Genomic DNA, 57,671 nt, shown 5'->3' on the forward strand with positions numbered 1-57,671 from the left:
GCCCTTACATTTTCCATAGAACCAAAAGGAATTACCAATTTTCATATCTGTATAATTGGATGTCGTACCTATAATTGTTATTTGTTGTAAAAACATTGAACATTTAAGGATTGTGTTCCAAATTATTGTTGGAAAAGATGTGTAATAATACTTGAAAAATCAGCTTAAATAGATAACAATGGTAAAAGAGAGTTGCATGCCCATGTTTTTCCGGAAATGAATTAGAAACTTTCCCAAAATATGATTGACAACTTTTAGGTATGCAACTATACTTTTATGTGTAGTTGTTTATTTACTGCAATTCTATGTATTTGTAGTAGAGACATATTTTATGAACTTAGAGGAGGAAATTTTTCAATGGCTAACCAACCAAAGAAATACAAAAAATTCGTAGCAACAGCTGCTACAGCTACATTAGTAGCAGCAGCTATCGTACCAGTGGCTTCAGCAGCAAGTTTCACAGATGTGACAGACAATAACTCTCATAAAGAGGCGATCAGCTCTCTTGTAGACGCTGGTATCATCAAAGGATATCCAGATGGCACATTCAAACCAGACCAATTTGTTTCTCGTGGTCAAGTGGTTAAATTATTAGGTCGCTGGTTAGAAACTGAAGGTTATGAAATTCCAACTGACTGGAATTCAAAACAACGCTTCAACGATCTACCAGTAACAACTGCTGATAAAGAATTAGTGCAATATGCTGCACTTGCTAAAGATGCAGGCGCATTTAATGGCTTAAACGGCAACTTAAACTACTCACAAAATATGGCACGTCAACAAATGGCAATCGTTTTAGTTCGTGCTATCAAAGAAATCAAAGACGTAGATCTAATTAAAGAGTATAAAGATGCTAAATTCACAAGCGAAATCTCTGACTTAGCTGGTCTTAATACTGAACAACGTGAATCAATCACTGCTTTAGAGTTTGCTGAGTTAACAAAAGCAGCTACACTACCAGGTAAAGCATTCAAACCAAATGACACAATTACTCGTGCTCAATTCGCTTCTTTCTTAGATCGTACAATGAAACTTGAATTCACAGCTCCTGCAAAAGCTGCTGTAAAAGCTATCAACAGCACAACTGTTGAAATTACATTTGACCATGAAGTTGAAAACGTACAAGCTCTAAACTTCGAAATCAAAGATTTAGAAGTTAAAAACGCAGCTATTAAACAAACAAACAAAAAAGTTGTTGTATTAACTACTGCACCACAAACAGCTGACAAAGAGTACACTGTATCTCTTGCTGGCGATGAAATCGGTAAATTCAAAGGTATCTCAGCTGTAGTTCCAACTAAAGTTGAATTAGTTACTCCTGCTACTCAAGGTAAACTTGGTCAACAAGTAACTGTGAAAGCACAAGTTACTGTAGCTGAAGGCCAATCTAAAGCTGGTATTCCTGTAACTTTCTACGTACCAGGTAACAACAACGATGGCGTTACACCAACATTAACTGGTGAAGCAGTAACTGATGAAAACGGTGTAGCATCTTACTCTTACACTCGTTATAAAGACGGTACTGATGAAGTAACAGCTTATTCAACTGGTGACCGTTCTAAATTCTCAATTGGTTATGTATTCTGGGGTGTTGACACAATCCTATCAGTTGAAGAAGTAACTACTGGTGCTACAATCAATAACGGTGCTAACAAAACTTACAAAGTTACTTACAAAAACCCTAAAACAGGTAAACCAGAAGCTAACCAATCATTCAACGTAGGTTTCATTGAAAACATGAACGTTACTTCTGATAAAGTAAAGAACGCAACAGTTAACGGTGTTGAAGCACTTCAATTAAGCAACAATACTGCTTTAAGAACTGCTAAAATCACTACTGACTCTAAAGGTGAAGCTTCATTCACTGTTTCAGGTTCAAACACAGCTGTTACTCCAGTAGTATTTGCTCTAAACGATACTAAAAACAATAATGAAAAAGCTGAACTTTATAAAGCATCTGCTTTACAAACAACAGCTTCTAAAGTAACATTCGGTGCACTTCAAGCAGAATACACTCTTGAAATGACTCGTGAAGGCGGCGAAGTTGCGGCACGTGGTGTTAAAAACGGTCGTGAATACAAAGTTATCGTTAAAGATAAAGATGGTAAATTAGCTAAAAACGAAATCGTTAACGTTGCATTCAATGAAGATTTAGACCGTGTAATTAGCACAAACACTGAAGCTAAGTTCATTGATGTTGATAAAGATGATAACCAATCTTACTTCCCAACAAATGCTGCTGATGGTAAAGATACAGCTAAGCAAATTTCTGTAAAAACAAATGACAAAGGTGAAGCTACATTTGTTATTGGTTCTGAAAAAGAAAACGATTATGCAACTCCAATCGCTTGGATTGACATCAATACATCTAACGCTAAACAAGGTAAATTAGATGAAGGAGAGCCAAAAGCTATCGCTCCAATCTCTTACTTCCAAAATGAATACCTTGATGGCGGAGCAGTTAAGGCATACAATGATGCTAAAAGTACTACAAAAGCAGTAACAGATTTCAAAGGAAATGAAATTGCTACATTCCGTGCTGAACTAGTAAACCAAAGTAACAAAAAAATGCCAAATACTAGCATTAAAAAAGTTACGTACACAATCTTTAATACAGGTGCTAATGATGTAAAAGTTGGTAATGAAACTATTTCACCAAACCGTAGCTTAACAGTAACTTATGATTCTCCAAATACTGACTTAAAAGTAGAAGCAGCAAATGGAAAATCTACTTCTGTAAAAGTAACTGCAACTGGTATTGCTCTTAACACTGATAACAAAGATTATGCATTTACTTCTAAAGAAGCAACTGCAAAATTCACTTCAACTACAGATGTAGATAAACAAATTACTGCTGATGTTGTAGAAGTTAACGATAAAGAATTAGTATTTGCTGGTAAAGATCCTATTAAACTTAAAGATGCTAAATTCTATGGTGGTAACGGTGCTGAAATTGTTGGCGTAGATGCATTCATCGAAGAATTAGAATCTTATGCAACTGGCGTTGTTGTAACATATCAAGAAGACGCTGAAGGCAAAAAATCATTTAAAGTAGTTCGTGCTGGTAATACTGGCAAAGTAAATGCTGGTGCATTAAAACTATCTACTGCAACAATCACTAAAGAAGCATCTGTAGCTACAACTACAACTGTTGCAACTGCTACAATTACATCATTTAATGTAGGTCAAACATTAAAAGTTAACAATAAAGTATATACTTATAATGTAGATTCTACTTCAAATGATGTAGCTTACTATAATTCTTTAGCAGATTTAGCTACAAAAGTTACTAATGATAAGGCAAATAATGGCGGTGTAACTGTAGCTGTTAATGGTTCAGGTCTTGAATTAACAGGAAATGACAAAGGTGAAAACTTCACTTATGTAAACGGTGGTCTTGCTCCTGTAACAACTACTAATGGTGTAGTAGGTTCAGCAGCAGTTGATCAACAAATTACATTCACATTCTCAACAGCTGTAAATGTAACAGTAGGAAATGCTGTAGAAATTAATACTATTGCTGGTACAGTAGCAAGCGTTTCAGGTACAAAGGTTGTGGTAACAATTCCACAAGCAAATGCAATTGCTAAAACTACACCTATCACTACTTTTACAGTTGCTGGTAATGCTTTAAAATCTAGTCTTTCTAATAATGCTGTAACAATCGGTAGCGTTACACTTAATTAATTTAACAGATTAGATATATTGTACTTTTATTCAAAAAAGGTAATGTGGTTTATCCCACATTACCTTTTTTGCGTTTGATTGCTTTGAAAGCAACATAAAGAGGACGTCTTATAGTATAATAGCAATATGTGAAAAAAATGACATTAGTTAAGGACGGTAGGGCAAAATGGAATTTACTGAGTCAATTAGAAAATATATATTGTCTGGGGTAGTTGCATTTATTGTAGTCAGTTTGATTGTGGCGAATGTGATGGCAAGCAAGCAAGACGAAAAATTTGCAGCAAATGAGGCTTTATATAATCAAGCTGCACAATTGCAAGCAGAAGGTAAATTTGAAGATGCTTGGGAAGCAATTTCAAAGGTATTAAAGGAAGAACCAAATTCTGAAATAGCAAATTATTTAGCTGCAATTATAGCCGCTAATAAGAACGATCTGAAACAAGCAACTATTTATATGCAAAAAACATTGGATATAAATCCTCATAAGGTAGAAGATCCTATGTTCATGATTCAGCTTGGAGAATTATTTGTAGCTGTTGAAAGGTATGAAGATGCTAAAATAGTTCTTTTACGTTGTAAAAAATTGGAGTGGGCACCAGAGGAAATGCCAAATTATCAAGATCATGTTGCTACTTTACTAGCACAAATCGAAAATTCGTAATAAAGGATGGTACATAAAAGATGAGTAAGTTCTATGAAAAAGTAGCTTATCGTGATGTTGAAGAAGATTTAAAATCACAAAAATCTGTAGATAAATGGATTTTTAGGTTACTTCTTGTTGTTATTGGATTTGTGCCATTAATCGTTATGGCAGATGTAACAGAGGTTCAATCTCCTCTTATTACTAATATAGAAACTTTATCAAGTGGCGTAAAAGGTGATTTATTCACACAATATAAGGCGCTAGTTTTATTAGTAATTACTTTAATAGCTAGTCTATTGCTTTTGGCGAAAATACTATTCATGAACGGTGAAATTCGCAAAACTAAATTGAACTCTGCTGTAGGTGCATTTGCTGTAGCGATTGTTCTATCAACTATTTTTTCTCCGAATATTTCAATAGCATTACATGGTCAGTACAGTCGTTCGGATGGAGCAATCAGCTGGATCTGTTATTTAGTGTTGTTCTTTATTGCGATGAATATTGAATATCCGAAAAAGGTTATTCAATATATTGTATATGCAATAACTCCATTTGTTTTAATAAATAGTATTATTATAACGTTGAATTTTTATGGTAAAGATTTACTTCAAAAAGCTTGGGCTCAAAAGTTTTTTACTTTATTTCTACCTGAGGGAGCATCTATTAGTGAAGGATCTACATTATTAGGGACATTAAACCATGGGAACTATATGAGTGGGATGTTTGCAATTGTTACAGTATTGTTTTTATCTAAGAGTCTAATAGATCAGAAGATTTTTGATAAAATCTTTAGTTTTATTATGGCAATAATTGCAGTATTTATTATGTTCATGTCACTATCAACTAGTGGTTTCTTAACCTTAGTAGCAATGATGATTTTTCTTTTATGGATTGCTTTTAAAAGTGAAAAGAAAGTATTTGCCTTCATCCAAATTGTAGCATTTTGTGCTATTTCTCTAGCAGGTGTTCATGTTTTAGCAGGAGAAAATTCTAAAGTTTGGGATGAAACATTTGGATTCTTTATCTCTAGTAATCCATATAAAGAAGAGACAATGACTTTAAACAAAAGTCTTTTTGATTTTGATAATCGAGCATATGCAGCTGACAATAGTTTCGAGCTTCCAGAGATAGCGGGCACAGGTGTTGGTGCGGGTTCAGGACGTGTTTATATTTGGACATATATCATGGATCTAGTCAAAGATAGACCTATTCTTGGTTACGGAATTGATACATTAATGTACAATTTCCCACATTACAATAAGGACGCAAGAGCGAATCTTGAAACTGAAAAAGTAATCGTGGATAAACCTCATAATATGTATATCGGAGTTTTATATGGCACAGGGATTGTAGGGTTTATAGCCTTTATAGTAATAATAGCATTTACATTGTTGAATAGCCTAAAAGTAATTATTAGTGGAAAAGATAGCTTGGTAGTGTTAGCTGTAGCGGTGTTAGCATTCTTATTTCAGGCAATATTTAATGATACATTGCCAGGGACAGCAGCTCCTTTATTTATAATTTTAGGCGTCATGCATAATAGAGAAAGCAAGGATTTGACTTTTGAAGATATTGATGAGGTATAAAAATTATGAGTAATATAAGATTATTAACAGATTTAACTTTGAAAGATTTTAAGAAGAAATATATAGGTTCTTATTTGGGTATACTATGGGCGTTTGTAACACCAATTATTACAATTGGTGTTTTCTGGTTTGTATTTGAGGTTGGGTTCAAATCTGCTCCAGTCGATAACTTTCCTTTCATTCTATGGTTATCCAGTGGAATGATACCATGGTTTTTTATAACTGATACATTGAATAACGGGACAAATTCCATAATTGAGAATGATTATTTAGTGAAAAAAGTAGTATTTAAAGTGGAACTATTGCCTCTTGTTAAAGTGATTTCTGCATTGGTAATCCACTTAGTCTTCATTTTATTTTTTATTGGGATATTTTTCTTTTATGGTTATTCTTTAGATTTTTATAGTTTGCAGATAATTTACTACTGTTTTGCATTAAGTATTTTATTAACGGGTATTATTTTTATCTCATCTGCATTGATAATATTTTTAAAAGATATAGGTCAAATAATAAGTGTAATTTTACAGTTTGGTTTCTGGTTAACACCTATTTTTTGGTCATTAGAACAAATTCCAGAAAAGTACAATTTCTATTTAAAGTTAAATCCTTTCTACTATATTATTAATGGTTATAGAGAGGCTTTTATATATAAAACCTGGTTCTGGGAACATCCTTATTTAACTACGTATTTTTGGATTATAGCTATTATCATGTTGATAACAGGTGGAATTATTTTTAGAAGATTACGTCCACATTTTGCTGATTCACTATAAGGAGCAAATAGAAATGGAAAATGAAATTGTTATTAGTATAAAAAATGTCACAAAAGACTATAAATTATATGAAAGTAAGATGGACCGTTTGAAGGAAGCTATCTTTATTAATAAGAAAAAATATTTTAAAGAGTTCTCAGCATTAAAAAATGTATCATTAGAAATAAAACGCGGAGAAACAATTGGATTGATTGGCAAAAATGGCTCAGGAAAATCTACTCTTTTAAAAATACTTACAGGAATCATTACCCCAACAAGTGGTGAACTTGAAGTTAAAGGAAAAATATCTGCTTTATTAGAGCTTGGAGCGGGTTTTAATCCCGAATACACTGGCCTTGAAAACATATACTTAAATGCGACAATCCTTGGTTTTTCAAAAAAACAAATAGATGATAAGCTTCAAGAAATATTGAGTTTTGCTGATATAGGTGATTTTATATATCATCCAGTAAAATTATATTCGAGTGGTATGTTTGTTAGATTAGCATATGCAGTACAGGCATGCATAGACCCAGAAATTCTAATAGTTGATGAAGCATTAGCTGTAGGTGATGCTGCATTTTCGTTAAAATGTATGAATCATATGAAAAAATTGGTAGCGAAAGGTGTTACTGTGATATTAGTAACGCATGATGTACAAGCTATTCGTAGCTTTTGTAGCAGAGTTATCTGGCTTCAACATGGTGAGGTAATTAAGGAAGGCAGTCCAAGCGAAGTAACTTCGGAATATGTAAAAAGTTTGTTTTTAGAAGAAAAATCTGAAAATATGGCAATAGCTAAAAAAGTAAAAAACAATGAAGAAGAAACTGAAAAAGAATTTATCAGATGGGGAAATCATAAGGTTGTGATTAGAAATTTTAATATTTTTAATCAGTCAAACGAGGAAACTGATATTTTATATTGGGGTGAACGAATCTCAATCAAACTTACAGCTGAAATGATACAAACTGATGTAGATTATAAAAATTTAGGATTTGCCTTTAGTTTTAGAAATAAACATGGTCTTGACTTAATTGTATCGACGACTTTTGATGAAGGAATTAGTTTTGAAAACCTTGCAAAGAGTAAGTTTGTTGAAGTGCAATTTGAACTTGAAAATATTTTGACACCTGGTGATTACTCACTAGTTTTATCAGCAGAAGATCGAAGCAAAAATAATCCAAGTTATTATGATTTCATTGAAAATGCAGTTGTCTTCAAAGTTCTAGGAAATAAAAGATTCTTTTCATTAGTACAGCCTCAAATCAAACAATATGTGACTTCAAATGATTAAAGATGAAGGGGAAATAATAATGAGCAAATCAGATATTAATAGTAATGTATATTGGGATGAGCGATTTAAAAATGATTGGGAAGAGTTGGATGGGCACCAGCAAACTGATTTTTTTGTGAATATATTATTGAATAGTTTGCCAGTATGGATGAATAGTTCGCTACAGGATGTAACAGTATGTGATGCAGGGTGTGCAGAGGGGCAAGGAACTCATATTTTTAAAAAGAAACATCAAACTATTGATATTGATGGAATTGATTTTTCTGAAGTTGCAATTGATAAGGCGAAGCTATTATATCCAAATATTAATTTTTTTAAGGATGATATTTATAACCTATCAAAAAGCTACGATATTATTTTCACCTCTAATGTTTTAGAACATTTTGACAATCCGTTTGAAATAGTAAAAAAATTATTAGAGAAGACAAAGCAACATTTAATTATTATGGTTCCATTTCAAGAAGTTGAACGTCTGAGTGAACATTTTTATACTTTCAATTATGACAGTTTTCCAATAGGAATAAGTGATTTTGTGATTTCTTATTTTAAAGAAATTGATTGTCGTTTAATAGAAAGTAGTTTATGGGATGGAAAGCAAGCGATTGTTATCTATACTAAACAATCCTTCTTGACCGAAAACAATAATATTAGCTCAATAGTTACTTTGAACTCTGATTTAGAGTATACAAAAAGTGTAAACGAGATGCTTCATGAGCAAAAAAAAGAAATCTTACAATTAAGTGATTGGGGTTATGAACTTTCAAAAGAAATTAATGGAAAAGATAGATTGATTGAGGAATTAAATGTGAAGGTTGAGCAAATCTCAACATTTTTTCAAAAACAACAACGCGAACTAGGAGATAAGGATCAATTAATTCTGAATCAAAATCAAAAAATTAATGAAGTTTCCTTGTGGGGACAATCTTTATACGAACAGATTATTGAGAAAAATCAAATTATTGAAGAATTGAATAATAAGATTGAAGAGGTCTCAGCGTATATAAGAGAGAATATCAAAGTCGATTAGTAAAGTGGTGATAAAGTAATGATTAATAATGATAAAATTGATATTCAAAAATACCTAGAATTGCACAAAAGATTAAACGAGCATTATTATCAAAATACTTTAGATTACAATAATAAACTTGAAATAGTGCAATCAACTAAAGCATGGAGATTAATGTGTTTAGCACGTAGAATTAATGAGCAATTTTTAAAAGGAAATTCTATTGAAAAAAAACAATTTTTACAGTGGATGAAATTAAAAATATTAAAGAAACCAGTACCAAAAAAATTAGAATTAGCGAGATTTAGCCCTATTCAATTACAAAATATAGAACAGTATAAAATTCCAGAATATAATTTGGAAATTTCATCAGATAGTGAACTTTCTAAAATAGATAGTAGTGAATTATTCACTGGTTATCCTAAGAAAATTGACTTATTTAGATTTCCTGTGATTGAGTGGGATTTTAGGTGGCAACGTCCACAGCAAATTTCTGTTCAATTCGAAAAAAACGGACATAGAGTATTTTATTTTTCAATTGAAACCTTTGGGCTGAAAAATGCCAAGCCAACTTTTGAAGAGGTAGCTAAGCATACTGTTATTAAAGAGTTACAATCTAATATTTATTGGGTGAAATTATGTTCAAAGAATCCTTTAAATGCTTATAGGGATAAAATTGAAGAAGAAGACCTGCAAATTATTAATCAATCTATAGAATATTTAAAGGGAAAATTTAATATTGGTGCAACATATTCAATTCTTGATCTACCATTTTGGGCAAACGTTTCATTAAATCTAGATAATAATATTACAATTTATGATTGTATGGATGACCATGAAGGGTTTTCAACAAATTCAAGTGAAATGTTATCCAATGAAGAAAAATTAATTTATTCTTCTGATATGGTATTGGCGTCATCTCAAAGGCTGTATGAAAAAATGATAGAAAAAAACCCGAATACTCTACTTGTTCGAAACGCAGGAGAGTATAATCATTTTTCAAAAAAAACTTCGGATTTTGCTGAAGAAATAAAGAATTTAAAGGGTCCAATTATCGGATATTATGGTGCTATCTCAGAATGGTTCGATATTAATCTAATTGGGAAATTAGCAAAACGTAATCCTGGTTGGACATTTGTCTTAGTAGGAAATACTTTTGGCTGCGATGTTTCTCATGTAGAGAAAATGCCAAATGTTATTTTAACTGGAGAAGTAACCTATGATAGCTTACCTAGATACTTATATAAGTTTGACGTATGTCTAATTCCTTTTTTAATAAATAATTTAACATTAGCTACGAATCCTGTAAAAGTATATGAATATTTGGCGGCAGGAAAACCTGTAGTTTCAACAAAACTTCCTGAATTAGAATATATGAAAGAATTAGTGTACTTAGCTGATACAGTAGAAAGTTTTGAGACTAGCATTAAACAAAGTTTAATTGAAAATAATAAACAATTATTTGAGGAAAGAAAAAAATATGCTGCTGCTAATACATGGGAAACTAGATATCACGAAATTGAACAATACATTGTTAATCAACAACCCAAGGTAAGTATTGTTATTGTTACGTTTAATAACTGGTCATATACGAAGCAGTGTTTAGAAAGTTTGATTCATAATAATGAATATTCAAACTTTGAGATAATTATTGTTGATAATAATTCTACAGATGAGACAAAATTGCAATTAGCCCGAATTGCAAACCCTAACATTAAGGTTCTTTTTTCACCTGTCAATCTAGGGTTTGCAGGAGGAAATAAAGCAGGCTGTAACCTAGCTACAGGTGAATATATTATTTTATTAAACAACGATACAATCGTCACACAAAATTGGATTGAAAAACTTATTAAGCCGTTAAAAGAAAATACTCAAATTGGTATGGCTGGTCCAGTTTCAAATTCTGTAGGAAATGATCAAATGTTAGATTTTTGTATAGCAAATCCTATTTCTGGACCATCTAGATTATGGCTACAAGATTTTAATCAATTTAATAAAGGGAAATTTAGATATACAGATTTATTAGGTTTTTATTGTGTGGCTATAAAAAAAGAAGTGTATGAAAAAGCAGGCGATTTAGATACTAATTATGGAATTGGCATGTTTGAAGATGATGATTACTGCGAGAAAGTAAAAAGTTTAGGCTATAAATTAGTAATTGTTGAAGATGTCTTTATTTATCATCATGGCAGTGTTAGTTTCAAAAAATTACAGTCAGAGCATTACAGGAATATTTGGGAAAAAAATAAAAGCTATTTTGAACAAAAATGGAATAAGAGTTGGGAGATGCCTAAGCCACCAAGCTCTTTATTTTTAAATTTAGTAGATTCAACGTCTATTGCTACTAAAGTTAAAGAAATACAAAAGGAAGTTATTGTAATTATAGGTGAATGGTCAAGCGACAATCTATTACTTAAACAATTTGTAGAAAATAAAACTAATGAAAATCAGTTAGTGATAGTTGTTACAAAACTTTACAATGGGGAAGCGTATCACGGACTTCGAAAGGTAACAGAAAATCTTTATATTACTAATACAATTGATCTTATAACAAAAATTACATTCCATGAAAAAATCCAATTTAATGATTATATTGATGCAAGTAAATTGAAAGCAATTAAAGAGCTTATAAAATCACAAGAGTCTAGAAATAATTAATAAAGGTTTGAAATCTAATGGGATTAATGACGAAAATTTCAAGAGTATTACAAAATAAACCAGAGATAATACAAAGAAAAATTATCAATAAATTGCCTCGTAGTATAAAAGGGAAAGTACTAAGATTTCCAAAAGAAAGTGTTTTAAAAAAACAAATACTTGATGCTTTAGAAGGGAACGAAGGGAAAATCTTTATTTTCCCTGCTCCATCTTGCCCATGGGGATATATGTTCCAAAGACCTCAGCAAATTGCCAGAGCATTAGCAAAGGAAGGACATATTGTTTTTTATATGATAGATACATCGTTTCCTTATGAGCCAGATTGGTATGTTCGGGGCTTATTAGAAGTAGAGCCTAATTTGTATTTATTCAATGATAATAATAATGGTACGACGTTAATAAAAAGCTGTGCAAACGAGCAAGTATTTATTTGGCAATATTGGCCACACCAATTAAACACAATTAGTAATTGGGAGGGGCTCTATACGAATATTTTTAAGATATACGATTGCATAGACTATATTGATACATTTGATACGTATGATAATATTTTAAAAGATTTCGAGAAGTCTGTTGAAGAATGTGATTGTCTATTAGCTACAGCAAAATCAATTAAAAAAGATTTATCTAAATTCAATAAAGATGTTTTATATTTACCGAATGCAGTTACGATAGAAGATTTTGTGGATTATGATTTATTTGATTGGTCAGAATTAGAAAAAGTTAAAATAGCAGATAAAAAAATTATTGGTTATTATGGTGCAATTGCTGAATGGTTTGATTTTGAAACAGTAAAGTATATGGCAAAATCTAATCCAGATTGGACAATTGTATTAGTAGGAGAGGTTTATCCTACAGTTGAGAAGCAGGTAGAGGAACTAAAGCAAACAGGTAAAGTAGAGGTTTTGAAACGAGTTTCATATAATAAAATTCCGCATTTACTAAGCCTGTTTGATGTAGCTATTTTACCGTTTTTGATCAATGAGATTACATTGAGTACTTCTCCAGTTAAAGTTTTTGAATATTTAGCAGGGGGAAAGTGTGTAGTTAGTACACCATTGCCAGAAGTTTTAGAGATAGAAGGCGTCTTTATAGGAAATTCAAAAGAAGAATTTGAAAGACAAGTGAAAGCAGCATTGTGCATAGGAATGGAAAAGAACCATGTTGAAATGCTTCGTAAAGTAGCCGAGCAACATACATGGCAAAAACGTGTAAGAAAAATAAATGAGATTATTTGAGAGGAATTATGAAAAAAATATTAATTTTTGATCGAATAAATTCTTCAAAATTTCCAGGTGGAGATACAGTACAAATTAATGCTATAAAAGATTTTTTAATCAGTCATAACTACAATGTTACAATTAGTGACAATCCTCTAGAGAATTTAAGTGAACATGATTATGTTTTTATCTTTAATTTAACCAATCCGTTAGAAGCTTATGTATGTATGAAGGCTTGTGAGAGATATAATAAACCTTACATACTTTTCCCAGTTTATTGGAATTTAGATTCTTTAAAAATGCCTTTTCAATTTAATGTGAAATCAATTGCAAAAAAGGTATTACCAGGATTTTTGAAATCCTTTGTTAGAGCATCTAGATTTTTTAAAATGAATACTGAGATTGTTCAATCTTTAAAAATTACAAAAACGGAATTATTTAATATTGAGAAATGTATTAAATGCATTTTAAAGAATGCTTATTATATTTGTCCTAACTCTTTTGCAGAATTAGATCATTTAGAAGATAATTTCAATTTAAGTAGCCTAAATAAAAAAATAAAAATTATCTATAATGGGATTGATTTAAAAAAGTTAGATGCTATCAATCAAGATGATGCTATAAAATTAAAATATAATTTACCTGAAGATTATATTTGCTGTGTAGGTGGAATTGGTCCGAGAAAAAATCAGTTGAATTTAGTAAAAGCAGCTAATAGAACAGAGGTTAATATAGTAATAATTGGTAAGCCAACTCAAGGATATGAAGCATATTTTGAAAATGTAAAAAAAATAGCTAAAGATAATGTGTATTTTCTAAGTCACTTGCCACAAGACGAAGTGTTTAAAATTATTAAGAGCAGTAAAGGACATATTCAACCAAGTTTTATAGAAACCCCAGGATTAGCTTCTTTGGAGGCAGTTGTTTTAGGGATTCCAATAATCCTGAGTGACACAAAGCCTGTTGCGGAGTATTTCGGAACAGATGGATTATATTGTAATCCGCGTGCTATTAAAGAGATAGAATTAAATTTAAAAAAATTATATAGAGGCGAAGGTATAATAGGTGTCTCAGTTAAGAAATATAGAGAAAGATTTAGATGGGATGCTGTTTTACAAGATATCATAGATTTATTAAAGTAATTTTACTAAATTCTTTAAGTAGGAATGTCTTTACAAGTGTATAAAAGGTTATAATAGTAAATTTGTCCATAATAACATGGAATTTGAAACTCAATACACATGAACGACTTTATTAAGATATCACTTTGATCAGCTATTAAAGGTTGAGACACTCCTTTAAACAGAGGGTCAAAACAACAAAAGTAATTTTGCATCTAATGATTTAATGTAAGTTTAACATTTAGGAGGATAGACATAAATGGAAGGGTTTCTGGAGATATCTAAGCATCTTATTTATAGCATATTAATGTTTTTATTATTTTGGAGTCTAGGGAAGATAATTATAAGAGATAAATTCATAGATAATAAATTTACATTTCATTTAGATATTTTTATATCAACTATAATGGGAATGTCGATTGTTATATTTTACATTACAATTTTAAGTATCTTAGGTATAGCATATAAACCTTTAATATTGATAATATTATTAGGATTTTATGGACTTAGATATTTTAAATATAATGTGAAGCTCTATTTGAATATAGCTTTATTATTTCTTATATTTTTGCCTATTTTAAGCTTAACTTTATATTCTCCTACACATTGGGATGATATAAGTTATCATTTACCTATTACTCAATCTTTATTAGATTTAGGGAATTTGAGTGGTAATGAGTTCATTAGATATCCATATTTTCCATTAAATGCAGAAATGTTATTTACCTTTGGAATGGTTTTTAATGTAAAAGTGGCACAGCTGATCTCAAGTATTTGTTTATTTACTCTTTGTTTAGGTATATACGGATTTATTCAAAAGAAAACAAATTCCAAAATTTACAGTGTTCTTGGTTTTATTGCAGTAATTTCTAGTCAGTTACTAGTTTTTTTAAGCTCTGTAAGTTATGTAGATATAATTTTAGCTACGTTTATTACAGCTGCTATTATTTTAATATTAGAGTATTTTGAAAATAAAATAAATTATTTCATGTACATTTCAGGAATTTTTTTAGGCGTTGCTGCTGGGATTAAGTATACAGCTCTCATTACTTGTGTTATTGCGGGATTTATTTTTATATTGGCGATTTATGTATATAAAGTCAAGATTAAAGATTTATTTAAATTTATCGGTATTGTGAGCTTAGTAGGGATACCGTGGTACATAAGAACTTTTATTTATACAGGTAATCCTGTATGGCCTTTTATGAGCAGTATTTTTGGTATCGGAGATATTTGGAATGAAGATGATTATATAGGACAGTTTCAGGATTTTGAAGTAAATGGTATGGAAAAAAATGGTTTTAACTTACTGAGAATACCAATATATTTAAGTAGTATATCAACAGAAGCTATTGCTTTAAACATGATTTTATGGTTTGGTTTTTTAATATTTATAGTTTATATGAAAAAAAATAAAGAACATTTCTTTTTGTTATTATTTATTACTTTATATACATCTTCTTGGTTTTATTCTGTAAATTTACCAAGATATTATGCACTAATTATTCCTACTTTAACATTAACTTGTGTTTTAGGATTTATTTATTTTTTAGAACAATTTAAAGATAAAAAAATAAAAAATACTATATTAATATTACTAATTGTAAGTTTGTTAATATCTCCAGTAAAGTATATAGAAAATAAAATAGAAGTAGATGGGATGCCACCTTTAACTTTAGAGGAAGACAATAGATATTTAAGTAATAAGTTACCTACCTATAATGGCACAATTTTTAGTGAAAATTTAGATGGGAAAACTTATGCTTTACTAAATGAAAATATGTATTATTACGCAAATGGAAAATCAATTGGGGATTGGTTTGGTGCAGCAAGATATTCAGATATATTAGGTGTGTTAGATAATGAGGAGAAAATTTATGCTCATTTAAACCAATTAGAAGTAAGTTATCTTTTAATAAATAAACTAAGGTTGGCAGAAAATCAGCTCCGTTTATTAGATTACAATACATATTTTTCAAAAATCTATGAAGATGACAGTGTTGTAATATTTGAACTGAAGTAGAAAGACTCGCACGAAAGGTTAGACTGATTTTGTGAAATTCTATCAAAATAATTATTATTTATGTAAATGAATTATTGAATAAAAAAATGATTTAATAAAAGTTGTAATCTGTTGATAGCAGATATGAATTTGCATTTATTATCTCATCATATGTATAAGAAGGATAAAATTGGCTAACCAGCAAGTCTATTTTGATATTTGTGATGAAAGGGGATAATTAGTCGACAGGTATAATAATTTAAATCTTGATCCATAACCAAGTATATGTTTCTTAGAAGTTAATTTAAAATATTAGTTTTAGGAGAAAAATAAATGAATATATTAGTTATTATCCCTGCATTTAACGAAGAAGAAAATATTGGTAAGCTGATTCGTAAAATACAAGAGATAAAATATAAAAATAATGTGGATATTGTTATAATAAACGATCAATCAACAGATGAAACATCTCCTATATGCAAAAAAATGGATGTTGACATATTAGATCTTCCTTGTAATTTGGGTATTGGTGGGGCCGTTCAAACAGGTTACAAATATGCAGCATTACATAATTATGATATTGCGATACAGGTAGATGGAGATGGTCAGCATAATCCAGAATATATTGAGAACTTAATAGGACCGATTATACAAGGTAAATCTGATATGGTAATAGGTTCAAGGTATATTGAACATCTAGGTTTTCAATCGACAGGTGTAAGAAGAATGGGTATTTGGTATTTAAAAAATCTAATAAATATACTTACCGGATTAAAAATAACAGATCCAACTTCTGGATACAGAGCATGTAATAAAGAAATAATTCAAATATTTGCATCAAACTATCCTAAGGATTACCCAGAGCCAGAGTCTATTATGTTTATAAAAAGAAAAGGATTAAAAATTTCGGAAGTGCCAGTTATTATGAATGAAAGAGAAGGGGGAGAATCATCGATAAATTTCAATCGTTCTATTTATTATATGATAAAAGTTTCATTAGCAATAGTATTTGATAAAATAAGGAAAGAATCATTTTAGGTGACATCATGATATCAATAAAATTACAGTTAATACTTTTAATAATCATTTTAGTAGCTATTGTTCAATTAATCAGAATGATTACACGTTATAAATTAGACTTGAAATATGCGTTATTATGGCTCTTATTATCATTAACATCTTTACTTTTGGTAATATTTCCGAGTATCTTATATTATATAACAGATTTATTAAGCATTGAAACACCTACTAATGCATTGTTTTTGTTGTCTAACCTTCTAATTTTAGCGATTATATTTAGTTTAACTATTGCATTATCTAGAGCTTCAAATAAAGTCAAAGATCTTTCTCAAGAACTTGGAATTTTAAAATATGAGTTTGAATCATTACGAAAGAATTTGGAGAAAGAATGATTATATGAATATTATTTTATTTATTTCGAATGTTTTGTTATTGGTAGTTGGACAAACTTTGTGGAAAATAGGCGCAGAAAAAATAGAAATATCAGGATTAAAATCTATAATTAATGTTATTTTGTCACCATGGATTATCGGTGGGGGAGTTTTATATGTAATAGCCACTGCTATTTGGCTGTATTTATTATCGAAACTACCACTAAGTTTAATATATCCATTACAAAGTGTTGCGTATATTATTGCACTATTTGTTGCTTTGCTTGTATTTAAAGAGGTTATTCCTATCACAAGATGGGTAGGTGTAGCTGTTATTTTATTTGGTGTATATTTAGTTGCAAAATAAAAGGAGTTTTTTATTATATGAAAGGTATTATCCTTGCAGGTGGAAGTGGCACCCGTTTATATCCATTAACTAAGTCGGTGTCCAAACAGTTATTACCGGTATATGACAAACCGATGATTTATTACCCTCTTTCTGTATTAATGTTAGCTGGAATAAAAGATATTTTAATTATCTCTACACCAGAAGATACACCAAGGTTTGAACAATTACTTGGTGATGGACAAGAATTAGGTATTTCATTATCCTATGCTGTACAACCTTCCCCAGATGGGTTAGCACAGGCATTCATTATTGGAGAAGAATTCATCGGAAATGAATCAGTCGCATTGATTTTAGGAGATAATATTTTCTACGGTCATAAATTTACAACGATGCTTGAACGAGCTGCTACACGAGAAAGTGGGGCTACTGTATTTGGTTACAATGTTAAGGATCCTGAGCGTTTTGGTGTTGTAGAATTTAATGCAGATGGCAAGGCAATTTCTATTGAAGAGAAGCCTAAATTTCCTAAATCAAGCTATGCTGTAACAGGATTGTACTTCTATGATAATAGTGTAGTGGAAATAGCAAAATCTATAAAGCCATCATCTCGTGGAGAACTAGAAATTACAGATGTTAATAAAGCTTATTTAGAAGCGGAGGATCTTCATGTAGAATTATTAGGACGAGGTTTTGCTTGGCTAGATACAGGAACACATGAATCTTTATTAGAAGCTTCTACTTTTATTGAAACGATTGAACAACGACAAAGTTTAAAAGTTGCTTGTTTAGAAGAGATTTCTTATCGTAAAGGCTATATTTCAAAAGAACAATTAATTAAATTAGCAGAACCATTGAAAAAGAATGCATATGGTCAATATTTGATTGATTTAGCAAATCGTAATTAATTATCGAAAGAAGTGGATACTTTGAAGGAAATAAATACAATTTTTAAGGATGCATTTATTTTAGAGCCTAAAGCATTTGAGGATCATCGAGGCTTTTTCATGGAGAGCTATAATGCAAAAGTGTTTGAGGAGTTAGAATTAAAATTTGAATTTATACAAGATAACCATTCTCTATCCGTTGAGTCAGGTACTTTACGAGGAATGCATTATCAATTAGAGCCTTATGCACAAACAAAATTAGTTCGTGTAGTTCGAGGAGCAATTTATGATGTAATCGTAGATATTCGTAAAGGGTCGCCTACATATGGACAATGGCAAGGTTTTATTCTGTCTGAGGATAATAAACGTCAATTATTAGTACCGAAAGGCTTCGCGCATGGATTTTGTACATTAGTTAATAATACAGAAGTCATTTACAAGGTGGATAATTACTATTCTGCTGAACATGATCGCGGAATTGCTTGGAATGATCCAGATTTAAATATAGACTGGCCAACATCTAATCCAATCTTATCTGAAAAAGATACAAATCATCCAAATTTAAAGGATGCCGATAATAACTTTGTTTATTGATTTAAAGGAGCTTAAATATGAAAATTCTAGTAACAGGTGGAGCTGGATTTATCGGAAGTAACTTTGTTAATTACATGGTTGATAAATACCCTCAATATTCTATTGTTAATGTTGATGCTCTAACATATGCAGGAAATTTAGAAAATCTAAAGCAATGTGAAGGGAAGTCTAATTATCAATTCGTCAAGGCGGATATTACAGATGCTAAGACAATGGATCAACTAATAGGTGACGGAGTTGATGCGGTTATCAACTTCGCAGCAGAATCACATGTAGATCGTAGTATTACGAACCCTGGCATTTTTGTGCAAACAAATATTCAAGGGACTCAAGTATTATTAGATGCAGCAAAAAAATATAAGATCAAAAAGTACTTACAAGTGTCTACTGATGAGGTTTATGGAACTTTAGGAGAAGACGGTTACTTTACTGAACAAACTCCACTATCACCAAATAGCCCTTATAGTGCAAGTAAGGCGGGGGCAGATTTATTAGTACTAGCATATCATGAAACATTTGGTCTACCTGTAAATATAACACGTTGCTCAAACAACTACGGATCATTCCATTTCCCAGAAAAATTGATTCCATTAATGATTATTAATGCATTAAATGATAAAAAACTTCCGGTATATGGAGATGGTAAGAATGTTCGTGACTGGCTACATGTAACAGACCATTGTAGCGCGATCGATTTAGTTCTTCATAAAGGTGTAACTGGTGAGGTTTATAATGTAGGTGGGCATAATGAAAAAACTAACCTAGAAGTTGTGAAAGAAATTTTAAAGCAGCTTGATAAACCAGAATCATTAATTCAATATGTAGAAGATCGTTTAGGTCATGATCGCCGTTATGCAATTGATCCAACTAAACTTCAACAAGAGTTAGGTTGGGAGCCACAATATACATTTGAAACAGGCTTAAAAGAAACTGTGCAATGGTATTTGGATAATCAGGATTGGTGGGAAAATATCATTTCAGGTGATTATCAAAACTATTATACAGAGCAATATGGTGGTAAATTATAATGAAGATTATGGTGACAGGTGCTAATGGACAGCTAGGTCAGGAGCTTGTTAAGCAATTATCTAATAGTCAACATGAGTTATATGCATTTACAAAGCAAGAATTAGATATCACCAATATAGAACAAGTGACTAATGTATGTAATAATGTTCTACCAGATATTATTATTAATGCCGCTGCCTATACAAATGTAGATGGGGCGGAAACAAACCGAGAGCTAGCTTTTCAAGTAAATGCAACAGGACAGCGCAATTTAGCTGTGGCAGCTGAAAAAACTGGGGCAAAAATTTGTTATATTAGTACAGACTATGTTTTTAATGGTCAAGCAGATTCTCCTTATAATGAATATATGAATGTAGAACCGTTAGGCGTATATGGACAATCTAAATACGCTGGTGAGTTTTTAACACAAACTTTAAGCACTAAATATTTTATTGTGAGAACGGCGTGGGTTTATGGTGAATTTGGTCCGAATTTCGTTAAAACGATGTTGAAGTTAGCTGAGGAGAAGACAGAATTAGGCGTTGTCTATGATCAAGTTGGTTCTCCTACCTACACAGTTGATTTGGCTGAGTTTTTAATTGAATTGGTACAAACTGAGAAGTACGGAGTCTATCATTGTACGAATAGTGGGACATGTTCCTGGTATGAATTTGCAAAAGAGATTTTTAATATTGCTAATAAAAATATTATTGTTAATCCTTTAACCTCAGAACAATTCCCCAGACCTGCTAAACGCCCTGTATATTCTGTATTAGGAGATTTAGCGGTAAAAGTAAATGGCTTTACTCCTAGAAGGCATTGGAAAGAAGCGTTATACGAATATATAAACAAAAATAACAATCTCCTTTAGATTGTTATTTTTGTTTTTAAAGCTATAATTAAATTGTATTATAAATGGAATAGAGGGATAATTTGGCTAATATAGCTGTTCAAATAGTTACATATAATAGTGCGAACTTTATTAAAGCTTGTTTAGATTCAGTAATTTTACAATCATATCCGGTTGAGAAAATAATAGTGATCGATAATAATTCAAATGATTCTATTAAAGATATTGTGTCCCATTATTCAAATGTTTACTTTGTTCAAAATAGCGTGAATAACGGATTTGTAGGGGGGCATAATCAAGCTTTAAATTACACAAATACAGATTATGTTTTAGTTTTAAATCCAGATGTGATATTAGATAAATATTATATTGAGTTTATTATGGAATATATGCAGCAAAATGAAAATGTCGGTGCTACAACAGGTAAATTATACAGAGACTTAGATAAACATATAATTGATAGTACGGGCATTAATATAAAGAAAAATCGTCGTGCCATTGATCGTGGTAGTGGTGAAGTGGATAATAGGCAGTATGATTCTTCTATAAACGTTTTTGGCGTTTCTGGGGCAGCTGCGGTTTATAGGAGAGAAATGATCCATATGATTTCCTTTGAAGAGCAATTTTTTGATGAAAGTTTTTTCGCCTATAAAGAAGATGTAGACGTTAGTTGGAGAGCAAGATTAGCAGGTTGGGAAATATGTTTAGTCCCTAAAGCAATAGCAGAACATGAACGAGGCTGGAAGGATAATCAGTCAAGGAAGAACATTTCCCTTAAAACAAGAAAACATTCCTATATAAATAGACATTATTATGTGATCAAAAATGATAATTTATTATACTTTTTACTGCACTTTCCTTTTATTTTCATATATGAAGTATCTTGTTTAGTTTATATGTTCCTCAAAGAACCAAAGCTTTTTAGTGCATATAAACTTCTTTTTAAAGAATACAAAGCTTTAAAAATCAAGAGAAAGTTTATTCAATCATATAGAAAGGCTCCTTTTAAAAAAAATTATCAATATTTTAAAGGAATATGGTGAAAGAATAAAATGGATTTAAGTGTAGTAATCGTTAATTATAATACTAAAAAGCTAACAATTGATTGTATTCAATCTATTTTAGACTCAAAACTGAATGTTCAATATGAGATTTTTGTAGTAGATAATGCTTCTTCAGATGGCTCAGTAGAACAAATCCAAAGTATGTTTCCTGAAGTGAATGTTATATCAAATAAAGAAAATGTGGGCTTTTCAAAAGCGAATAATCAAGCGATAAAAGCATGTAATAGTCGATATGTATTATTGTTAAATTCTGATACAATAGTTAATGAAAATACATTAGATGAAATGATTCACTTTATGGATGTAGAATCGAATGTTGGTGCTGTTGGCTGTGAAGTCAACTTACCAGATGGGACTTTAGATAAGGCCTGTCATAGGGGGTTCCCTAATCCTGAAGCATCTTTATATTATATTATAGGTTTAGCAAAGAAATTTCCTAATAGCCCCAAATATAATAGCTATCATAAAAGTTATATGAATATGCATGAGGTACATGATATTGATTGTTTAGTTGGGGCTTTCATGATGGTAAGAAGAGAAGTAATTGAGCAAGTGGGTCTTTTAGATGAAGAATTTTTTATGTATGGGGAAGATATAGACTGGTGTTATAGAATAAAAGAAGCCGGTTGGCGAATTGTTTATAATCCTACTGTTTCAATTGTTCATTATAAAGGGGCAAGTAGTAGGAGAAAACCATTTAAAATTGTTTATGAGTTTCATAGAGCAATGTATTTATTCCATAAAAAGCATTTTAAAACGAAATATAACTTTTTAGTTAATGGTGTAGTTTATACAGGAATTATACTAAAACTAACATTCGCTACAATAAGTAACCTTCTAAAAAGAGTTCGTTAATTTAAATAAACTAAAAAAGGTGATTAAAGTGATAAGAGGGAAAGAGCGCTTTATTACACAACTATACATGACAACAGATTTTCTTTTTATTCAAGTATCATTTGTTGTTGCATGGTATTTTCGCTTTGTGATTAATAAAGAGCAACAAGGATCATATTTGCCATTAGCAGATTACTTCATTTGGAACATTGTTTACTCTGTTGCATTTTTGGCTATTGGTTTTTTAATTGGCTTATATGTTCCGAAAAGGAAAATGAGGTTTGCAAATGAAGTTTCTAAAATAGTTCAAGTGCAAATTTATAGTATGTTTGTTTTATTAAGTGTTTTATTTATTGTTAAAACGATTGATATATCTCGGATGTTCTTAGCAATATATTTATTTGTAGGATTTTTGATTATTGTTACGTATCGTTTTTTTGTTAAGCAATTTTTAAGAGCAATGAGAAAAAAAGGCTATAATCAACAGTTTGTTTTAATTTTAGGAGCGGGCTCTATCGGAAAAAGGTATTTAGAGAACTTGGATAATCATCCTGAATACGGGCTTAGAGCAATTGGTTTTTTAGATGATTTTAAACAAATTAATAGAGAACAGAAAATATTAGGTGAAATAGAGGATTTATCGACAACACTAGAAAATACAATAATTGACGAAGTGGTAATTGCGTTACCCTTAACTGCATTTTCAAAATATCATCAAATTATTGAAATGTGTGAGAAAGCGGGTGTTCGTGTATCTATTGTTCCAGATTTTTACGATATACTACCTGCTACCCCGCATTTTGAAAGTTTTGGAGATTTACCAGTCATTAATGTCAGAGATATACCTTTGGATGAATATGTAAATAGAGTACTGAAACGTATATTTGATATTGTTTTTGCGCTTTGTGCAATAATTATTACATCACCTATACTATTGGCAATCGCAATTGGCGTGAAATTAACTTCTCCAGGTCCTATTTTTTTCAAACAAGAGCGTGTAGGGCTTAATCGTAGAACGTTTTATATGTATAAATTTAGATCTATGAAGTATATGTCTGTCGAGGCCTCTAATACGCAATGGACTGTTGAAAATGACCCAAGAAGGACTAAATTTGGTACTTTCCTAAGAAAAACTAGTCTTGATGAGTTTCCCCAATTTTTTAATGTATTGAAAGGAGATATGAGTATTGTAGGACCTAGACCTGAACGACCATATTTTGTCGATCAATTTAAAGAGGAAATTCCCAAATATATGATAAAACATCATGTGAGACCAGGTATTACTGGATGGGCTCAAGTAAGCGGATTACGTGGAGATACTTCAATTGAAGAACGAATAGAGCATGATATTCAGTATATTGAAAATTGGACATTGTTATTTGATATTAAAATTATTATGAAGACTATCGTAAATGGATTTGTAAATAAAAATGCATACTAACTGAAGTGTCTATGGAGATGGGAGTACATTGTTCAATAAAGACCTTGGTACTTCTAGTTTGGGTTAGAAAAAAAGTAGTTTCATTTTTAATGTGAATCAAACAATTGAGATTTTATTTGATCAAATATTTAATGAACGAAACGGAAAATAAATTTCGTTAATTTTTTTAGGAAGTGATGCTTTATGAGAAAAATCCGCAAAGCCATTATTCCAGCAGCAGGGCTTGGGACACGCTTTTTGCCAGTTACAAAAGCAATGCCAAAAGAGATGTTACCCATTGTAGACAAACCGACGATCCAATACATTGTGGAAGAAGCTATCGACTCTGGAATTGAAGATATCATTATCGTAACTGGTAAAGGCAAACGTGCAATCGAAGACCATTTCGATAATGCACTGGAGCTTGAGACGAACCTTATTGAAAAAGGAAAACTTGAAATGCTCGAAAAGGTGCAAGAATCTGCGAATGTAGAAATCCATTATATTCGTCAAAAAGAACCACTTGGACTAGGGCATGCGATTTGGTGTGCGCGTAAATTTATTGGTGATGAGCCGTTTGCTGTATTGCTTGGTGATGATATTGTGAAAAGCGAAGAGCCTTGTTTAAAACAATTAATGAATCAATATGAGAAAACATTGTCAAGTGTCATTGGCGTGCTAGAAGTGCCAGATGAAGATGTACATCGTTATGGTGTTATTGATCCAGTAAACAGTAATACTCGATTAATGCAGGTTACACAATTTGTTGAAAAGCCTAAATTAGAGGATGCACCATCGAATTATGCAATTATTGGACGTTATGTATTAACACCTGAAATCTTCCGTTTTTTAGACGAGAAGAAAAAAGGCAAGGGTGGCGAGATACAGTTAACGGATGCTATTGAATCTTTAAATGGTATTCAACGAGTATTTGCCTATGAGTTTGAGGGTCGTCGCTATGATGTAGGTGAACAATTAGGGTTTATCGAAACAACGATTGATTTTGCCTTAGAACGTGAAGATTTAAGTGAAGGTGTAAAAGAAATCATCTTAAAAAAAGCAAAACAGTTAAGTGGTGAAACTTTATGATATTAGTTGTTGGTGGTGCTGGTTATATTGGTAGTCATTTTGTTAAAGAGTTAGTAAAGACTCATGAAGTAGTAGTGCTCGATAATCTAAGCACGGGTCACCAATGGGCTGTAGATGCAAGAGCTACTTTCGTACAAGGTGATTTAGGCGATTCTTCTACCGTTCAACAAATTGTTGATACATACAATATTGAAGCGGTATTGCATTTTGCTGCATTTAGCTTAGTAGGCGAGTCTGTGATTGATCCTATGAAGTACTATGAAAATAATGTAACTGCTACTTTGAATTTATTAAAAGTAATGAAGGAAAACAAAATTGATAAGTTTATCTTTTCTTCTACTGCTGCAACGTATGGGATGCCAACTGTTGATTTCATTGATGAAGAAACGCCTACTAATCCTATTAATCCATATGGGCGCTCTAAATTAATGGTGGAGCAAATGCTTGCAGATTTTGCGGAAAGCTATCAGATGAGATATGTAGTATTACGATACTTTAACGCTGCTGGTGCGTATGAAACAGCTGAAATTGGTGAAAGTCATTCTCCAGAAACACATTTAATTCCAATTATTCTTCAGCATTTTTTAGGGCAAAGAGAATCCATTTCAGTATTTGGTACTGACTATGATACACCTGACGGTACTTGTATTCGTGATTATATCCATGTTACAGATTTAGCAAATGCCCATTTACTGGCTCTTGAAGGTTTGCTAAATGGTACTATTGAAACGGCAACTTATAATTTAGGGAATGGGAACGGCTACTCTGTAAAAGAAGTTATTGAAACATGTGAGCGTATTACAGAAAAAAAAGCCATTGTGCAATATGTAGAACGAAGAGCAGGTGATCCTGCTAAGTTAGTTGCCAATGCTGATAAAATCTATTGTGAATTAGGATGGAAGGCTCAATTTGGTATCACGGATATTGTAAAAAGCGCATGGAATTGGCATAAGAAATAATGGCATTAAATAACCAACTCGATAAGGCTCGAGTTGGTTTTCTTTTTGCAATATGGCATAATATACATATCAAATTTTACCTTAAGAAGTGAGGATTCTATAGTGCTAACAGAAATTGTTAAAACAACATTGCTGAATTGTTCACTAGACGATAGTGATATATTACGGTATAAAGATCGCGTAAAGAGGATTCATGACACTTTACCACAATATCCATTAACTGGATGGATGGATTCCCCATTACAAAATCAAGAAGCACTGCTTAATTCTATTGAACGAGTTGCGAGTGAGGTACGTGCTTGTGCGGATGTACTTGTCGTTGTCGGAGTTGGTGGATCATTTTTAGGGGCACGAGCAATACAAGAAGCGTTAATGCCTTATTTTGGTCTAGCCAAAGGTAGCATTGAGGTTGTTTATGTTGGTCTTAATATGAGCGGTGCATATATTAAGGAACTACTTGAGTATTTAGATAAAAAACAAGTATATGTTAATGTGATTTCAAAGTCAGGTGGTACGATGGAGCCTGCGTTGGCATTTCGTGTTATGCGTTTATATATGGAAGAGCGTTATGGTGATAAGGCAATTGAGCGCATTATTGTGACGACAGATGCTGAAAATGGGATTTTGAAGGGGATTGCAGATCATGCTGGTTATCGCCAATTTGTAATCCCCAATGATATTGGTGGGCGTTATTCCGTGCTAACGCCTGTAGGTTTACTACCGGTAGCAGTAGCGGGAGTTAATATTCGTGCTTTAATGGATGGTGCACGCTACGCAGCTACAGAGTTAGCAGAATCAGATTTAGAACATAACGATGCATATAAATATGCTGTTATGCGACATATGCTTTATGAGAAAGGATTTACGATTGAGTTGCTTGCTTCCTTTGAACCTGGTTTAAATAAATTCCATGAATGGTGGAAGCAGTTATTTGGTGAAAGTGAAGGGAAGGAGCATAAGGGACTCTATCCTTCAACGGTGAATTTCTCAACAGATTTACATGCGATTGGGCAGTTTATTCAAGAGGGAAGTCGTGTAATGTTTGAAACATTGTTACATTTCCATAAAATTGAGGGAGATTTAGCTGTACCGTTTGATGCTCGGAATGAGGATGGATTAAATTATTTATCGGCTCGCACTTTTAATGAGATTAATGCCATTTCCAAACAGGGAACAGCACTTGCGCATGCAGAGGGAAAGGTACCTGTTATTCAGCTTGAATTACCGAAGCTTGATGCGTATCACTTAGGTTATTTGATTTATTTCTTTATGAAGGCTTGTGCGATGAGTGCGTGCTTGCTAGAGGTTAATCCATTTGATCAGCCCGGAGTTGAGGCGTATAAACGTAAAATGCTAGAGTTGTTGAAAGAAGAGAAGGTGTCAAAGTAATGGTTAATGTTCATGAATTATATAATCAGTGGATAGAGATGAATCTACCTAGTTATTTAACAGAGGAGCTAGCATCTATTGCTAATGATAATAGTTTAATAGAAGATCGCTTTTATCAATATGTATCCTTTGGTACTGGGGGAATGCGTGGTGTTTTAGGTGCTGGAACAAACCGTATGAACGTTTATACCATTCGTCGTGTCGCAGAAGGGCTTGCTCGTTATATCGAATCGAATGGAGAAGCAGCTAAAGAACGTGGAGTTGTTGTTGCTTATGATACACGTCATTTCTCTTATGAATTTGCATGTGAGACTGCACGTGTATTAGGGGCACATGGTATTCGTTCATATGTTTATAAGGAAGCACGACCAACACCGCAGTTATCGTTTACGGTACGTGAGTTACATGCCTATGCGGGTGTTGTCATAACGGCTAGCCATAATCCTAAACAGTATAATGGTTTTAAGGTGTATGGTAAGGACGGTGCACAACTAACACCTCAATTTGCTAATGACATCGTAGAACATATGGAAAATATCGAGGATATATTCGCTATTAAGGTATCAGAACTAGAGCAACTTGAGCAGAAAGAAATTTTGATTTGGCTTGGAAGCGATATGGATACGGCATATTTAGAGCGTCTTTTAACATTAAAGGACAATGATGATATTGCTCTAGATATGAAGCTTGTTTATACGCCATTACATGGTGCTGGTTTAGTACCAGTTAGTGAGGGACTACAGGCTTTTGGTTTTCAGCACATACATATTGTGAACGAACAAGCTGTACAGGATGGGGCTTTTCCCACAGTTTCTTATCCAAATCCAGAGGAGCCTGCTGCTTTTGCGTTAGCAATGGAACTAGGGAAGAAAGTAGGCGCAGATCTATTATTAGCAACAGATCCTGATGCGGACCGATTAGGAGTGGCCGTGAAGAATGGTGAGGGCTATGAACTATTAACGGGAAATCAGCTTGGTGCACTATTATTACATTATTTACTGTCAACAAAAAAATCGAAAGGCACATTACCAGACAATGGAGTAATGTTAAAAACTATTGTAACGTCTGAACTAGGATCAATGATTGCCAAACAGTTTGGTGTAACAACAGAGAATACGTTGACAGGCTTCAAATATATCGCTGAAAAAATTGAGGAGTATGAAAAAACGGGTACTTTTTCGTATTTATTTGGCTATGAAGAAAGCTATGGTTACTTAATTCAAGCTTTTGTCCGTGATAAGGATGCTGTACAAGTTGCGTTAAAAGTAGCGGAGATGGCTGCTTTCTATGCAAAGAAAGGGCAGACATTATTAGATGGACTGCAAAATTTGTATCTTCAGTACGGTTATTACCAAGAGGCTTTAGTATCACAGGTGTTTGAAGGAAAGAATGGCCAGGATGAAATGAAAGTGATATTAGATAAATTTCGACAGAATGCACCTGAGTCAATAGCTGATCTAAAAGTAAAGCGTTTTGAGGATTATTTGACTGGATGTGCCATTTTGGATAATGGTACAACAGAATCCATTTTATTGCCAAGGGAAAATGTATTAAAATTCGTTTTAGAGGATACATCTTGGGTAGCAATTCGACCTTCAGGTACAGAACCGAAATGTAAGTTCTATTTTGGAGTGGTTGGAGTGACAATGGAGGAAGCAAAAGAGAAATTAAAGCAACTCCAAGCGGTATTCTTATAAATTAGCAGTTTAATAAATTCAATTAATAAACGCCAGTATCCTTTAAAAATCGGAAGATGGCGTTTTTTATATTAATTTCTCTATAGTAGATGTACATTTCCAATATTACAATTCATTTACATAATATAAATACAATAAAAATAGTGAATTAATAATAATATGTTTACATATATATGTAGTGGGGAAATATGTCGCCATATGCGAATTTAAACAATATTGCTAGAAAGGAGACAGCAGTTAATAAAATAATTGCCCTAACTTACATTGGATATGATGCTAACCCTACGTACGATAATGATCTTATCTTTTTGCACGCAAAAAACTATCTTTCTTAAATTGAAAGGAGAATTCACTAATGTCAAAGAAGAATTGGAAGAAGCCGATAAACGCCTTTTTAGCAACAACGCTAGTCGCAAGTGTTGCCGCACCAATTGCACCTCTCACTGCAAAAGCTGAAACAGTAGCAAAGGATTTAATCATTTCAGAGTATATTGAAGGAAGTTCCTTCAATAAAGCCATTGAAATATATAATGGTACAGGTGCCGCTGTAGATTTAAGCAATTATACGTTAGAGCTTCATACAAACGGAGAAGCCACTGCAAAAAATAAAGTGAATCTGACAGGTACTCTAGAAAGCGGAGCTACCTATGTTGTATATCATAAAGATGCAGCACCTAACATTAAAGCGAATGGAAATCTGGAAAACTCAACTGTTATTAATTTCAATGGAAATGATCCAGTCGTTTTAAGGAAATCTGGTGAAATAGTCGATTCCATTGGACAAGTTGGTTCTTCAGCGGATTTTGCTAAAGATGTAACTTTAGTAAGAAAGAGTTCAGTGTTGTCGGGGGATACAAATATTGAAGATCCATTTAATGCAGCTTTAGAATGGACTTCATATCCGGTAGATTATTTTTCTGATTTGGGGCAGCACGTAATGGATAGTGATTCGGGTGAACCTGTTGATCCTGAAGCACCGACAGTCCTTTCAATTAAAGAAGCTCGGAATAAGGGTGTAGGTGAAACGGTAACAATCAAAGGTAGAGTTGCGGCGGGCTTGAAAAATACGTTCTCCGTCCAAGACGAAACAGGTGGTATTGCCGTAAGACCTACTAGTTTAGCTATGTCTATTGGTGATGAAGTTACTTTAAAAGGTAAATTAGCTGACTATCGTGGGCTATTACAATTAGATGGTGCTACAATCGTTGAAAAGGTTGAAAATGCCGGTGTACCTTCTCCAAAGGTTGTAACAGGTGCTCAAGTAAATGAAGATAGCGAATCACAGTTAGTAACAGTGAAGAATGTTACGCTTACAGATGTTCAACAAGGAGCAGGGTGGGCAAACTTTACTGCTAATGACGGAACAAATTTCCTTGTACGAGATGAAACAAATTCGCTAGATCTAACTGTCGGTACAAACTATGAATCTATCACTGGTATTGTTCAACAGTTTGATAACGACTATCAAGTCATTCCTCGATCAAAAGCAGATATCGTAGTGGACAGTTCGGCATTGAAGCCTGCTAGCGCATCTCCTGGAAGTGGAACGTTTGTTGGAAAAACAACAGTAACTTTAAGAACACCGACAGCCGATGCAGAAATTTATTACACATTAGATGGCACGGAGCCAACTGATAAAAGTCTTAAATATGAGACACCAATTGAGATTAGCAAAAATACTACTTTAAAAACAATAGTTAAAGCTAAAGATGGCACATTTAGCGATATAACTACATTTGATTATAGCATTACAGATCAATTACAAATTCATGATATTCAAGGTGCAGGGCATACTTCTCCATTTGATGGTCAGACAGTTGAAGGAATTGAAGGAATCGTCACGTATTCATTTTCGTTGAATAATAATTGGTATTATACGATTCAAACGCCAGATGAACTGGCTGATAATGATCCGAATACTTCTGAAGGAATTTTTCTGTATAGTGGAAAGAAACAATGGCCAATAAAGGTAGGAGATTTAGTATCTGTTAAAGGAAAAGTAAGCGAATATGCTTACGATGGCTATGATGATAGGCAGCAAACAGATTTAAAAACAACTCAAATTAATGTGCGTGACGATCAAGACGGAAAAGTAGAAGTACTTAAAAGTAGTGTAGCTTTACCAAAAGCAATTGAAATTGATAAGTTAAAAATGTCCTTTAGTGAGATCGACAGTGATCAGCTTGAAATTTTTAATCCAACAATCGACGCAATTGATTTTTGGGAAAGTCTCGAAGGAATGAGAGTAGAAGTTGGAAATGTGAAAGCTGTAGGGCCACAGGATCATGGAGATTTAGTGACAGTACTAGAGGATGAACCAACGAACACAATTCACGGTGGGGTATTGTATGAGAAAGAAAATGCAAATCCAAACAGAATTCAATTCCGATTAGAACCGAATGGAGCTGCACGCAATCTTGAAGTGGCAACAGGTGATAAATTTAAAGGGCCAATTACGGGAATCGTAGGCTATTCTTATCAAAACTTTAAAATCTATGCTCCTTTAGATGAGATGAAGGCAGCTTATGAAAAGGGAGATACATCTCCAAAGACGACAAAAATAGAAAAGGCAGAAGATAAGTTAACAATTGCCTCATATAATTTAGAAAACTTCTCTAATAACAAAACTTCTACAACTGATGATAAAGCGAGAAAACTAGCAAGAGCAATTGGTATTGATATGGGTAGCCCTGATATTGTCGGCGTAACAGAGGTGCAGGATAATAACGGGCCATCTCCAGGTGATTCTAAAGCGGATCAAAGTTATCAAAGATTAATTGACGCTATTAAAGGTGTTGGTGGTGTTGAGTATCAGTATGTTAATATCGATCCAATTAATAATCAAGACGGTGGAGCACCAGACGCGAATATTCGAGTTGGCTTCCTTTATAACCCAGAGCGAGTTAAACTGAAGGAAGGCATGCCATCAGGAGATGCTACAACAGCTGTTGGTTATAACGATGGGAAATTAACATTGAACCCTGGTCGAATCGATCCAAACAATGAAGCGTTTAATAGTAGCCGCAAACCTTTAGCTGCACAATTTGAATTCCAAGGTGAAGATGTAATTGTTATTGCAAATCATTGGAATTCTAAAAATGGAGATACTCCTTTATTTGGTGCAATCCAGCCGCCACAGTACGGAAGTGAAGGGCAACGTAAAAAAATTGCCAACATTGTTTATCATTTTGTGGAGGACGTTAAATCAAAAAATCCAGATGCAAATATTGTTTCTTTAGGTGATTTCAATGATTATCAATTTGCTGATGCTCTTAAAATCCATGAAGGTCAATTAATGACAGATATAATTAATAAAGTGGAAGCTTCTGATCGTTACACATATGTTTATCAGGGGAACTCACAAGTATTAGACCATATTTTAGTGTCAAACAATCTAAAAGACAAAACTGATATTGATATCCTTCATATTAACGCTGATTTCACGGACATGGCTGGTCGTGCAAGTGACCATGACCCTGTTATGGTTCAAATCGATGTTAATAAAGGCTCAACTGTTGAACCGATTCAGCCTGAAATAGTATATGACTATAAGAATTTCAAAAAGAACAAATTGACAATAAATAAACCTAGTATAGCAGTGCATTTAGATGCACAATCGGTTATTCCAAAAGGTGTATTCCTTAAAGGTGCCTATGTGGAACTACATGGAGAAGGCTTTAAGACGACTGATGTTACCTTTAGTCCAGTTAAAGCAGGGATGATTATCGACCTAAAAGGCACTGCTGTGAAAACAATCACAATTGAAGGTCCAAATGTCAGTGAAATAAGAGGCGCTGAAAATATTGATATTCAGTCGATACAATATAAAAAGGGTGCAGCTCCTGAGCAAATTAAATTTACAAATTCGAAAGGGGATCCCATTGTGGATCCTTCTTTGCCTTCAGAAAACAATCAACCAATAATTAAAATCTGATTTCATACAAAACTGTAGCTGTAGGAGAGGAAATTAATTTACGATATCCGTTTATAGACCATCCTGAATGGGTGGAGAAGATTTGGTGATGGTAAGTTCCGTTAATGCAGTGACTTAAACTTTTAATATTACGTTCTTCTTTATTAATATAGAATAGACTCAAAACATCCACTTCAAAGTTTAATTTGAAGTGGCGTTTGTTTAAATTCTACTCATAAAGTTGACGAATTGAAGCAGTACATCGATATGGTAGTGCCTTCTCCGTAGTAAGCGAAGCGGATTTTTTCTTATTGAAGGGACTTTTTCACACCTTGTAGTTCACTTACTCTTTTCAACTCAGCCTCATGAGATCGAGCGGGCAGATAATAATTCAATAATGCGGTGCTGGCTTTCGTGAATAGCTACTAGTCTGTTTACTTTTTCATTTGTATCTAAAACAACTTGTTTGATTTGTTGCTACTTAAATTCTACTACTTCAAAACGATTCTCAACCGATTCAATTCGACTATTAATTGAATCAATACGATGATTAATTTGCTTTAATTCGCTTAATACTTCCTCCATCAATTTTACTTCTCTTCTATTAAATATATCTATTTTGTTTATCTATCTCTCATTAATACAATCCCCTTATTATAGCCATAGATTACAAATATCACCATTGCATTCATCGACAAACTATGACAGACTTAAATGAGATATAATAGTTTTAGGAGAATGTTTAGTGATTAAAGAGTGGGATTTACTGCGTGTGGTGGCGTGTTTGTCTATTTTACTATTACACACTTCTTCATGGATTATTATGGAGGTAGGTGTAGAGCCAGAGCAGTCGTTTTATCTGTTTTTACGGATTGCGCTGTGTTATGCGACGCCAACGTTTATTTTATTGTCTATTTTAATTTTAGCGAATCGTTATCAGGATAAAATACCGAATAACTTTTGGCCGAATAGAATTCAATATATTTTTCTACCTTATTTAGTATGGGCAATGCTTGATTCGGTAATTGTAGAGTTAATTTATCACAATGGCTTAGTATGGGATAAGTTTGTTAGTAATATTGTTTACGGCGGGTTTGTAGGCTGGTTTGTTGTGGTTATGATGCAGTTATATGTAGTCTTTGCGTTGATGAAGCGTTTTAAATGGTCTATGGCTTGGTTTTTACCGTTATGTGTACTGATTATGTTAATCCATCATTCATTGATTGCCTTGCCATATCCATTTTTTGAAGAGAATGAACTCACGTTGCGTTTACTATTTACGGGTTGGCTTGGTTATTTTGCGATAGCTTATGCGATGGGTGTGTATTATACGCAGATTGCTGCGCTTGCGAAAAAGTATCGTTATGCGACGATTGTGTTGCTTGTGTTATCTGCTATCTTTTTATATATCCGTCTGCAGCTTGGTTATACAGAGACGCATTCGAGACGACTTGATTTAATACCGCTTGTTATAAGTATCGCCTTGTTGGTAATTGCCTGGGGGCAGTCGCTACCTTATACGAAAACGGTTCAATTGCTAAGTCGATATGCGTTTATGATCTATCTCATTCATTGGGAGGTTCTGCGGATATCAACAGGATGGTTTGTGGACCATTTTAATAGTACGTTTGTCCGAGTGCCATTGCTAATGCTGTGGGCGCTAATCGTTTGTATTACGGTGACAAAGTTGATTTCCATTCTTCCATTTAGTCAGTGGGTAATTGGGAGAATAAAAAGACGTACCGCATAGAAAAAGCAGTGATTTCTTTAATTATAGAAATCACTGCTTTTTTTATTTCGGTAGCAAAAAGGAATGCGCCACTAGGAATAGAAGTATCAGCAATAGCATCTACCATTTCCCAGTCTCAATAGATTCACGAATATGACATATGAAACGAGGTATACGTTCCAACCATTTTTATAAGACCCATTTTCAAGACAAATTAATATTCCATAAAAACCCCATGCCATAAATGTCCAGCAAGCTCCGTTCCAAAAGCCCGTGAGCCAAGAATCACTGATACCTACGAGAAGATCGCTGATAAAAAGCTTAGAATCGCTGATAAGCTCAAGAAGATCGCTGATAAAAAGCTTAGAATCGCTGATACCCCAAGAAGATCGCTGATAAAAAAAGAATCGTTAATACCCCCAAGAAGATCGTTGATAAAATACCAAATATTGATAGAATTACTGTAATTGCTGATAAAAAAGTGCCAATTCACAAGTCAATTTCTGAACGAAAAATGGCTTATAGAATATACCAAAAACTAATAATATATAAAACTTATGGAAAATTCTGATAGAATATAGGGAATACAAGAATAAATTACCTACCTAATTGTGACATGAGTTCACGAATTGTTCACTAATGGTTTTTAATCAATTATTGTTTAAAAGTCGAAAATTGTAGAAATTTGGATGGTAAAAATGACATGGGTAAGATGGTATATTTTCCTTGTGGCAGTAAGGTTTGTCTGTTAATTTTCGGGATGGTAGCCATAACAATATTTGTACAAAATATGGGTATAAAACCTTTAAAAATAAGGTGTTACCACATTTTTCATTCCAGGTATTTCATTTTGAAATTTATTATCTCGTACTCTTATAATGAAGTCGTAGTCACGAATATTGGCTAATTTATCTAGGAGGTAATTTCATATGAAACAAAAATATAGTAAATGGGTTGTAGGCGCAGCTTCAGCAGCCCTAGTAGCATCAGCAATCGTACCAGCAGCAAGCGCAGCAAGCTTTTCTGATATTAAAGGCAATGATCACGAGGACGCTATTTTAGCATTAGCAGACGCTAAAATCGTATCTGGATACCCAGATGGTACATTCAAGCCGAATGCTGTTGTTACACGCGGTAATGTAACAAAGTTCTTAGGAAAATGGTTAGTGTCAGAAAATTACGAAATTCCTGCAGACTATGCAACAGAAGCTCGTTTCTCTGATTTACCAACAACAACATCTGACAAAGAGTTATTACAATATGCAGCACTTGTTAAAGATACTGGCGTATTCAAAGGCGCAAACAACCAATTAATGCAAGCTAATAACATGAACCGTGAGCAAATGGCTGTTGTTTTAGTACGTGCTATCAAAACTGTTTATAACGTAGATTTAGTAGCTGAGTACAAAGCGGATGAAGACTTCGAATCTGTTATCACTGATTTAGACAAAGCTACAGCTACAGAAAATCGTGAAGCAATCATCGCATTAGAATATGCTGGTATTACAAACGTTGAAAATATCCAACAGTTCAATCCTAAAAACTCATTAACACGCGGTCAATTTGCATCATTCTTAAGCCGTTCAATTGATAGCTTTGGTGAAGAAGCATCTTTAACTGTTAAAGAAGTTAAAGTTGTAGATGCAACAACATTAGAAGTAACACTTTCTGATGACAAAACACATAAGGTAACATTACCAACTCCACTTCCAGAAAACAAAGAAACTAAAGTAGAGTTCGAGATCGATGGCAAAACTTATTCTGCTGAAGTTACATATGTAACTGCGGTAAAAGTAAAATCTGTTGATGCAGTAAATGCAAAAACTTTAGCTGTAACATTCAATAAACCAGTTGAAACTGAAAAAGCTAAATTTGAGCTTAAAAAAGATGGCTTCAAATCTAACTTCTCTTCTATTACTTGGAACGAAGATAAAACAGTTGCAACAATTGAATTAACAAGCAAAATTACAAAAGGTGAATTCACTGTAAACGTAACTGGCCTTTCGGATGAAGCACTAACTGGTTCTGTGAAAACAGAAGACGAAAAAGTTTCTACTATTGATATTCTTGGTGAAGTAGCTCCATCAACTGGTGATAATACAGCTACAATCGGTTACCAAATTAAAAACCAATATGGTGAAGATATTACAAAATTAAATGCTTCATCTTTAACACTTTCTGCAGCAGGCGCTGATTCTGCAGTTGCAAATGCAGACGGCTCAATCACTATTACTAAAGCTGCTGGTCTTAAAGAAGGCGACAAAGTAGTACTTACAGTGATCCACGGTTCAACTGCAACTACAGCTACACAAACTGTAACAGTTTCTGCTAAAACTGTAGCATCTGATGTAACAATTGGAGCTCTTTACAATAAAGATGGCAAAACTTTAACTGAAGATACTACTTTAGCAAAAGATAAATTCTATCTTCCTGTTACTGTAAAAGACCAATACGGTAAAGAAGTTACTGACTTAAACCGTCTAAATGGTGAGGTTCTTGTAACGAATACAAACCAAGCTGTTGCAACATTTGGTGCATTTGAAAAACAAACAATCGAAGGTAAAGATGTAGTTGTACTTCCTGTTACTAACATTGTAGCAACTGGTGATACAAACGTAATCGTTATCGCTAAAGCAACTGGTAAAAACGGTCAAGCAACAGTGAAAGTTGCTGAAGGTTTACGTGCTGATTCAGTAACATTAGGCGCACCAACAAAAGTTGCTACTGCTGGAGCAGACATCCTATTCCCATTATCTGTTTTAGACAAACAAGGTAATGCAATTAAAGATACTGCTGTATTAGGCGGTTCTAAAGGTATCACTATTACTGGTGGTACTTTAGTAGAAAAAGACGGTGAGCTTTATACAAAAGTAGCAGGTGCTAACGTAGTAGAAAACGCACCAGTAACTGTTGTTGTGACATCTTCAACTGGTAAAGTTGCAACTCAAACAGTTATCCCTAAATCAGCTACTGAACCAAAAGTAATCACTGGCTTAAATAGCAAAGTAAGCACAGCTATCCGTGAACTTGCTGATGAAAAAGTAGAAATTGCTGCAAAAGATATCGTAGTTGAAGACCAATTCGGTCAAGTTATTTCAACTGACGAGCTTCTTGCAAAACTTGCAACAGCAGGTTACACAATCAAAGCATTCACAGATGCGGATGCACCATTCACTGTAGCAGGTGAAATTAAAGATGCTGCTAACAACAAAATCACAGTAACATACAAAGCAGGCGCTACTAAAACAACTGCTAATGTAACATTCAAACTTGTAAAAGTTGCGAATGATACTGCAGTTGAAGCAAGCTCTTACTCTAAACAATTCTCAGTTGTAAAAGATAGCTCGTTCACTTCTTATAAAGTAGAAGATATCAAACCTATCTATGTAACTGGTACTGCAGGATCTTTTGCAATCCCAACTGAATATGGAAAAGACATCGTAGTGAAAGCAGTAACTGCTAATGGTGGAGAAGTTACACTTAAAGCTGGTTCTGACTACACAGTAAAATCTGCAGTTCTTACAGGCGTTGAAGATGGTAAAATTACTACTGATGATGCGGCTAAAGTAGAATTCGATAAAGATGCGAAAACTACAACTGCAAAAGTAACAATCACAATCAATGCTACTGGTGAAGAAATCGTGAAAGAAGTAACATTCTCTAACGTTGCTCCTAAAGTAGAAAAAGTTGCTGTAGTAGAAAACAATAAAGCTCAACAATACATTGATGGTGAAGCTGTTAACTTCGTAACAACTTCTTCTTACAATGTAGCTGCTAACTTCGACTTAGATGCATTCTTCCAATTAGCTGACGTAGTTGTTACTGACCAATACGGCGTAATGGCAACTGTTGCTGAAACAGGTGCAGATAAAGGTAAAGCTACATTTGATGGCAAATTAACTGCTGCTACAACATTAACTTTATCTAAAGTTTCTGGTGAAGTAGTATTCAGCCAAAACGGTACAGCTGAAGCATCTGCTACAGGTAAAGCTGGAGACGTATTCAATGCTCGTGTAAACATTGGTGGTCAAAGTGCAGAGCTTGTAAAAATTACAGCTAAACAAGACTTCAAAAACAACTAAGAAATATTTTATATACAGTGGAGGTTCGAGTTAATCGAACTCTCCACTGTTTTTTTATGGGGAAAATTATGGCGAAAATAGAGAAGCGAGAGTGACGGAAAGAAAACTAGCGATGGAAAGAAGAGAGAACGACGAAAAGAAAAGTCAGCGACGGAAAGAAGAGCGGGAACGACGGATAAAAGAGTTAGATCGACGGAAAGAAAAGTCGAAACGAAGAACTGAATCCGCAAAATAACAGATATCATCTCGAACCGACGAACTTGGTAGTCATTAGATGAGACTTCATAGAGTGTCTCAGCCAACTTTCGCTATAAAAACTAGAAAAAAGAGATTTTTTATAATAGTAGCTTATGAAATATTTGGATTCCCTTATACGTATTATAATAGTATGATAGACAAAATATGTTAAGGGGTTGAGCCGGTGATGAAGAAGCATACTTTATTTCAGGGGGCATTAGTCGCTGCTTTAGCGACAAGTGCGATTGTAGTAGTACCAACTGCACAAGCAACAGATAAATTTTCCGATGTTGATTACACGAAGGAATACGGTGTTGCTGTAAAGGATTTAGCAGAGCGCGGAATTATTAAAGGTTATACGGATGGCACATTTAAGCCATTCGCTGACGTGACGCGTGGACAGGCATCGAAGATTTTAGCAGGTCTTTTAGGGTTGGATACTAAAAATGTAATGGATCCACAATTTACTGATGTAAAGCCGAGCGATGAATATTATGGGGCAATCGCAGCCTTGGAAAGTGAAGGGATTATCTCAGGGTTTGCGGATGGAAGCTTCGGTGTCAATCAAGCGATTACACGTGAACAATTAGCGCGAATGCTAACAACGGCATACCATTTAGAAACTACTGAATTTGGTCAGGCATTACCATTTAAGGATATTGAAAAATATTCAGATGCTTATTACGCAGTCGCTCCATTGTTTGAGAATAATATAACGAAGGGGATTACACCAACTACTTTTGGTTTAAAAGAGACTGTCAATCGTTCGCAGCTTGCGTTATTTATTCATCGTCTTGAAGCTATGCAGGCTAAACGAGTGGTCCAAACATTTACTGCACAGGAGTTTAATTCAACTAATATTGATGCTTATTCTAATGATAACCTATCGCCAGATGGAGAGCATGAATTTTTCCGCATTCTTCGAACAAATAACGATGTGAAGATTGAGGCGTTACGAGAGGGGTCTGGCAATTTCATGCTGGTTGGCTACAATATTGATAATGATGAAAATTATGAAATAGTCGACTTGCAAAAATATAAAATTGATGTAACAAAAGTAGATGGAAAATTACAAATTAACTGCCAGCCAACAGATGAAGTTACCCCGGGATCAGCACTGTTTTTAGAGCAAGATTTAGGCTTTGATCCGAAAAATATTCAGCTAACTACAGCTGCTGGACATGCTGTTAGTGATAAAGTTTTCAGCTATAAGCCATTTAAATTTGATGGCTGGGAGGAACATTCGATTCCTAATGGCGGTAATTATGTGCTTTCGTTATCGCAAGCAGGTGACTATATTGCGACTTTCTCAGATAATAAAGGACATTCGGTACGTGTAGGCATCCATGCAGAATCTGATGGCTATGAATTGTATACAACATCAGCGGTTGAAAAAAACAGCACGTTCATTCCAAAAAGTGAAATTGGCTTTAATGTGAAAGATTTCAAAATAGAGCAATACACAGGCGCAATGCATGATTATAAAATAGTTGATGTCGAGCTTTCAGCAGATGGTATAACTGTAAAAAAAGTCGGAAAAGGTAATTCTATTTTTTCTGTCCGTCTAAATGGAGCAAATGGTGAGAAACTATATGTTCATGGCATGGTCTATGAGGTAAGTGGTATAACAGCAATGAACTATGAACTAGCGACACAAGAACAGATGGAAAATTCATCATTTAATTAAGAAGCCGGTAGAAAAGAGAACATCGCTGATAAAACCAGATAAATCGCTGATGAAAATCGAAGAATCGCTGATAAGACCAGGTAAATCGCTGATAAAAATCGAAGAATCGCTGATAAGATCAGGTAAATCGCTGATAAAAATCGAAGAATCGCTGATAAGACCAGGTAAATCGCTGATAAAAATCAAAGAATCGCTGATAAGACCAGGTAAATCGCTGATAAAAATCGAAGAATCGCTGATAAGACCAGATAAATCGCTGATAAACATCGAAGAATCGCTGATAAGACCAGATAAATCGCTGATAAAAATCGAAGAATCGCTGATAAGACCAGGTAAATCGCTGATAAACACCGAAGAATCGCTGATAAAGCCAGATAAATCGCTGATAAACATCAAAAAACCGCTAACAACACAAAAGCCTCCCCAATTTTTCATTCGGGGAGGCTTTTATATACTAAAAGACAATATATTTCACGTAGTCTTTCCAACCAATCTCTTTAAAATCTCGCCACTCGATTTTTTTAAGAGGTATTGAACGGAAGGAGCGAGCTAAAATATTGCGTTGTTCATTTGCAATAATAGGTGTTCCGGCATCCATATAGCCTGTAAAGATAGTAGAATCTGCCGTTTTAAAGGCAACCTCGATATCCTCAAGGCGTATTTTGCCATTTTCATCAATCGTATAAACGCTATATTTATTATTCTTTCTAGCCTTCACCCATGCGGACTTCACCTTAAGTGCGTTGGATGCCTGATTTACGGTAATAGAAGCCTTACCGACAGTTGAAAATGGTATGTTTTCTAGTATGTCATCTTGATGCAATATTACCTCATAGCTTGTAGGCTTTGGTAGCTTTGCAGACTTAGCTAGTGCATTTGCCCAAAGGGATTCATTATTTGTTGGTATCATTTGTTTTTGAAATACAATACCTGATAGCTCATTGTCGTTATGCGGCAATTTAAAACTAACGGTTTGCCCATCTTCAACCTTTTGCCATTCATCCTCGGATAAGTAAGCTAGCATAGACTTTTCAGATGAATAGATTTCAAATGTTACCGCACCAGCTTCTTCAGTGATTTTTGAGATTACACCATCTACTGGGCAAATAACACCTTGGCGCGCTTTAACTTCGCCAATCTGTGCATCCATTAAAGCTATTTGACGATTGGTCTCCGCAATGTGACGGTTCAGTATTGCCACTGCAGTTGATGGAGAAGCTTGCTGACCTAATTCAAATTTAACAGAGACGTTTAACTTCTCACTAATTTGGTCGGTATTAATAGAGCTTTTTGGGTCATTGCCTTCTCCGTATTCAGATTCTATGTCCGCTAAAGCAGATTCTAAATCACTTAATTCAGTTTCGTAAGCAGTGCGTTCAGCCTCAAGCTTTGCTAATTCACCGTCAACTTCCTCTGTTTTGTAGGTAGCTAGTAAATCATTGGCATGTACTTCCTGCCCACGTGTTACATCTATTGCAGCAAGATTTTTCGCATCTGCTGAAATCGTATAGGTTTGCGTTGGTGCAACAATCGCATCCTTTTCCACCGTCTCTACACGATCACCAGGTGTAGCTCTTTGGAATTCATTGATAAAGTAGGATCTTGCTACTTTACTATCATCCTTAAATACAAAATAAGCATTTACACCAATTAATAACGCTATCACAAAAATACTTAAACTTGTCCAAGGTCTGGATTTAATAAAGCGCATCATCCTAACCCCCTTGTAATCCATTCTTGTAGTGGTAACACACTAATCATTCCGATAAAAATAGCCATTACTACATATAGCCCAATAATTTTTGCTAATAATGCCTTTCGATCTGACCATTCCTCCCATTTTGAGAGGAACGTGTATTGCACAATAATTGTTAATACTGTTGCTACGGTTAGTTGATTGATAGCAAATAGTACATAATCCTTATCAATTACTTGCTGAGCTATAGGAGCAAGTGAGAAGAAGGAGAAGTTTGTAGTGTAACCAACTGCATAAAACACAGCAAATAAAATTGTCTTTTCAATAAGTAAAAATACCATTACATAAAGTTGTACCTTCTGAATCCATTTGTAAGGAATGTCTGTTAATAGATGTAACAAGTATGTAACGCCATAATAATGGAAGCAATAATAGATGACTCCCCAGGCAATAACTCCAACCATTGATAGTAAACGGGCTGTATAGTATTCAGTTGGATGATTCGATGCAAATAATGTTGTTAAGCTCTCAGTACCCATGCCCCAAAACTCACGAACGATGAATAGAAGCAAAAAGAGTATAAAAACTACGAAGGATCGCTTTTTATAGCCTCTTATTTCTCCTTGCTCAACAGCTTGGGTAAAATAAGTGGGATGCATTAAGCTGTGCCAAAATTTATATTGATAAAACATATATAGCTCCCTTTCTCGTAAATTAAATAGTAAAGTTGTAGTATACACCTAATTACTGGAAAATAATATAGTAGAAATGCTAAGTTTTTCATTGATTTCCCTCGAAAAAGAGAAAATTTAATCGTTATTTTAGACAATTATACAAAGCTTTTATTTACCAATCTGAGTAATGTTTCAACAAAATATTTCCTGGAAAATATAAGGTGTAAGTACCTATAGAGTAGCGCTTTCCGCAGACGAGCGCTGATTCCTCTACGCTTCGTTTGTACAAGAAAATTGCCGTCAGCTGCACCTATCTTTTAGGTAGTAAATTTGTTCAGCTAAAGTCTATTTAGCATTTTTACTCGAAATTAGTCATCTTTTGCCAAAATTTCTTCCAGATCAATGCACATAAATCAATTATATAGTATCCTAACAATAACTTCCTATAAAAAGACTATTTAATCTAAAAAAATTATCTTGCTGTTAGTGAAGAGGATGAGCTTCTTTAATAGATTAGCTTGAAATAGGATAAAATGCACCGATACAAAAGGTAGCAAATTAGAAATAAATGATACATATCTATTTACCTATAAAAAAGAAAGGGTGGGCATTTTGAAGAAACCACTACAGGTTGGTGTAATAACAAGTCTATTACTAACTCCGACAGCAATTGCCAATGCTCAAGAAGGACAACCTCAAACAATCTCTCAGGCAGATCAAGTAGCTAATTTGAATGTAGCAGCAACAGACGCTAAATCACAAACCATTGCACAATATGGAAAACTATCTGACAGATCGACAGCACCAGAAATGGCTGCTGCAAAAAGAGATTTAGCATTTTTAAGCGATAATTTTGATGATGATGAAATCGGATTTATTACAGCTAAATACAACTATATAGAACAACAAATAATTTTATTAAGCGAACTTAAGAAAATTGGTACAAGTATTAATGGTATCTCTTATACTAGTAAAACTTTCATTAAGGATGTTAACGATGCATTTGATAGATATAAGGCATTTTTAGGTGAGAAAGATCCTGTGAAAGATACCTATTTGTTTGTTCAAAATACATTTAAAGATGCTGTTATTACTGCGACCAATAATGGGGCTAAGGCTATAGTTAAAGATGTTACGGGCACATCACTCCAATATGAGTTTCCAGAGCCTGATCGCAATACTTATTTCAAAAATAACGGGGCAGATATAGCAAAACTTTTAAAAATGCATGATGATGCAACTGCAGTGGAAGGAACAGTTACTCAATTAGAAGAACTCGTAACGATTCTTAGCGATAAATCTCCTGATTCTACTAAAATCGCAGAAACTGCTGCTAAAATAACAACTGAACTAAACAAGCTCACAGCTGATCAAAAGAAAATTATTACAGCCTATAATCCAAATAATGCAACTGTAACACCATACAAAAAATATACAGAAGTATTAGCCAACTTATCATCAGCTGATCAAGTAATTGCGAAAATTACAGAGCTGACAAACAAGAGCTCAGGGGATTTCGCATCTGCTACAAACTTTATTAGTGCAGTAACAGCGATTGAAACTGCCTACAATAAACTAGATGCTGGCTCAAAGAATTTAGTTACAAATTTTGATGCGTTTAAGTCATATCAGGATGCTGCTAATATTTCCAAGCAAATTGCAGCACTAAAACCGTCAAATAATGCAGATTATCGAACTTCTGTAAAGGCTATTAAAGATACCTTATCAACATTAGACAAAAAAGATTTTGTGAAAAATAGCGCTGACTTAGAATTAGCTGAAGCAAATATAGCGGCAGCACAAGAAATTGAGAAACTCATTGCTGGAATTGCCATTGCTTCGGATAAAATTACTCAAATAGAGCAAGCGCGTGCAGCTTACAATACACCAGTATCACCTGACGGGAAGAAAATAGATCCTGCCACAGTCAAAAAAATCGTCAACAATTTGTCAGAACTAACAAGCTCGGAAACATCATATAAAGCAGTTTTAAATGTAATTGCGCTAGTGGAAAAGCTAGACCCAACTGCGAAAGATTATACTAAAAAAGCGAAGGCTGCGAATACTGCTTACCAAAAGCTAGATTCTGCAAAACGCGAATATGTGAAAAGCTATAAATCGTTGGGGGATCAAGTAGAGGCGATGGATATTGTGGCACGCATTATGGCTTTGAACCCATCGCAAAAAACATATACGGAAGCAGTCAAGACGTTATTTGCTGATTATGGGAAACTATCATCTAACGGGCAAAAACTTGTAACGAATTATCCTGATCTTCAAATCGCTGACGGCTATATTACTACAGCTAAAAATTTCGATGATCGTGTTATCGCTTTAGGTAATGAGCCAGATGCTACGTTTGTTGCAAAAGTAGCAGCTATGTCTGCAGAATATAAAAAGATGGATAAAAATGCGAAAAAATTAGTAACACAATCCAAGACATTAACAACTTATGAGAAAAATAATGCCAATGTTGTGAAGGTTATTAATGCAATTGCAGCTTTAAATCCAGCAAATAAGGATTATACAAAAAAGGTTTTGGCAGCGCGTAAGGCGTACAATGCATTAGACTCCGCCTCACAAAAACGTGTAACAAACTACAATCAGCTAACAGCGGTTGAAGATGTTGCTACATTAATAGGTTTGATTGAAACATTGAAACCGACAAGTAAAACATTTTTAAATGATTTAGATTCTGCGCGCAAAAATTACGATGCATTACCACCAGAAAAGCAAACTGCTGTCACAAACTATGAAAAGCTTGTCACAGCTGAGACTGAGCTAAAATCTGCGCATATAGTTATTGAATTGATAGATGCGGCAGTGCCTACTGATCCAGATTACTTAACGAAGCTTATGAATGCTCGTGTTGCTTACGATAAGTTAACATCAGGACAGAAAAAGCTTGTCTCTAATGTGAAGGTCTTAACAGATCGTGAAAAAGAAGTAAAAGCAATTTTAAATACTATGGTGCAAATCGATGGTATAGAGCCGGGCACAAGTAAATTTGTCAGTCAAGTAAACTCAGCGCGAAAAGCATACGATAAGCTGACAAAAGACCAAAAACTATATGTCAATAATATTGCTATTCTACAAAGCTATGAGCCAACTGCCAAAGTGATTGAATTAATTGGCAAACTAAAGCCGTCAAGTAAAACATTCAATACGGATACAGTACAAGCTCGAGCATTATACGATGCTCTAAGTAAGGACATGCAGCAATATGTCACAAACTACAATTTATTACAAGCTGCTGAATCAAGCATCTTAGGCGCAGGAAATGTACAGCGCATGATTGATGAGCTTCCGACTGTCCCAGCAAATCAATATATTAAACGTATAGAAGAGATACGTGCAGCATATAATGCATTACCAAAAGATCAACAATATGCGGTTGAAAACTATAAAACATTGCAAGAGCAAGAAAAAATTATTAAGCCTGTCATTAGTGTTGTCAATGAGATTGATAAACTTATGACATCGAAAAATATGGACAGCCAATATCAAAAGATTTTAAAAGCATATGATAATCTTACTGCCACTCAGCGTAAATATGTTTATAACGATCAGCTGCTTCTATCAATAGATAACGTTATTAAAGTTTATCAAAGTATTGCAGCTTTAAAGCCAAGCGACAAATTGTATTTCGGTATGATAGAATCTGTACGAAAAGATTACGATAGCTTAAGTACTACAGATAAGCAACGAGTATCTAATTACAATATTTTGCTTGAAGCTGAGAAAAATATGAGTGAAGTAAAGAAAGTTGTTGAGATTATAGCTGGTCTTAATCCGGCTTCTAGCACATATATTCAAGATGTAGCGAATGCTTCTGCTGCATATAAAGCATTAGATTCTAAAGTAAAAGGACAAGTTCTTAACTACGATACTTTAAAGAAAGCAGAAAAAGATGTAGCAGTAGTGTTAAAAGTAGTAAATGCGATTGGCGAGCTGGATCCAGACGCTAAAACGTTTGAAAAGAAAGTACTGGCTGCACAAAAACTATACGACGCACTTACTCTTGAGCAACAGGATTTAGTATATAATTACCGTATTTTACAGGATCATATAAGAACATTAGGTTTGTAATAAGGAGAGAGGGCAAGTCCCTCTTTTCTTTCTTTATAATAAGGAAAGGAAGCGTTAACTTGTCGACTAAGAAGGTACATAAAGCATGGGCTTTTGCAACTGCGGCAGTAGTTGTTCCCTGTGTTGCAGCCATGCCTGCAGAAGCAGCTGCAATGCCATTTACAGATATAAAAAATAGCGGAAGCGAAGCAGAACTATACAAGGCAGTTAGTGAATTATATAGCCAGGGAATTGTATTTGGGACAACATCGACTACGTTTAGTCCTTATCAAAATTTAACACGAGGGGAAGCGGCATACTTTTTGGCTGAAGCTCTAAAATTGGAGACAAAAAATGTTGTAAATCCTGGCTTCAATGATGTACCGACCTCTCATAAATATTACGGGCATATTGCCGCGCTTGCTGAAAAGGGTATTATCCAAAAAGGTACAAATTATAATCCAGATCATTTTATTAAACGAAGTCAAATGGCAAAGATATTGACACTTGGCTTTAATTTACAGCAGGCAACAACATTATCTGCGCCTTTTTCAGATTTTACTAAAGATAATGAAACTAATAAGTATATTCAAACGTTATTAGATTATGGGATTACACAAGGAACTAGTGCGACAACATTTTCACCCTATACAGATGTTCGACGCGGTCAAATGGTTTTATTCCTGTACCGCACTTTGCAAAAAGCTGAAGACGATTTCTATATTATTAGCGTTGAATAAATGCGAAGACTCACTCTTAGGTTATTTTCAATCTTAGAGTGGTTTTTTAAAAACGATAAAGGTAAAATTAGGTAATAATGGAATATGAGTATCTCATAACTAAAGTCGGGTGTCGGACCGGTAGACCTTTAAACTGCGAATTAGAACGATGATATTGCTTTTATTCCCTCGTCACGTGGGCCATGAGGAAAATCAAACATGATACTGAAATGGATACGATCCCTATTTTGGTCGTTAGGAAAACATGTGGTGGCAAATATGTTCCATTAGAGTACTATACATAATTTGAATGAAGGAGGAGGTAGCTATGTTTAAAAAAGTATCTAGTGTTGTTGGTATGTCTCTTATTTTGCTGACTACATCATATGCTGTGCCTCTGACAAACACATCTGAAGAAGTATTGGCAGCTAATATTGCAAAGGATGTTTCACAATCACATTGGGCAAAAAGCGCAATAGAACATATGCTAGAAAAGCATTATATGACAAATTATCAGGATGGCTTCTTTAGACCAGAACAACCGATTACTAGGGCGGAGGCTGCAGCTGCAATTGCTCGTTCCATGAAGCTAAAACTAGATACCGATTACACTCCTAATTTTACAGACTTATCAGCCAATCATCCGTACTATAAAGAAATTTGTGCATTAGTGGAATTAGGGATATTACAAAATGGTGATTACTTCAACCCTGATGCATCTTTACAGCGTGCACAAATTGCCAAAATGTTAACACTCGCGTATCAAATTGAAGTCGATTCTCAAAATCATAGTAAGTTTAGCGATGTTAATGAGGGACATTGGGCAAAAGACTATATTGAATCACTTGCAGATGTTGGTGTTATTAAAGGGATCAACGCACAGCAATTTGCACCAAATCGATTGGTAACACGTGCGCAATTTGCTTCTTTGGTTGAAAGAAGTCTCGACTTTTCAGCGAAGATAACAAATCTCGAGGTAGCCTACGACTATTTATCCAAGTCTTATATTCCAACAAAAAATTATTCACCAACCATGTCCAATGATGTAATACGATTAGTCAACGTCGAACGACAAAAAAGAAAGCTACAACCCCTAAACTATGATGCAGCTTTAACGCAAATTGCTGTTATTAAGGCACAAGATATGGTGAATCGACATTATTTTGAGCATGAATCCCCTTACTACGGAATGCCCTGGGATTTGGCAACATTATTCGATTATCCATACACGAGCTTAGGAGAGAATATAGGAAGAAAAATTCCAACATCCGAAGCTGCCGTCAAAGCATGGATGGCTTCACCAGCACATCGTGAAAATATTTTACGAGAAAATTACACAAATACCGGGGTAGCAATTGCAGTTGATAGCAATGGATATTACTATTGGGTGCAGTTATTTTCTAGTCAATAGCCTATGCGAAGCGGGATAGGGGATACCCGCGCGAAGCAAAGGCGAATAATCGCGGAGCAGAGGTAAATACTCGCGAAGAAGGGTTGAATACCCGCAGAGCAGAGGTAAATACCCGCGAAGAAGGGGCGATTACCCGCGCGGAGCAGAGGCGAATCCCGCGAAGCAGAGGTGAATACTCGCGAAGAAGGGTCGAATCCCCGCGGAGCATAGGCAAATACCCGCGAAGCAGAGGCGAATACTCGCGAAGCAAAGGCAAATACTCGCGAAGTAGAGGCAAATACTCGCGGAGCATAGGTAAATACTCGCGGAGCAGAGGTAAATACTCGCGGAGCAGAGGTAAATACTCGCGGAGCAGAGGTAAATACTCGCGGGGCAGAGGTAAATACTCGCGGAGCATAGGTGAATACCTGCGAAGCAAAGGCAAATCCCCGCAGAGCAGAGGCGAATCCCCGTGCGAAGCATAAGAATCCCCGCAAAAGGTGATCAAATACCACGCGAACCCCTTACATCATTAAAGGGAAATTTGGATCGTAAATGCTCATATTTAACAGTTAAAAATTGAAATTACACTAAATCTTGTAATCTATTGTGACAAAGCGTAGCGAATATTACAGGAATGTTACAAAAACCCCGAATATCCATTATTTAATACCCATATTTTAGCGCTGATAAACCACGAAACGTTGGTATATCAGTGTTTTTTTGTGCTTTAAAAACCGTTACACAATTGAAAAGTTAAAATAGCATCTTTTATGATAGTCTATTTATAGGCAAAAAAGTTCTGAGAGGGGTATACCGAATATATGAAAAAGAAATGGTTATTACCGATTTTTGCATCTTTCATGTTATTTACAACAACTCAAATAGATAAAGCAGAAGCAGCTACAGAATCTGATGTTACTGATACAGCGTCAAAATATTTAGGTGTTCCATATCTTTATGGAGGTACAACTACTAAAGGGCTCGATTGCTCAGGATATACATCTAAAGTCTTTGCAGATTTAGGTATTGAATTAAACCGTACATCAGGCTCACAATATCAACAAGGTACTGCGGTAGCAAAGAAGGATCTTCAAGTTGGAGATTTACTATTCTTCAATACTAGTGGTAAAGGTGTTTCGCATGTATCTATTTACATGGGTGACGGGAAAATGATTCATTCACAAACAGGTAAAGGTGTTAGTTACTCAAATGTAGATGATCCTTATTATTGGGGTTCTCGTTACATTGGTGCTAAACGTGTAGCAACATTTGATAGTGAACAAGCAGAAGCTGTTAAAGAAGAAGTAAAGGAAGCTGCGATTGACTTTACAGTTTATGCTTCTCGTGCTGAAGTGGCAGTGCAAATTGCTAAAGCACTTAACTTGGATACATCCGATAAAAATACGAATTTTACAGACGTAAAACCAACAAATGAACATGCTGGTGCAATTGCTGCTGTATCGAAGTTAGGTATCTTTGCTGGTGATGGTAGTGGTAAATTTAATCCATCTTCACCGATAACACGTGCTCAAATCTCGAAAGTATTAGTACAGGCCTTCGGATTAAAGCAACAAGGCAATGTTGTAACATTTGCTGATGCTCCTGCAAATCATTGGGCAAATGAATTTATTTCAATTCTTGCTTCAAATGGTATTGCAGAAGGTATTGGAAATGGTAACTTCGGTTACGATGAGATGTTAAAAATTTCTCAACTTCAAACATTTATTGAACGCGCACAAAAATAACAATAATAATCAAATTCCGTATTACTTAGACAAGGGCTACGTTTAAAGTAATACATTGCAAGGAAGTTCTTTTATATAATGTATAAATTGAGGGGAGTTTGCACTTGCAGACTCTCTTCTTTTTATGAAATATACTAAAAATAGGGGTGATGCCTAGAGAACAGTGGAATAGTTACATTCGTATGATAGTTTTGTCGGTGCAGTTTTGCTAAAATGAACACGAGAACAGGAAGGGAGGAAATAAGACATTGAACCTCAAGAAAGTCAGTCTTATATTATGCGTCTTATTCATTTCAGCTTCTATGTTTACAATACATAGTGCCCAAGCAAGTGGTGGGTTTGTAGATGTTCCTAAAGATCATGAAGCGTATGAAGAGATCAATTATTTAGTTAGTTTAGGTGTTATTAAAGGATATACGGAAAACGGCAAAACGTATTATAAACCTTATAATAACGTAACGCGTGGACAAGTTGCCAAAATGGCTGTAATTTCTTCAGGTAACCAGCCACTAGTTGTCAATAAATCAAGCTTTTCCGATGTAAAAGTCGGCACAGAGCTTTCAGGCTATGTAGAACGCGCTATACAGCTTGGTTTCTTTAAAACAAATACTCAGGGGCAATTCTTACCGGATAAGCCTTTAACTCGTGATGAAATGAGTTATGTATTAACAAAAGCCTTTAAACTTGATACAAGTGAATATCAAAATATCGATTCTCCTTTTGTGGACGTAGGGATTACTCATCCATATGTTACATTTGTGAATACGATTTACTATAATGGTATTACAAAGGGAACAGGTCAAAATTATTATCCAAATAAACAAGTGACACGTGCGCAGTTTGCATTATTTATAGCGCGTGCGAAAAGTGAAAAGTATCGTTTAGAGCTACCAGTTAAAGGTGTAGGTGTACCTGATACAAAACAGGTCATTGGCTTAGTTTCTGTAACAACTGACGGATTAAATATTCGTAAATCAAAAGATTCTTCATCTACTGCTAATATAGTAGGTACAGTAAACAAAGGTGGTAAACTATCAGTCTATGCAGTTGAAGGGGACTGGTTAAAGGTTACTTATAAAGGTGCATTTGCTTATATTCATAAAACGTATGCACAGTTTTTAGACGCTGACGGTAACGCATTAGGGAATGTCCAAAAGCAAGTTACTGCAACACAAAATTTAAATGTTTACGTAAAACCAACTTCTTCATCAAAAGTTATTACAACAGTTAATAGCAAAACGAAATTACCAGTTTATAAGACAGTAAGTGGCTACCATCTAACTGTAGTAAACGGTATACCAGGCTATGTCGTGGCTAATAGTACAGAGGACGTTGAAGTAGAAAAACCTTCTAATCCAGATCCAACTCCACCAACAGTTTCTGGTGATGTATTAGGTCGAGTGACGGTTGACAGTTTAAATGTTCGCAAAGAAGCTAACTCAACTTCTACGGTACTAGGTAAGCTGAAAAAGGGCGAATATATTCAAGTAAACAGTATTAACGGTTATTGGGCACAAGTTACTTATCAGGGTCAAAAAGGGTATGTCCATAAATCATACTTAAAGCTACTAAATCAAAGTGGTAATCCATTGAAAAATCGAATTATCATTCTTGATCCAGGTCATGGTGGTAAGGACCCTGGAACTGTTTTAGGTTCTTATTCCGAAAAAGCTATCACATTAAAAGTCAGCACACTTGTGAAGCAAAAGCTAGAGGCTGCAGGTGCGAAGGTATATATGACTCGTACAGGGGATACGTATCCTTCATTACAAGACCGCGTTGATTTTACAAATGCTAATTACGGTGAAATCTTCGTAAGTGTCCATGTAAACTCAGCAGCAAATACTTCTGCACAAGGTACTGAAACATATTATGCAATTTCAACAGGTGATATGTATCAAGAAGACATTGATCTTGCGACATTTGTAAATAATCAAATTGTTAATAACTTAAATATGAAAAATCGTGGTGTTAAAGAAGAGCAATACTATGTTATTCGCAACACGATTATTCCAGCCATCTTAGTCGAGCTAGGCTTCCTAACAAATGATGAAGACCGCGGTAAAATGACGACTGATAAATATGTTGAGTTATTTGCTGATTCTATCTACAAAGGAATTTCACAATACTACGCGAAAAAATAATAAAACGGGCTACATTGTTCAATATGAACGATGTAGCTCTTTTTTTGATGCTTTCAATACTATGAAAATTCTATTATTTAGAATTTAAGTTGTAACAGTTTCATCTATAAGATAGTTTTACCTGTGAAATTTTGCTAATATTAATGGTAGAACAAGAAGGGAGGAAATAAGACATTGTATTTCAAAAAAATTAGTCTTATCTTATGCGTCCTTTTCGTTTCTGCTTCAATATTTACAATACATAGTGCACAGGCAAGTGGCGGTTTTGTAGATGTTACGAACAAGGATGACGCATATGAAGAAATCAATTATTTAGTTAATTTAGGTGTTATTAAAGGGTATACAGAAAAGGGCAAAACGTATTATAAACCTAACAACACCGTAACGCGTGGACAAGTTGCCAAAATGGTTGTTGTTGCTTCAGGTAACAAGCCACTAGTTGTCAATAAATCAAACTTCTCAGATGTAACAGCCGGCACAGAGCTTTCAGGCTACGTGGAACGCGCTGTACAGCTTGGTTTCTTTAAAACAAATATCAAGGGACAATTCTTACCAAACAAACCTTTAACTCGAGATGAAATGAGTTATGTGTTAACAAACGCGTTTAAGCTCGATACAAGCGAGTATAAAAATATCGATTCTCCTTTTGTAGACGTAGGTATAACTCATCCGTACGTTTCATATGTGAATACGATTTACTATAATGGTATTACAAAGGGAAGTAATCAAAATTATAATCCCAATGAACAAGTGACACGTAAACAGTTTGCATTATTTGTAGCGCGTGCCAAAGAAGAAAAATATCGTTTAGATATCCCTGTTAAAGGTGTAGCTACACCTGATTCATCACAGGTCATTGGCTTAGTTTCTTCATCAACTGACGGATTAAATATTCGTAAATCCAAGGATTCTTCATCTAATGCTAATATTGTAGGAACTGTCAACAAAGGTGGAAAACTATCAGTCTATGCAGTTGAAGGAGACTGGTTAAAAGTTTCCTATAAAGATGCCTTTGCTTATATTTATAAAACGTATGCACAGTTTTTAGATGCAGATGGTAACGCATTAGGAAATGTTCAAAAGCAAGTTACGACAACACAAAATATAAATCTTTACGTAAAACCAACCTCTTCATCAAAGGTAATTTCGACTGTGAATAGTAAAGTGAATTTACCTGTTTATAAGACGGTAAGTGGTTACCATCTAACTGTAGTGAACGGTGTACCAGGATATATTGTGGCTAATAGTACAGCGGATGTTGAAGTAGAAAAACCTTCTACTCCAGATCCAACTCCGACTCCAAATCCAAAACCAGATCCAACACCACCAACAGTTTCTGGGGATCTATTAGGTCGAGTGACAGTTGATAATTTAAATATCCGCAAAGAAGCTAACTCTACTTCTGCAGTAGTAAGTAAGCTAAAAAAAGGCGAATATGTTCAAGTGAACAGTATTAACGGTTATTGGGCTCTAGTTACTTATCAAGGTCAAAAAGGGTATGTCCATAAATCTTATATAAAGTTATTAAATCAAAGTGGTAATCCGTTGAAAGATCGAATTATCATTCTTGATCCAGGTCATGGTGGTAAGGACCCAGGAACCAATTTTGGTAAAACTATTTTCGAAAAAGACATTACATTAAAGGTTAGTACTATAGTCAAGAACAAACTGGAGGCTGCAGGGGCAAAGGTATTGATGACACGTACGGGTGATACATTCCCTACTTTACAGGGGCGTGTAGATTTTACAAATGCTAATTACGGTGAAATCTTCGTAAGTGTCCATGTAAACTCAGCAGCAAATACTTCTGCACAAGGTACTGAGACATATTATGCAGTGACAACAGGTGATATGTTTAAGGAAGATATTGATTTAGCGACATTTGTAAACAATCAAATCGTAAATAACTTAAATATGAAAAATCGTGGCGTCAAAGAACAGCAATACTATGTAATTCGCAACATGCTTATTCCATCTATCCTAGTCGAACTGGGCTTCCTATCAAATAATGAAGACCGCGCTAAAATGACAGATGATCAATATGTTGAATTATTTGCTGATTCTATCTACAAAGGAATTTTGGAATATTACTCAAAACAATAATAATGAAAAGCTACATCGTTCAATAGTAGACGATGTAGCTCTTTTTGTTTGATTTAGCACTTTGCGCATTATTGTGAATTAGACTTCTATTATTTAGAATTTTAGTATAATAATAGTTTTACCTGAGAAATTTTGCTAAGATTATGGTAGAACAAGAAGGGAGGAAATAAGACATTGTATTTTAAAAAAATTAGTCTTATCTTATGCGTCCTTTTCGTTTCTGCTTCATTGTTTACAATACATAGTGCACAAGCAAAAGGCGGCTTTGTAGATGTTACGAACAAGGATGACGCATATGAAGAAATCAATTATTTAGTTAATTTAGGTGTTATTAAAGGGTATACAGAAAAGGGGAAAACGTATTATAAACCTAACAACACCGTAACACGTGGACAAGTTGCTAAAATGGCTGTTGTTGCTTCAGGTAACAAGCCATTAGTTGCTAATAAATCAAGCTTCACGGATGTAACAGCCGGCACGGAGCTTTCAGGCTACGTGGAACGCGCCGTACAGCTTGGCTTCTTTAAAACAAATATCAAGGGACAATTCTTACCAAACAAACCTTTAACTCGAGATGAAATGAGTTATGTGTTAACAAACGCGTTTAAGCTCGATACAAGTGAGCATGAAAATATCGATTCTCCTTTTGTAGACGTAAGTATAACTCATCCGTACGTTTCATATGTGAATACGATTTACTATAATGGTATTACAAAGGGAAGCAATCAAAATTATAATCCCAATGAACAAGTGACACGTAAACAGTTTGCGTTATTTGTAGCGCGTGCGAAAGAAGAGAAATACCGCTTAGATATCCCTGTTAAAGTTGTAGCTGCACCTGACTCATCACAGGTTATTGGCTTAGTTTCTGCAACAACTGACGGATTAAATATTCGTAAATCCAAGGATTCTTCATCTACTACTAATATAGTAGGTACAATAAACAAAGGTGGTAAACTGTCAGTCTATGCAGTTGAGGGAGATTGGTTAAAAGTTTCCTATAAAGATACTTTTGCTTATATTTACAAAACGTATGCGCAGTTTTTAGATGCAGATGGTAACACATTAGGGAATGTCCAAAAGCAAGTTGCGACAACACAAAATATTAATCTTTACGTAAAACCAACCTCTACATCAAAGGTAATTTCAACTGTGAATAGTAAAGTGAAATTACCTGTTTATAAGACAGTAAGTGGTTATCATCTAACTGTAGTGAACGGTGTACCAGGTTATATCGTGGCTAATAGTACAGCGGACGTTGAAGTGGAAAAACCTTCTACTCCAGATCCAATACCACCAACAGTTTCTGGTGATCTATTAGGTCGGGTGACGGTTGATAATTTAAATATCCGCCAAGAAGCTAACTCTACTTCTACGGTAGTAAGTAAGCTGAAAAAGGGCGAATATGTTCAAGTGAACAGTATTAACGGTTATTGGGCACAAGTTACTTACCAAGGTCAAAAAGGGTATGTCCATAAATCTTATTTAAAGCTATTAAATCAAAGTGGTAATCCGGTAAAAGATCGAATTATCATTATTGATCCGGGTCATGGTGGTAAGGACGTAGGAACCCATTACGATAAAATTTACGAAAAAGATATAACATTAAAGGTTAGTACTCTAGTAAAGGATAAACTAGAGGCAGCAGGTGCAAAGGTATTGATGCCTCGTACTGGAGATACGTACTCCCCGCCACAAAAACATGTTGATTTTTCACATGATAATTACGGCGAAATCTTCGTAAGTATCCATGTGAACTCAGCAGATAGTACTAAAGCAAAAGGTACCGAAACGTATTACGCTAAAACACCAGGTGATATGTATCAAGAAGATATTGAACTTGCAACATTTGTAAACAACCAAATTGTTAAAAACGTAAATATGGAAAATCGTAAGGTCAGAGAAAAGAATTACATCGTAGTTGCAAATACGAATATTCCAGCCATTTTAGTCGAGCTAGGCTTCCTATCAAATAAAGAAGACC

At 34.3% G+C, this 57,671-nt stretch carries 38 protein-coding genes (1 of these 38 only partly in view); 35 read left to right on the top strand and 3 right to left on the bottom strand.

The window, feature by feature from the left end; all coding sequences use genetic code 11:
• Positions 1-357: 357 nt before the first annotated feature.
• From ACIQ7T_RS17920 to ACIQ7T_RS18055, 28 genes are all read left to right on the top strand, one after another.
• Positions 358-3,687, top strand: coding sequence for an S-layer homology domain-containing protein (locus ACIQ7T_RS17920; RefSeq protein ID WP_402872156.1), 3,330 nt, complete (start codon positions 358-360; stop codon positions 3,685-3,687).
• 166 nt (positions 3,688-3,853) lie between these two features.
• Positions 3,854-4,348: a tetratricopeptide repeat protein gene (locus ACIQ7T_RS17925; RefSeq protein ID WP_402872158.1), complete on the top strand. Its 495-nt coding sequence runs from the start codon at positions 3,854-3,856 to the stop codon at positions 4,346-4,348.
• A gap of 20 nt (positions 4,349-4,368) precedes the next feature.
• A complete protein-coding gene (locus ACIQ7T_RS17930; protein WP_402872161.1) occupies positions 4,369-5,916 on the top strand; it encodes an O-antigen ligase family protein in 1,548 nt (515 codons plus the stop codon).
• Positions 5,917-5,921: 5 nt separating this feature from the next.
• Positions 5,922-6,689 (top strand): ABC transporter permease, encoded by a 768-nt coding sequence (locus ACIQ7T_RS17935; RefSeq protein WP_402872164.1) that lies wholly within the window; start codon positions 5,922-5,924, stop codon positions 6,687-6,689.
• Between the two features lie 13 nt (positions 6,690-6,702).
• A complete protein-coding gene (locus ACIQ7T_RS17940; RefSeq protein WP_402872167.1) occupies positions 6,703-7,962 on the top strand; it encodes an ABC transporter ATP-binding protein in 1,260 nt (419 codons plus the stop codon).
• A 19-nt stretch (positions 7,963-7,981) separates the two neighbouring features.
• Complete coding sequence (locus ACIQ7T_RS17945) at positions 7,982-8,989, top strand: class I SAM-dependent methyltransferase (protein WP_402872170.1); 1,008 nt, start codon at positions 7,982-7,984, stop codon at positions 8,987-8,989.
• Positions 8,990-9,007: 18 nt separating this feature from the next.
• Positions 9,008-11,626 carry a glycosyltransferase gene (locus tag ACIQ7T_RS17950; RefSeq protein ID WP_402872173.1) on the top strand — a complete coding sequence of 873 codons (2,619 nt, stop codon included), beginning with the start codon at positions 9,008-9,010 and terminating at the stop codon, positions 11,624-11,626.
• Between the two features lie 17 nt (positions 11,627-11,643).
• On the top strand, positions 11,644-12,864 hold the full coding sequence (locus ACIQ7T_RS17955) for a glycosyltransferase (RefSeq protein WP_402872176.1): 1,221 nt from the start codon (positions 11,644-11,646) through the stop codon (positions 12,862-12,864).
• Positions 12,865-12,872: 8 nt separating this feature from the next.
• Positions 12,873-13,988, top strand: coding sequence for a glycosyltransferase (locus ACIQ7T_RS17960; protein WP_402872179.1), 1,116 nt, complete (start codon positions 12,873-12,875; stop codon positions 13,986-13,988).
• Between the two features lie 238 nt (positions 13,989-14,226).
• Complete coding sequence (locus ACIQ7T_RS17965) at positions 14,227-15,990, top strand: ArnT family glycosyltransferase (RefSeq protein ID WP_402872181.1); 1,764 nt, start codon at positions 14,227-14,229, stop codon at positions 15,988-15,990.
• A 312-nt stretch (positions 15,991-16,302) separates the two neighbouring features.
• The gene (locus ACIQ7T_RS17970; protein ID WP_402872184.1) at positions 16,303-17,007 is read left to right on the top strand and encodes a glycosyltransferase family 2 protein; all 705 of its coding nucleotides are present in this window, start codon (positions 16,303-16,305) and stop codon (positions 17,005-17,007) included.
• Positions 17,008-17,084: 77 nt separating this feature from the next.
• Positions 17,085-17,381 carry a DUF2304 domain-containing protein gene (locus ACIQ7T_RS17975; RefSeq protein WP_402872257.1) on the top strand — a complete coding sequence of 99 codons (297 nt, stop codon included), beginning with the start codon at positions 17,085-17,087 and terminating at the stop codon, positions 17,379-17,381.
• Positions 17,341-17,727, top strand: a complete 387-nt coding sequence (locus ACIQ7T_RS17980) for a hypothetical protein (RefSeq protein ID WP_402872188.1) — start codon at positions 17,341-17,343, stop codon at positions 17,725-17,727. The genes ACIQ7T_RS17975 and ACIQ7T_RS17980 overlap by 41 nt, the downstream gene beginning before the upstream one ends.
• 17 nt (positions 17,728-17,744) lie before the next feature.
• Positions 17,745-18,614: a glucose-1-phosphate thymidylyltransferase RfbA gene (rfbA, locus tag ACIQ7T_RS17985; protein ID WP_402872191.1), complete on the top strand. Its 870-nt coding sequence runs from the start codon at positions 17,745-17,747 to the stop codon at positions 18,612-18,614.
• Between the two features lie 21 nt (positions 18,615-18,635).
• Positions 18,636-19,187, top strand: a complete 552-nt coding sequence (gene rfbC, locus ACIQ7T_RS17990) for a dTDP-4-dehydrorhamnose 3,5-epimerase (RefSeq protein WP_402872194.1) — start codon at positions 18,636-18,638, stop codon at positions 19,185-19,187.
• Positions 19,188-19,204: 17 nt separating this feature from the next.
• Positions 19,205-20,215: a dTDP-glucose 4,6-dehydratase gene (gene rfbB / locus ACIQ7T_RS17995; protein WP_402872196.1), complete on the top strand. Its 1,011-nt coding sequence runs from the start codon at positions 19,205-19,207 to the stop codon at positions 20,213-20,215.
• Positions 20,215-21,066, top strand: coding sequence for a dTDP-4-dehydrorhamnose reductase (rfbD, locus tag ACIQ7T_RS18000; protein ID WP_402872199.1), 852 nt, complete (start codon positions 20,215-20,217; stop codon positions 21,064-21,066). Before rfbB ends, rfbD begins: the two co-directional genes overlap by 1 nt.
• A gap of 62 nt (positions 21,067-21,128) precedes the next feature.
• Positions 21,129-22,088 carry a glycosyltransferase family 2 protein gene (locus tag ACIQ7T_RS18005; RefSeq protein ID WP_402872201.1) on the top strand — a complete coding sequence of 320 codons (960 nt, stop codon included), beginning with the start codon at positions 21,129-21,131 and terminating at the stop codon, positions 22,086-22,088.
• Positions 22,089-22,097: 9 nt separating this feature from the next.
• Complete coding sequence (locus ACIQ7T_RS18010; protein WP_402872204.1) at positions 22,098-22,964, top strand: glycosyltransferase family 2 protein; 867 nt, start codon at positions 22,098-22,100, stop codon at positions 22,962-22,964.
• A gap of 28 nt (positions 22,965-22,992) precedes the next feature.
• Positions 22,993-24,384 carry an undecaprenyl-phosphate glucose phosphotransferase gene (locus ACIQ7T_RS18015; protein WP_402872207.1) on the top strand — a complete coding sequence of 464 codons (1,392 nt, stop codon included), beginning with the start codon at positions 22,993-22,995 and terminating at the stop codon, positions 24,382-24,384.
• Positions 24,385-24,567: 183 nt separating this feature from the next.
• A complete protein-coding gene (galU, locus tag ACIQ7T_RS18020) occupies positions 24,568-25,452 on the top strand; it encodes a UTP--glucose-1-phosphate uridylyltransferase GalU (protein ID WP_402872210.1) in 885 nt (294 codons plus the stop codon).
• Positions 25,449-26,411: a UDP-glucose 4-epimerase GalE gene (galE, locus tag ACIQ7T_RS18025; RefSeq protein WP_402872213.1), complete on the top strand. Its 963-nt coding sequence runs from the start codon at positions 25,449-25,451 to the stop codon at positions 26,409-26,411. The genes galU and galE overlap by 4 nt, the downstream gene beginning before the upstream one ends.
• A 102-nt stretch (positions 26,412-26,513) precedes the next feature.
• Complete coding sequence (locus ACIQ7T_RS18030; protein ID WP_402872216.1) at positions 26,514-27,800, top strand: glucose-6-phosphate isomerase; 1,287 nt, start codon at positions 26,514-26,516, stop codon at positions 27,798-27,800.
• Positions 27,800-29,497, top strand: coding sequence for a phospho-sugar mutase (locus tag ACIQ7T_RS18035; RefSeq protein ID WP_402872219.1), 1,698 nt, complete (start codon positions 27,800-27,802; stop codon positions 29,495-29,497). Before ACIQ7T_RS18030 ends, ACIQ7T_RS18035 begins: the two co-directional genes overlap by 1 nt.
• A 355-nt stretch (positions 29,498-29,852) precedes the next feature.
• Positions 29,853-33,431 carry a chitobiase/beta-hexosaminidase C-terminal domain-containing protein gene (locus ACIQ7T_RS18040; protein ID WP_402872222.1) on the top strand — a complete coding sequence of 1,193 codons (3,579 nt, stop codon included), beginning with the start codon at positions 29,853-29,855 and terminating at the stop codon, positions 33,429-33,431.
• Between the two features lie 724 nt (positions 33,432-34,155).
• On the top strand, positions 34,156-35,160 hold the full coding sequence (locus ACIQ7T_RS18045) for an acyltransferase family protein (protein ID WP_370078415.1): 1,005 nt from the start codon (positions 34,156-34,158) through the stop codon (positions 35,158-35,160).
• A 908-nt stretch (positions 35,161-36,068) separates the two neighbouring features.
• Positions 36,069-39,221 (top strand): S-layer homology domain-containing protein, encoded by a 3,153-nt coding sequence (locus ACIQ7T_RS18050; RefSeq protein ID WP_402872226.1) that lies wholly within the window; start codon positions 36,069-36,071, stop codon positions 39,219-39,221.
• Positions 39,222-39,645: 424 nt separating this feature from the next.
• Positions 39,646-41,145, top strand: coding sequence for an S-layer homology domain-containing protein (locus ACIQ7T_RS18055; RefSeq protein ID WP_402872260.1), 1,500 nt, complete (start codon positions 39,646-39,648; stop codon positions 41,143-41,145).
• Here ACIQ7T_RS18055 and ACIQ7T_RS18060 read toward each other — a convergent pair.
• From ACIQ7T_RS18060 to ACIQ7T_RS18070, 3 genes are read right to left on the bottom strand one after another with little or no spacing between them, the layout of a single operon-like run.
• Positions 41,134-41,580, bottom strand: coding sequence for a hypothetical protein (locus ACIQ7T_RS18060; protein WP_402872229.1), 447 nt, complete (start codon positions 41,578-41,580; stop codon positions 41,134-41,136). The genes ACIQ7T_RS18055 and ACIQ7T_RS18060 overlap by 12 nt on opposite strands.
• 19 nt (positions 41,581-41,599) lie before the next feature.
• Positions 41,600-42,856 carry an efflux RND transporter periplasmic adaptor subunit gene (locus ACIQ7T_RS18065; protein ID WP_402872232.1) on the bottom strand — a complete coding sequence of 419 codons (1,257 nt, stop codon included), beginning with the start codon at positions 42,854-42,856 and terminating at the stop codon, positions 41,600-41,602.
• Positions 42,856-43,533: a hypothetical protein gene (locus tag ACIQ7T_RS18070; protein WP_402872235.1), complete on the bottom strand. Its 678-nt coding sequence runs from the start codon at positions 43,531-43,533 to the stop codon at positions 42,856-42,858. The genes ACIQ7T_RS18065 and ACIQ7T_RS18070 overlap by 1 nt, the downstream gene beginning before the upstream one ends.
• 594 nt (positions 43,534-44,127) lie before the next feature.
• Here ACIQ7T_RS18070 and ACIQ7T_RS18075 point away from each other — a divergent pair.
• From ACIQ7T_RS18075 to ACIQ7T_RS18105, 7 genes are all read left to right on the top strand, one after another.
• The gene (locus ACIQ7T_RS18075; protein WP_402872238.1) at positions 44,128-47,604 is read left to right on the top strand and encodes a hypothetical protein; all 3,477 of its coding nucleotides are present in this window, start codon (positions 44,128-44,130) and stop codon (positions 47,602-47,604) included.
• Positions 47,605-47,663: 59 nt separating this feature from the next.
• A complete protein-coding gene (locus ACIQ7T_RS18080; RefSeq protein WP_402872240.1) occupies positions 47,664-48,323 on the top strand; it encodes an S-layer homology domain-containing protein in 660 nt (219 codons plus the stop codon).
• 307 nt (positions 48,324-48,630) lie between these two features.
• Positions 48,631-49,713, top strand: coding sequence for a CAP and S-layer homology domain-containing protein (locus ACIQ7T_RS18085; RefSeq protein ID WP_370078404.1), 1,083 nt, complete (start codon positions 48,631-48,633; stop codon positions 49,711-49,713).
• Between the two features lie 803 nt (positions 49,714-50,516).
• The gene (locus ACIQ7T_RS18090) at positions 50,517-51,440 is read left to right on the top strand and encodes a C40 family peptidase (protein WP_370078402.1); all 924 of its coding nucleotides are present in this window, start codon (positions 50,517-50,519) and stop codon (positions 51,438-51,440) included.
• A 248-nt stretch (positions 51,441-51,688) separates the two neighbouring features.
• Positions 51,689-53,584, top strand: a complete 1,896-nt coding sequence (locus ACIQ7T_RS18095) for an N-acetylmuramoyl-L-alanine amidase (protein WP_370078400.1) — start codon at positions 51,689-51,691, stop codon at positions 53,582-53,584.
• A gap of 174 nt (positions 53,585-53,758) precedes the next feature.
• Positions 53,759-55,687, top strand: coding sequence for an N-acetylmuramoyl-L-alanine amidase (locus ACIQ7T_RS18100; RefSeq protein WP_402872243.1), 1,929 nt, complete (start codon positions 53,759-53,761; stop codon positions 55,685-55,687).
• Between the two features lie 174 nt (positions 55,688-55,861).
• Positions 55,862-57,671 carry the 5' portion of an N-acetylmuramoyl-L-alanine amidase gene (locus ACIQ7T_RS18105; RefSeq protein WP_402872246.1) on the top strand. The gene runs 86 nt beyond the window's last position, so only the first 1,810 of its 1,896 coding nucleotides appear in the window; it begins with the start codon at positions 55,862-55,864; the stop codon falls past the right edge of the window.

This window comes from Lysinibacillus sp. NPDC096212 (assembly GCF_044763105.1).
Lineage (GTDB): Bacteria > Bacillota > Bacilli > Bacillales_A > Planococcaceae > Lysinibacillus.

Bases quoted from the DNA above. Each gene is read 5' to 3' on its own strand.
- ACIQ7T_RS17920 (WP_402872156.1), top strand. From the start codon at position 358: ATGGCTAACCAACCAAAGAAATACAAAAAATTCGTAGCAACAGCTGCT.
- ACIQ7T_RS17925 (WP_402872158.1), top strand. From the start codon at position 3,854: ATGGAATTTACTGAGTCAATTAGAAAATATATATTGTCTGGGGTAGTT.
- ACIQ7T_RS17930 (WP_402872161.1), top strand. From the start codon at position 4,369: ATGAGTAAGTTCTATGAAAAAGTAGCTTATCGTGATGTTGAAGAAGAT.
- ACIQ7T_RS17935 (WP_402872164.1), top strand. From the start codon at position 5,922: ATGAGTAATATAAGATTATTAACAGATTTAACTTTGAAAGATTTTAAG.
- ACIQ7T_RS17940 (WP_402872167.1), top strand. From the start codon at position 6,703: ATGGAAAATGAAATTGTTATTAGTATAAAAAATGTCACAAAAGACTAT.
- ACIQ7T_RS17945 (WP_402872170.1), top strand. From the start codon at position 7,982: ATGAGCAAATCAGATATTAATAGTAATGTATATTGGGATGAGCGATTT.
- ACIQ7T_RS17950 (WP_402872173.1), top strand. From the start codon at position 9,008: ATGATTAATAATGATAAAATTGATATTCAAAAATACCTAGAATTGCAC.
- ACIQ7T_RS17955 (WP_402872176.1), top strand. From the start codon at position 11,644: ATGGGATTAATGACGAAAATTTCAAGAGTATTACAAAATAAACCAGAG.
- ACIQ7T_RS17960 (WP_402872179.1), top strand. From the start codon at position 12,873: ATGAAAAAAATATTAATTTTTGATCGAATAAATTCTTCAAAATTTCCA.
- ACIQ7T_RS17965 (WP_402872181.1), top strand. From the start codon at position 14,227: ATGGAAGGGTTTCTGGAGATATCTAAGCATCTTATTTATAGCATATTA.
- ACIQ7T_RS17970 (WP_402872184.1), top strand. From the start codon at position 16,303: ATGAATATATTAGTTATTATCCCTGCATTTAACGAAGAAGAAAATATT.
- ACIQ7T_RS17975 (WP_402872257.1), top strand. From the start codon at position 17,085: ATGATTACACGTTATAAATTAGACTTGAAATATGCGTTATTATGGCTC.
- ACIQ7T_RS17980 (WP_402872188.1), top strand. From the start codon at position 17,341: ATGAGTTTGAATCATTACGAAAGAATTTGGAGAAAGAATGATTATATG.
- rfbA (WP_402872191.1), top strand. From the start codon at position 17,745: ATGAAAGGTATTATCCTTGCAGGTGGAAGTGGCACCCGTTTATATCCA.
- rfbB (WP_402872196.1), top strand. From the start codon at position 19,205: ATGAAAATTCTAGTAACAGGTGGAGCTGGATTTATCGGAAGTAACTTT.
- rfbD (WP_402872199.1), top strand. From the start codon at position 20,215: ATGAAGATTATGGTGACAGGTGCTAATGGACAGCTAGGTCAGGAGCTT.
- ACIQ7T_RS18010 (WP_402872204.1), top strand. From the start codon at position 22,098: ATGGATTTAAGTGTAGTAATCGTTAATTATAATACTAAAAAGCTAACA.
- galU (WP_402872210.1), top strand. From the start codon at position 24,568: ATGAGAAAAATCCGCAAAGCCATTATTCCAGCAGCAGGGCTTGGGACA.
- galE (WP_402872213.1), top strand. From the start codon at position 25,449: ATGATATTAGTTGTTGGTGGTGCTGGTTATATTGGTAGTCATTTTGTT.
- ACIQ7T_RS18035 (WP_402872219.1), top strand. From the start codon at position 27,800: ATGGTTAATGTTCATGAATTATATAATCAGTGGATAGAGATGAATCTA.
- ACIQ7T_RS18040 (WP_402872222.1), top strand. From the start codon at position 29,853: ATGTCAAAGAAGAATTGGAAGAAGCCGATAAACGCCTTTTTAGCAACA.
- ACIQ7T_RS18050 (WP_402872226.1), top strand. From the start codon at position 36,069: ATGAAACAAAAATATAGTAAATGGGTTGTAGGCGCAGCTTCAGCAGCC.
- ACIQ7T_RS18055 (WP_402872260.1), top strand. From the start codon at position 39,646: ATGAAGAAGCATACTTTATTTCAGGGGGCATTAGTCGCTGCTTTAGCG.
- ACIQ7T_RS18060 (WP_402872229.1), bottom strand. From the start codon at position 41,580: ATGAAAAATTGGGGAGGCTTTTGTGTTGTTAGCGGTTTTTTGATGTTT.
- ACIQ7T_RS18065 (WP_402872232.1), bottom strand. From the start codon at position 42,856: ATGCGCTTTATTAAATCCAGACCTTGGACAAGTTTAAGTATTTTTGTG.
- ACIQ7T_RS18070 (WP_402872235.1), bottom strand. From the start codon at position 43,533: ATGTTTTATCAATATAAATTTTGGCACAGCTTAATGCATCCCACTTAT.
- ACIQ7T_RS18085 (WP_370078404.1), top strand. From the start codon at position 48,631: ATGTTTAAAAAAGTATCTAGTGTTGTTGGTATGTCTCTTATTTTGCTG.
- ACIQ7T_RS18090 (WP_370078402.1), top strand. From the start codon at position 50,517: ATGAAAAAGAAATGGTTATTACCGATTTTTGCATCTTTCATGTTATTT.